Here is a 57,671-nt window from a genome sequence, read left to right as displayed (position 1 = left end):
GAGAAGACGTCGCCAACCGGCAGAATATCCCCAGAAAAGCTGCGCGCTCGGAAAATTGTGCCGAGCTTTAGGACCTCTGACACGCACGCGTGTTGCGAACAGCTTCAGCCATCTCTGCATTGAACTGAACCGGCCAGAAATCAGCTGCCAAGGTGATGCCTTCTATCTTTTGCTCGCGGGTCACTTGGGTTCGGAACTGGTCAAACAGTTCTTCAGCCTCACCGCTTTCATCCAAGTTTTCGTTGGATGCCACGCTTAACCATTTGTAGGCCTGGGTCGGATTGGATGTCCTCATCTGTCGCCCCAAGACCAGTTGCGCGCGGGCATCGCCCAAGTTGGCGCCGATGGTGTGAAACGTCTTGGCATTACCTGGGTTGGTTGAGCCCAAACGCCACAAGGCCTCAACATCCCCCTGCGCCGCAGCCCGGCAGTACCACGCGGTGGCTTGGTTCAGGTCTTTGTCCTGGCCTTGGCCCTTTTCCAACATCTCCGCCAAAATGATCTGAGACGGCGCATGGTCTACATCAGCTAACGTTTCAAACAAGGTGTAGGCCAAGTCATACTCTTCATGACGCAATGCACGAGAGCCTGCGTTGAACGTCAACGGCTTCAGATCCATCTCTTGGCTTTTGCACAGTGGCGAATCCGCAATCTCAGCCTTCATGGCATCGGAAAATACTAAAGGTGTCCAGCGGGCGACTTCGTCCGTCAATGTCTTGCGTTGCTCAGCGCTCAAAACCTTCTTCGCGTCGCTCAAATACTCATGCGCCAACGTCTTGCCCGCACGCTCTTTCAGCGCGATGGAAAGCCACGTGAACGCGAGGGCGGGATCCTCTGGCGTCCCCACCCCATCGAGATGATTCATGCCTAAATTGACTTGCCCAGACACATCGCCCAAACGCGCCGCGCTGGCGTACCATGCGTTGGCTATGGTCGTGTCAGCCTCAACGCCCGTGCCGTCCACATAAAAACGGGCGATGTTCGCCATGGCCTTTGCATGGCCTTGAAGGGCTGCCTGGCAATACCACTGGGCGGCTTTTTCGACATCTTTGATGGTGCCCTTCGCAAAGGCATGCATGTAGCCCACATAGTTCTGCGCGCGGGCATCTCCAAGAACGGCCAAAGCCTCCATCTTCGACAAAGCGCTCTGGTAATCCTTCGCCTCATAGGCTTGGTCGGCTTTGTCGAACAAAGCGTCACGATCCAGTGCGAGAGCCGTGCTGGAGGCTGAAATAACAAGGCAAACGACGACGCGGACAAAGATGTTCAAGATACTCTCCCCTCAAAAACATATCGGGCAACCCTTCCATAAGGGCTGCCCGATAGCAAGTAGGATTGAGGTATTGACTTACAGATCAGCCAATCGCGCCAAGGCTTCGTCCAGCTTCGCCCGTTCGGCTTTCATGCCTTCTAAGCGTTCGCGTTGTTCTTCGACGACTTCGGCTGGTGCTTTGGCCAAGAAGCCTTCGTTGGAGAGCTTTTTCTCGTACTTCATAATCTCAGGCGCGAGCTTTTTGATCTCTTTGTCCAAACGCGCTTTTTCCGCATCCACATCGATGATGCCGGACAGGGGCAGAACCACGGTGGCTTCGTCCAGGATGGTTGAGACAGAGCCCTTCTCCACGTCGCCTTCAAGAGCAGCCGAATCTTCAATCCGCGCCATGGTGTGGATCAAATCTTTGTGCGTCTCCAAGCGCGCCAAGGTTTCAGCAGACGCGTCTTTCAAGCGCAGCGTCAGTTTGGCTTTGGGCTCGACGTTCATTTCCGAACGCACGCCACGCACGCCGGAGATCAAACGCACCACCCAATCCATTTCGGCTTCGGCGTCTGCAGCGTCCAGACCGTTTAGGTCCGGCCACGCTTGCAACATCAATTGACCGTCACGGTCGGCGATGTTGGCCCACAGCTCTTCGGTCACATAGGGCATGATCGGATGCAGCATCAGCAAAATTTGGTCCAGAACCCAGGCCATGGTCGCGCGGGTTTCGGCTTTGGCCGCTTCGTCGTCACCGTTCAAAATAGGTTTGGTGAATTCCGTATACCACGCACAGTACGTGCCCCAGGTGAAGTGATAGCCCGCATCTGCGGCTTCGTTGAAACGATAGCCATTGATGGCCGTTTCGATCTTCACGGCCGCCTCGGACGCTTTGGCAATAATCCAGCGGTTCACCGTCAGCTTCACAGATGATGGGTCGAAGTCGGCGACCGGCTTGCATTCGTTCATTTCGGCAAAGCGGGCAACGTTCCAGATTTTGGTGACAAAGTTGCGATAGCCTTCAATGCGGCTGACGGACAGCTTCACGTCGCGCCCTTGAACGGCTTGCGACGTCATGGTGAAGCGCACAGCATCGGCGCCGAACTGATCGATCAGTTCCAGCGGGTCCATGACGTTACCCTTGGACTTGGACATCTTCTGGCCCTTTTCATCGCGGACCAGGGCGTGGATGTAGACGTCTTTGAACGGCACTTCGTCCATGAAGTGCAGCCCCATCATCATCATCCGCGCCACCCAAAAGAAGATGATGTCAAAGCCCGTGACCAAACAATCGGTCGGGTAATAACGTGCCACTTCCGGCGTTTCGTCCGGCCAGCCCAATGTCGAGAACGGCCAGAGCGCGGATGAGAACCACGTGTCCAACACATCCGGGTCACGCGTCAGCGCCGTTTCGACACCGTAGTGGTCCTTAGCCGCGGCCAGGGCGTCGTCTTCGGTGTATTCCACGAACGGATGGCCGTCCGGGCCATACCACGCCGGGATTTGGTGTCCCCACCAGATTTGACGCGACACACACCACGGCTGGATGTTGCGCATCCATTCAAAGTAGAGATTTTCGTATTGTTTCGGGTGGAACGTGGTGCGCCCGTCTTCCACCGCTTTGATGGCTTCGACGGCGAGCTTCTTTGCGTCCACAAACCATTGATCCAAAAGCCAAGGTTCGATGACAACGCCGGAGCGGTCGCCGTAGGGCACCGTCATGGGGTTTTCGTCGACCTTTTCCAAAAGGCCCAAGCCTTCCATTTCCTTGACGATGGCGTCGCGCGCTTCGAAGCGGTCCAGGCCTTGCAGGTGTTCGGGAATGCCGACCGCGTTGGCGTCGTCCGCATCGCCGATAATGGCGGCGTTCAAATCCAAAACGTTGATGACATCCAGCTTGCAACGGCGGCCAACTTCGAAGTCATTGAAGTCGTGTGCCGGCGTGATCTTCACAGCGCCCGAGCCCTTTTCAGGGTCGGCGTACTCGTCAGACACGATGGGAATGACACGCCCAACCAAAGGCAAGACGACGTTCTTGCCAACCAAATCGGTATAGCGTTCGTCATCAGGGTGCACCGCCACACCGGTATCGCCCAGCATGGTTTCGGGGCGCGTTGTGCCGACGGTCATAAACTCGCCGTCGCGGCCTTCGATGGGATACTTGAAGTACCACATCTTGCCGTTTTGCTCTTTGTTTTCGACTTCTAAATCGGAAATCGCGGTGTGCAGCAACGGATCCCAGTTCACCAAGCGCTTATCGCGATAAATCAGGTCTTGTTTGTGCAGCTCGACAAAGACTTTCTGCACGGCCTTGGACAAACCTTCGTCCATGGTGAAGCGTTCGCGGTCCCAGTCGCACGATGCGCCCAAACGGCGCAGCTGGCGGGTGATGGTGCCACCAGATTCAGCTTTCCAGTCCCATACGCGTTCGATGAACTTGTCACGGCCCAAATCATGGCGGGTGAGCTTTTCCGCTTCCATCTGGCGTTCGACCACCATTTGGGTCGCAATACCCGCGTGATCGGTGCCGGGCTGCCACAGGGTGTCTTTGCCCTTCATACGGTTGTAGCGCACCAGAATGTCTTGCAGCGTGTTGTTCAGCGCATGGCCCATGTGCAGGCTGCCGGTCACGTTGGGCGGCGGAATAACGATGGTGTAAGCGTCTTGGGCTTCAGCTTTGCCGCAAGCAAAAGCGCCTGAGTTTTCCCACTGTTCGTAGATGCGTTGTTCAACGTCCGCGGGGGTGTAAGTTTTATCCAAAGACATGTGATTGCCGTCCGTGACTGAAAAGTATCTGTAAGCTTTGGTTTCTATAGCAAAAACGCCGCCCAGGAAAGCCCAGGCGGCGTTTTGTTTGAGAGTTTTGCAACTTTATTCTTCGAGGCGTTCCGCCCGGTTGATCATGCGATCGATTTCTTTTTTGACCAAACGCTCAATCAAGTACGGCAGGTTTTGGTCCAGCCACTCTTTGAGCAGCGGACGCATCATTTCGCGCACCATACCTTCAAGCGTTACGTCCGAGCCGCCAACTTGCAGTTCGCGCTGGCTCAATATCGCACGGGCCAGGTCCGACAGCACATCGGTGGAGGCATTGTAGGCCCCCATGGACATGATGGACTGCTGAATGTCCGTGCCTTCGGGCAGCGTCGTGATCATTTCTTCGGTCAAATCCAGGATCGAAGAAATGTCCGGCTCCCCACCCGGGCGCGGCGGTGGGGGTGGAGGCGGCGGCGGCGGCGGTGGAGGCGGCGGTGGTGGCGGTGCGACGACCACAGGCTCAGGTGCCGGTATAGGCACTGGTTCCGGTTCTGGGATAGGCTCTGGCTCTGGAATGGGCTCCGGCTCGGGCTCCGGATCGGCCAGCTCGATAATTGGCTCGGGCTCGGGTTCTGGTGCGGGCTCTGGCTCTGGCTCCGGTTCGGGCTCGGGCTCGGGCTCGGGTTCTGGCGCCATCTCTTCCATGGCGGCAGCCATATCCATCTCGGGTTCTGGTTCGGGTTCCGGTTCCGGCTCAGCCGCCATCTCTTCCATGGCGGCGGCCATATCCATCTCTGGTTCTGGTTCCGGTGCAGCTTCAGCAGCCGGAGCCTCCTCTTCCTCGCCATCCTCTGACAGGATACGGCGGATGGAGGCTAGGATGTCCTCCATCGATGGCTCTTCGCCGTTTTGTCCTTGCGCGTCTTCGCTCATGAAAAGCTCGCTTATCCCCCAGGGTACTTGACCGGGTTCGACTGTAACTTATTGAGAACCATCGTCCTCAATACGACCCCCGAACCATTTGTTCCGAACATCTTGATAATGCCCTTGTGCATCATAGAAATCCACTGCGAGGTTCATGTTAGCTGCGGTAAGGTTACCAATTGATGAAAGAAGTGTCAGTTCTGCTACAGTCTCATCCCTTTGAGATTTAACGAGATTTACCCGTGCATCTAACAATTCTTGCTCTGCATCCAGCACATCGAGCACCGTGCGCGACCCCACGCTGGCTTCGCGTTGCACCCCTTCGAGAGCGGTTTCAGCTGCCAAAACCTGGGATTTGATGGCTTCGATTCGCGCTTGAGTGGACGCCAAAGTCTCCCACGCGGTGCGCACTTCTTCAGCCACATCGCGACGCGTTTGGTCCAAATCCAAGCGGCTCGCGGCGGCGGTTTGACGGGCGGCACGCAATTGCGAATAGACCGAACCGCTTTGGTACAGCGGCACACTTAAGGTCAGCTTGGCTTCTGCGGCATTGGCCCAGTAACCTTTCGACGCTGTTTCCAAAGAGCGCGATGCGGTGCCGGACAAATCCAGGCTGGGCAACAACTCGCCTTTGTTGCTGTTGATGTCAGCTGATGCAGATTTGTAGTCGAAGTCCGCCGCGATAACGCTTGGGTTATTCGTTTCGGCCAACGCCAAAGCGTCTTCCAAGCTTTCGGGCAAGGGCAGCGCCAAAATTGGCGTGTCCAACGTGGCGGGTGCATCACCGATCAAATTGGCATACGTGGCGCGGGACGTTTTTAAATCGCCTTCGGCTTGAATGCGGTCAGCGGTTGCACCGGCCAGACGCGATTCGGCTTGGTGAACATCTGTGCGGGTGATTTCACCGACGTTGAAGCGGTCGCGTGTGGCATCGAGCTGACTGGACAGAACTTCTTCGTTCTTCACATTAAGCTCAAGCACCGCTTGGTCGCGCAAGACATTGAGGTAAGCTGAAGCCGCATTCAAAAGCACAGTCTGTTCTTGTGTCACCAAACGGGCGCGCTGGGCATAGACATCGCTTTCGGCAGCTTCGATGCCAGCCATCGTCGTCCCGCCGGCATAGATAGACTGGCTCAAGGTCAAGCCAAGGTATTTCGGGTTGGTGTTGACTTTGCCACTACTGGTGTTGGTCTCTTGGTTCTTCACCGAAGAATACGCTTCCACGGACAAAGATGGACGCCAGCCCGAAATGGCTTGGGCGACACCTTCGTCCGTTGCGCGCAATGTCGCGCGGGCCGACTGCAGCGACGGGTTCGTTGCATAGGCCTTCGACAGGGCTTCTTGCAAAGTTTCTGCCGACGCGGGGCTTACAGCCAACAGGGCTGCGCTCACCAGCGCCAAACGCGATACAGTGTTTTTGAACATTGCTTCTATCTTTTCACGACCAAATTAGGGGCAAGAATCAGTTGATTCGTTGGCAACACTATACATTGACCAAGACGAAAACCATAGCCTGTTCGCGCTATAAGTATTTGGAATATGATGAATTGTCCGCCTTAGGCGGCCATCTCTTCGAAGCGTCGCCAGGACGCCATTCCACCCATCAAAGACTGGGCCGCTTCAAAGCCGTTTTGGCGCAGCCAGTGCGCTGCCATCAATGAACGATTGCCGTGGGCACAGATGATCACCAAGTGCTCGGCGTCCGGCAATTGATCCAAGTGCTGAGGCAATTGATTCAACGGAATATTCGGGCTGTCGCCGGCTGGGGCTTGAGCCACTTCCCAAGGCATCCGCACGTCGATAAAGGCAGCTTTTTTGTTTTGCTCTTGGATTTGACGCAAACCGTGGGCGTCGATTTCGATGGGCAAAGACATGGGGGATCTGCTCCAAATTCTTTTTATTGGGTTCGGGGTGAAGCGGTTCGAGGTAACCCGCCGCTCCTATTTGTATATTAGATAATTCTTATGGGGCAGGAATGCAAGTCTCCTCAGGAAGTTTTTCGCTGAGGGGACAAAAAGCGTTTGGTATTGGAGCGCCTTAGAAGCTGAATTCGGGCTTTTTGGCAAATTCCGGCAACGCGGGAACGTTGGCGTCGAACAGCTCATTTTCGGAAATCACACCATCGGTTTTTGTCACCAACATGGCTTTCCCGGTCCCTTTGGCAACTTTGACATAGACCAAACGGCCACCATCGACCAGTTGATCGGCCAAAGTGCTCGGTAGCTCTTCAACAGCGCCGTTCACCAAGATGACGTCGAACGGGCCTTGGTCCGGTGCGCCGGTTGTGATGTCGCCCTTGGTCATGGAAACGGTATCGGCACCCTCGGCATGAAGCTGGGTGCTGGCGGCTTGGAACAAGACATCAACGGATTCGACGGCGATCACGGCGGATGCGATTTTGGAGATCACAGCGGCTTCGTAGCCCGTCGCAGCGGCAACGACCAGCGCAACGTCGGATTCTTCCACGGCTGCAGCTTGCAGCAAGCGGGCAAGCACCATCGGCTCCATCATAATGCGGCCTTGCGACACTTGGATGTCTTCGTCGATGTAGGCGAGGTTTTTCAATACATCGCTCAAGAACGCTTCGCGAGGCATGTCTTCCATCGCTTCGACGACGTAGGCGTCAGTCACGCGGTTGGTGCGAATTTGGCCTTCGACCATATTGTGGCGGGCTTGCGCGAAATCCATGGGACTTTCCCTCTGTTTCAGGCCATGCCGACACAGGGCATGGACTTGGAATACTGTGTTTTAGCGTCGATCTTATCGGCCCCGAAAACATAGGTCTTCGAAACCGCCCCCATTTGCGAGGCACTATAGCCCGGAGGCGGCGGTCCGCACAATGGCGATTTCGTGCCATTTTCCACCTTTTCCATGCCCCCTTCCCAATCACTAAAGATTTGAATTTTCAGGACTTTCGTGAATTTTAGGCAGAATTTCAAAAAAAATACAAAAAACAGCAATCGGGTGCTTGACCCGGACGGCTTCTGCGTTTTATGTTCCAGCGCCTTCGCGAGGAGGACTTCGGAGCCCACGGCTCCCCTAGACAAACCAACTGTTCAGCCACGGTTTGTCATAGGCGCAGGATGGCGCGGTGGCGGAGTGGCTACGCAGCGGCCTGCAAAGCCGTGTACACCGGTTCGATTCCGGTCCGCGCCTCCAGCCTGCTTCTCGCAAGGACGTGCTGCAAAGCATGTTTGATCCGGCGTAGCTCAGTGGTAGAGCAATCGACTGTTAATCGATCGGTCGTAAGTTCGAATCTTACCGCCGGAGCCAAAACAAAAGGCCAGTCCTTCGGGGCTGGCCTTTTTTCATGCGTTCTTGATGAACACTGACATCTCGCCATCCAGTCCTTTGAGCTCTTCGATATAGTACTCTGGGATTAAGTCGATCACGTTTGGGAGCTCTTTGGACGTCATATTGTCTTTAAACTTGCCTTCCGCATACGCCCGAACGTCGCGAAAGGTTTTATGGTTCTTTTTGTGCTGCGAGATATGCTCGTGGGCTTCTGGGCTCGGCGGGAAAGCCGCCATCAACTTTTCTTCTTCAAGTAAAGTGATCTTTCATCACGTTCGAAAGTTCCAAGAACGTCTTGTGCACTTCGTCAAATGACGCTCCCTCTTCGATCAAGTCTTTTAAGGCCTGAGACAGAGCGGCAATTTGGCGATGGGCTTCGTCGATGTGTTCAACACCCACGAAGCTGCGTTGATCGAACGTGTAAAGCGCCATAACACGTCTCCCATTTTCAATCGTTCCCTGGTTCATGGTCTATACCGCGTACAGGATTGTTCATCATATTTCGTACATTACCCCTCGTCCTGAGCAACAGATTTTCTTTCGTTTCAAGTCACAAAGGGCTCTACATTGACGACCACGACGCCTTTTCCGCAGAAACGGAAGAGATGTTCACATTAGTCTGGGAACGCATCCAGGCGGAAAGCGAACAGCTTTATCCGTTGTACCGGGCGCATAATTGACCTGCACCTTGGGCTAGTTCTCATCATAAATCACGTAAGCGATGTCGATAGGTTCATCCAAGCCTTCGTCAAAAGGAATGGCGGTGAGAAATTTCTCTGCTCCGTCTCGCATTTGGCTGAGCTTCAGCACGACGCGGTCTTGGGTCCCGTAATACCACGCCAAAGGTTCCGCGGTGTCGGTAATGGGGATGACCTGATCGCCTCCGCCGCCCGGCAACAACGACAAAGTCAGCGTACAACCGGAAACAAAGTTGGCGTTCTCGTCTTCGATGCGCACCTTTACAGGATGGCGACGGACATGAATTTGGCGGGGAAAGTGGGTCCCTAAGCGGACAGGAGATTCAGCTTTTGGCTTGTTAGAGGCTATCTCACCGCCACTGAATTTCATGCCTTTGGCTTCTAAGTCAGCGCGCATCTTCGCCAAAGCTTCCAACGCTTCCTCGCGGCTGTCGAACATGTTGGGATCGAAGTTTTCTTCTTTCGACTTTTCCAAGATTTCCGAACTGGTGCGATCGGGAATGGCGTAACGCACGGTGCCCAACGAATAGGTCAAATTTAGTTTCTTGCCACGGTGAGCAAAGGCGATCCAGGCGTCGGGTAGAATCGTGCAATTTTTATAGTTGATGAGAAACAGCCACTTCTGATTGGATTTATCGACGCGCGTTTCTATAGCGTCATAGAGATGGTTAACCTCAGACGAGTCGGAAAACATCAGCTCCGACAGGTCAATTTCCATGACTTGTAAATCCGGGTAAAATCCTATGCGTTCTGAAAGGCTTTTATCTTTCTGCGACTTCATTGGGGACGTCCTTACTCCACATGAGCACTCCTACCCCATGGAATGGTGTGAGTTTATCGAAAACATGCATTTTTGGCGATGGAAACGTTATCCACACGTGAAAAGAGTTGGTTGCCCTTGAAGAAGGGTTGAGGAAAACTGAGGGCATGAACGTGGACCTCACCAAAATAATTGAACGCACAACGCTGGACCAAAAGCGTGAGGCGGCGCGCGCGTCGAAAAAGCCGCGTACGCTCAAAAAAATACTGCGCATGGCGGAGCGCGCCCTGGCGCGGGCGGACCGCGCCATTGCCGAGGCCGAAGACGTCCTCCCGCCCCAGCCCCCCATCGCCTGCAAAGCGGGCTGCCCGTTTTGCTGTCATATCCGCCTGACAGCGTCCGCACCCGAAGTCCTGTTGCTGCTCACTCATATTCAAACCACCTGGGCCGAAGACGATGTGCAAGGCCTGTTGGGAAAGGTGAGAAACCTCGACGGTGTGACGCGCGGCAAGTCGGACCATAAGCGCGCCCAGCAGCGCCTGCCCTGCCCGCTGCTGAAGGACGGGTCGTGTTCCGTGCACCAAGTCCGCCCCTTGAGCTGCCGTGCCGTGGCCTCGGTTGACGTGGGCGCGTGCCGCGAAGCCTACAATGCACGCATGGAATCGGGTGTTCCGATGTACGAGCCCCAGTACCAAATCGCCAACGGGGCGGGCTATGGGCTCTATGCCGGCCTGGCACAAAACGGCCTTGAAGCTGAAAATATCGAAATCATTGCCGCTTTGGCATTGGGCTTAGACGATCACAAAATTGGAAATAAGTGGCTGAAAGGACTTGATCCTTTTGCCCCAGCAAAGTCCTGAACCTGCCCTTTTTGAGACACATGGTTAATTTTATATTGCCGTGTGTGATGGAGCGCACAGATTGTCTTGATCGCACTTGGTATAACAAGATTATCGCAACACAACATGTTCCAAGGAGAGTTCAGATGGACAGTATCAGAATGATATTAGTGACAGCCCAGAAAGGGATAATTGTCGCCGCTGCTCTGCTGGCATTGGCCCTCGGCGTCATCGGCGCTGAAGACGCCTTTGCCGATACGGGCTGGGCGGAAACCTCCCCCGCCAAAGCCCGGGCCCAAATGATGGCCAGCAAAGCCGCACTGCACTTCGCATCTCTGGACAACCAAGACCAGAAAGCCCAAGTGGTTCGCGTCAAATCGCAAGGAACCAAAGTGCAAGGCCGTTAGCCTCTCTAACACACACCTAAGCCCAACACCGCTTTACCTTTCCTTGAGCGGTACTCAGGCCCCGCTTCTCCAGCTCTGCGGCTCGGAAGCGGGGCCTTTGTTTTTGGTTCAAAACTTCACAAAACCTTCTTTTGTGATTGCAACCACCATTTCCTAGCATGTCCAATCCTCAATCTCTTGTGAGCCTTCATGCTGGTCTGGAATTTCATCAAATCCCCGTTTTCAACGCCTTGGCGCCACGTCACGGCCATCACTGCCCTTTTGGTCATGGTGACGGCTGCCGGGGGATTGCTGATGGGGTCGAACGCTGTGCGTCTGTTTGACGAAATGAGCGCAACGTGGGAACGCTTCGACAGTGTGTCGGAGCAGAAGATCACGTACCTCACACAGATCCACCGCTACCTGGGCTTCACCGGATTTTCCATGCACACGAAGAATTATCTGCTATATGGCGATGATGACGATTTGATGTGGATCGACATCGATCTGGATCAGGCCAAAAATGCGGTGGACAGTTACCGTTTGCTTTCTGATTTGAGCCCGGAAGAAAACGAAGCTCTGCACAACTTAGGTCTAGTCATCAAACGGTTTCGCACCAACATAGAATTGATTGCCGCGCTTCAAGCCCAAGGCCTTACCCCCGTTGAGATCGACAAAAAAGTCGACCTCACCCCGGGGATGGCGGCCAATGCGCTGGACCAATTGCGCTGGGCGTGGCGTCAACAAGCCGACAAAGCCGAAGTCTTGATGCATTCCTCTTCGCAAAAAGGCCAAGACCTGATCGCCATTGGCTGGGTGTTCATCCCCGTCATGGCCGGGCTAGGGCTGTTGGTTTTTTCCTTGGTGAAAAAGTTGACCCGACAGGTTTCGGCTTACGAACGGGAAAAAGCGGCTTTGGAAGAATCGGAACGCCGCTTTCGCGATTTGGCCGCAAATGTGCCCGGCGTGATCTTTCAGTGGATCGAACGCCGCAGTGGCGAGCGCGGCTATTTGTATGTTAGCCCCCGCTGCCAAGAAATCTACGGCGTCTCACCCGAAGAGCTGAAACGCAACTGGCAGGCCTTGGCGCTGCACCCAGACGATGAAGAACGCTACCTCGACACCGTCAAAAACGCCTTTGAGAAACGGTCCGAATGGTCGTTTGAAGGCCGTTTCTTAATGCCCAGTGGTGAAGAAAAGTGGTGGCGCGGAATCTCCAAGCCCGTGGCCATCAACGACGAAGACATCGTGTTCAACGGCGTGATCATCGATATTTCCCTGCAAAAGCAGCTAGAGCAGGAGCTGCGCCAACTCGCTACCACGGACAGCTTGACCGGCGCCGCAAACCGCCGCCAGTTTGTTGAGGCCGCCACGTCGGAGCTCGAACGTGCTGAGCGCTACAAACAGCCCATCAGCTTTTTGATGTTAGACCTGGACCACTTCAAAAAAGTCAACGACACCTATGGCCACGCAGGTGGTGACGAGGTCTTGCGCCAATTTGTCAAAGTGGTGCGCACCAGATTGCGCGGACCGGACGTCCTGGGCCGTGTCGGTGGTGAGGAATTTGCCATCATGCTGCCCCAAACCGACACCGAAGGGGCAAAACATTTGGCCGAACGCATTCGCTTAGACACAGAAAGCTTGGCCATGACCTGGGAACACCGCACCATGAAAGTCACCGTGTCCATCGGCGTGGCGTCCCGCCATGCCTTTGACAAGGACATCGATGCCGTCTTGGCGCGCGCTGACGCAGGCCTCTATGCAGCCAAAGAAAACGGCCGCAACCAGGTGATGGTGCGCAATGAACCCCAGCAGGTGGCTCAAGGGCAAACAGCGAAAGACGTGGACGTGGACACAGCTGAACCCGGACCGCATGGGGCGAATTGAGCTCTTTGCAGCGATTCAACGCCTTTTTTCAAGCTTTTAAACGTCTCTAACTTGCGCAAAGGGCCCTTTTCGCGTTAAATCATACACTGGGCATCACAAGAATTGTGGACAGGTCATGAGCACCGTCATAAAAGACCAAGACGATATGCTCGTCGCGCAGACGGAAATCCGTCATCTGAAGAACACCATTCAGGCGCTTCGCGACGAAATGGAAAAGGTGCGCTTCGAACGCGACGAAGCCATTCAGGATGCCGTTTCCGAAGCCAATCAAGAGATTCAACAGCTCCGCGCCACCGCCGGTGCGTTGCGTGACGAGCTGGAAAGCCTGCGCTTCGACAAAGACGAGGCCGTTCACGGTGCCATGAAGGACGGCAAAGATGAAGCATCGCAGTTGCATAAGGCTATCCAGGCTGTACGCGACGAAACCGATGACATGAAGTTTAAATACGAAGACCAGATCGAGCAGTTAAAGCGCGAAGCGCGTGATGAGAACAAGCAGCTGCACGACACCATTCAAGCGCTGCGCGACGAGCTAGAAGAGCTGCGCAAGCAAAACGCTTAACCAAGGTTTGAGGGAACCACCATGGCCGACACCACATCGTCCCAGAACGGAACGACACCCGGTTTGACCGTCAACGTCGGCGGCAAGGCGAAAAAGCCTGCTGCTAAAAAAGCGCCCGCGAAAAAGGTCGCTGCCAAGGCTCCAGCACCCGCTGCCCCCAAAGCGTTCAAACGCGACGTCACCAAACTCAGCGACGAAGAAATCCAGCGCCTGCAGCGTGCGGACATGCTGCTGGAAATCTCACGCCACATGGCCGGGTTTGAAACCCTGGACGAAGTGTTGAGCGAACTGGTCAACATCGTCACACGCGAAACCAATGCGGAACGCTCTTCGTTGTTCCTGAACGATGCCGAAACCGGGGAGCTGTATACCCGCGTCGCCCAAGGCACCAACATCCGCGAAATCCGCATCCTCAACGACAGTGGTATTGCCGGCTGGGTGTTCTCATCGGGCAAAGGCACGCTGATCGATGACGCCCACGAAGACGCGCGGTTCAACCGCACCATTGACGAACAGACCGGTTTTCGCACGCGCTCGATCCTTTGTGCACCAATCAAGACGGTCAAAGGCGACATCATTGGCGTCGTGCAATCTCTGAACAAAAAAGAAAACGAAGAACACACCCTGTTCACCGAAGACGACTTGGAATTCTTGCAAGACATTGCCACCCAAGCCGCTGTGGCGCTGCAAAGCACCGAATTTGTCGAACGTATGCAAAAGAAACGCACCCAGGAAATGGAATTCCTGGATGTGGTCTCAGACGTCACCAGCGAGATCAACTTGAACGCCTTGCTCGCCAAGGTCATGGGTGAAGCCACCCGCATGTTGAACGCGGAACGCTCGACCCTGTTCCTGAACGATGAAAAAACCAATGAACTTTGGTCCATGGTGGGTGCGGGATTGGACGCACTTGAAATCCGCCTCCCAAACCACTTAGGCATTGCGGGGACAGTTTTCACATCGGCCAAGTCCATCAACATCCCCTACGCCTATGCCGATTTGCGTTTCAATCCGGCCTTTGACAAACAGACCGGGTTCTTCACACGCTCGATCCTGTGCACCCCCGTGGTCAACAAAGAAGGCAAATGCATCGGCGTCACGCAGGTCTTGAACAAAAAGGGCGGGCCTTTTTCTGACGAAGACGAACAGCGCCTGAAAGCCTTCACGGCACAAATCTCCATAGGTTTGGAAAACGCCAAACTGTTCAGCGATGTGCAAAACATGAAGAACTACAACGAAAGCATGCTGGAAAGTATGTCCAACGCTGTGGTCACCACCAACGAAGACGGCAAGATCGTCACCTGCAATGCGGCGGGTTACCGGATCATGCAGTTGGGCGGCGAAGACGACGTCATCGGCAAAACGGCCCAAGAGTTCTTTGTCGAAGACAACAATTGGGTGAACGACAAGATCGCAAAAGTCAGCGAGTCTGGAGAACCCGACATCTTTATGGATGCCGAACTGAAGTTTGGCGAAGAAGCGACATCTGCCAACGTCACCATTTTACCGCTGCTCTCACCCGAGGGTGAAAAGCTGGGCTCCATGGTCATGATCGAAGATATCTCGTCCGAAAAACGCATGAAATCGACCATGAGCCGCTATATGGACCCGGCCTTGGCCGACCAGATGATGTCCGGTGGCGAAAACGACATGATGGGTGGTTTGGACACCACCGCGACGGTGCTGTTTTCCGATGTCCGCAGTTTCACCACCATCACGGAAGAATTGGGCGCCCAAGGCACTGTGGCGCTTTTGAACGAATACTTCGAAATTATGGTCGACGCCATCACCGAAGAAGGTGGCATGCTCGACAAATTCATCGGCGATGCCATCATGGCCGCGTTCGGCATCCCCATGGCCCATGATGATGACGAAGACCGCGGCGTGCGCGCAGCCATTGCCATGATGACCCGCTTGGCCGACTACAACGAAACGCGCAAAGAAAAAGGCCTGATGACCATTGATCATGGCATGGGGCTGAACACCGACAGCATCGTGTCAGGCAACATCGGTTCCCCCAAACGCATGGACTACACCATGATTGGCGACGGTGTGAACTTGGCTGCGCGTTTGGAAAGTGCGTGTAAGCAGTACCATGCTCACATTCTGATTTCTGAATACACCTATCACAAGCTCAAAGGCACATATCGCATCCGCGATATCGACGACGTGATTGTGAAAGGCAAAACGGAACCCGTGGGTGTCTATGAGGTTTTGGACTACCACAATGATGAGACCTTCCCCAACCTCATGGACGGTGTGGGCTACTTCACCGAAGGGCGCAACCATTATCGCCATGGTGAGTGGGACAAGGCCATGACATCGTTTAACGACGTCTTGAAAGCCAACCCCGGCGACCAGTTATCCAAGACCTATATTGAGCGTTGCGAACATCTGAAGGATGAAGATCCAGCAGACTGGAACGGCGTGTGGGTGATGAAGTCGAAGTAAGTCATGAAGACACTTGCGTGGCTGCCCCTAATCCTTTGCATGATGGGCTTTGGTGTCCATGCTGCTGACAAACATTTGATCGTCATCGCGGCCCCGTCCCTTCTCGATACCCACGACGATCCGGACTACGCCGAAGTCTTCGACGACATCGTGGAATTCGACATCGCCTATGCCAATGCTGTCTATGGACATGACGACGTGCGCGTCGTGGTCGATGAAGAAACCGTTCAATTCTACAAAGGACGCGTACCTGACGAAGTTCTGGTGATCGATTATATGCCACACATCTGGGCGCGCGATTACACCACCATCAATCCCGACATCCCCGTTCAGTTTCGCTACACCGCCCATTCGTTCGAAGGCGATCAATCCGAAGCCGATTTCATTCAAACGGAATTCAACAGATTCACCAAAGCTTACGGTCTGAACTTTCCCAAGACGAAGTACATCCTCGACGGCGGCAATATCGTCGATAACTCCGCCGGACGGGTGATCACAACGACACGTTTTTTGAAAGACAACGGCCTGACGAAATCTCAAGGCATTGCCGTGTTGAAAGACTTGCTGAATGCCACCCAGGTTGCCGTTTTACCGCCCGATCACGACTGGTTGGCCCACAGCGACGGCATGGTGATGTTTGTTGAAGAGAACACCCTGTTCGTCAATCGCTATGACGAGCCATTTCGCACCGAAGTTCTTGACGAATTGCACAGAGCATTTCCCGGCATCAAGATTGTCGAGATTGAAGCCGATTGGGACGACAGCGAACCCGGCAGTGCATGCGGTATCAATGTAAACGCCACGGTTACGCCCAACTACATCTACATGCCGCATTTCGACAATCGGTTGAGCGATGTGGCGCTGAAAACCATCCAACGCCATACCACGAAACAGGTGATTGCTGTGCCGTCCAATACAGTTTGCAAACTGGGCGGAAGCGTGCGGTGTCTGACGTGGCAGACAACCCAAAGCCCTCATATTTTCTGAGTCTTAGATGATCTCAATTGGCTTTGCATTTGTATGACCTGAATAATATAATTATGTCATATAAAACGGGAAAAAGACCCACACATGCGCAAGAAATACGTGCTTTTGACCCTCACGGCGTTTATCGCTGTGATCGATATTATTTTCGTGCTGATCAGTTCTTATTTTTCGCACGAGAATTTTGAGGCCCACCTCAAGACCGAGGCCCAGCAAAACTTCACCACGTTGGATGTTGCGTTGGAACAGACGTATACGGACTTGATGTTGGTGGCATCGCTGTACGCGCATAACGCCAAAATCCAAAACCTGTTTTATGAAGGTGTGAAAGCGGTCAAAGCCGAAGGCGGCGGCCCGGGCGGTGCTGAAGCCAAAAAGTGGCGCGATAAGCTCTTCGATGAGGTCGGTGAAAGCTGGCTGAAAGCGTCCAAAGACTTCCGCATTCGCCAACTGCACTTTCACTTAGGCCCCGGGTCCACCAGTTACTTGCGCGTCCACCGCAAGGACAAATTCGGCGACAACATGGACGATGTGCGCTTCACCATCGTTGAAACCAACGCCACCCACCAAAACCAATTCGGGTTTGAGACGGGCCGCGTCTATTCCGGCCTGCGCGGTGTGGTGCCCATGTTCGCCACCGATCCCCAAACGGGCGAACGCGTGCACACCGGCGCTTTGGAAGCCGGAACGTCTTTTTCAAAAATCATCGAAATTCTGGATGATGGGTTGGATGCGTCCTTCACCGTATTACTGACCCGCGATCACATCAAAGAAACCATGTGGCCCGAAGCGCTTGAACGAGTCTTTGGCACCACCCGGCCCGATTGCCGCTGCGTTATCGAGGCAACGTCCCGCGATGGTGTGGAAGAGCTGATCCGCAACATTCCCTTCAATCCAGACGGACGTCCGAGCTTTGATGCGCCTTACATCGTCAAGATGGGATCAACGACCTACGCGGCGACGTTTTTCCCGCTCTATGACTTCCTGCACAAAAAAGACCCCACACGCAAAAACGTTGGCGCAGTGTTGGTGTGGGAAGACATTACCCAAGACTTGGCTGAGCTGGACGAACAGCTTTGGATTACGATCCTTTATGCCGTAACGGGTTTCGTGATTTTGGAAATCATGTTGCTGATCGCGTTTCGCGCGGCCACACGCCGCTTGGAAGACATGGTCCATGAACGCACCCAGGAACTGTCGGATCTGAACCAAAAGCTGTCCCATGAAGTGGCCGTGAAGAACCGCTTTTTCTCCATCATCGCCCACGACCTGCGCAGCCCGTTCACGACGCTCTTGGGTATGACGCGTTTAATCGAAGAATACGTCGACACCCGAGACCGCACAAAGCTCAAATCCTTTGCCGGGCATGTCAATCAGGCGGGGGAACACTTCTTCGAGTTGCTGCAAGGCCTTTTAGAATGGTCGCGCCACCAAATGGAAAAGGACGATCTGGAAAAAACAGCGTTCTCGCTTTCCGGCTTGGTCGATGACGTCATCGGTGCGCTGAACTCCAGCGCCAAAGAAAAGGCTGTCACCATCGACAACACCATTGATGGCGTTGGGGCACATGCCGATTACCACATGATCTCCACAGTCGTGAGAAATTTGGTGGCCAATGCCATCAAGTTCGTTGACCACGGCGGGCGCATTGTCATTGCAGCTGACGAGCATCCGGACCATATCGAAGTCCGCATCACGGACAACGGCATGGGCATGGACGCCGACATCATCCCCAAATTGTTCCGCATCGATGAAAAAATCACCACACGCGGAACCGAAGGCGAGCTGGGTACAGGGTTGGGATTGCCGCTGTGCAAAGACATGGTGGACCGTCACGGCGGCACCATCCAGGCGGCCAACAACCCCGATGGCGGCGCCAGCTTCACCTTTACCCTGCCCAAGGGTTGATTATTGCGCTTCCCGTCCTGATATCTAAGGCAGATACCCAACATCGAGGGAGCATGGAATGTCGGACAACTTGGAACGTGCGGTTCTCGCAGGTGGGTGCTTTTGGGGCATGCAGGAGCTGTTTCGCAAGCTCCCAGGCGTAAAGGACACCCGTGTCGGCTACACTGGCGGCGATGTGCCCAACGCGACTTATCGCAACCATGCTGGTCACGCCGAAGGGTTAGAGCTGTTCTTCGACCCCAACGAAATCAGTTACGCTACGATCTTGAAGTTCTTTTTCCAAATCCACGACCCCACCACCCACGACCGACAGGGCAATGACGTTGGGTCTTCGTACCGCTCAGAAATTTTTTATGTGAATGACGACCAGTTCGTCTTGGCCCACGACATCATTGCACAGGTCGAGGCCTCACAGCTCTGGCCGGGACCGGTGGCGACTAAAGTGTCCCCGGTAACGGATTTCTGGGAAGCAGAGCCTGAACATCAGGACTACCTCCTCAGAAATCCGCACGGGTATACGTGTCATTTTCCGCGCGTGGAATGGACGCTGGATTAAGCTTCCGGTATCCACGACGTCGGAATGAACTGCCACTCGTAGATCATGATTTCTTCTTTATCGATGGTCGTGCTGACCAGCTCTAAGAACTTGTAGAACGCATCCCATTCCCAGACGCCAAAGCCGTCAAAGGTGCCGCAAAAACCACCAGGATCATACGTCGCCTGAGGACAGTTCTTGTCCGTGAAGTGTTCAACGGAGAACATCGGCCACGCACCCGCAGCTTTGAAGTAGGTCTTCTTCTCTTCAAAGTAGGCCTTAAAGACATTGTCATACATCGCTTGCGGCTGGTTTACATATTTGTGGTAAAGGGTGCCTGAACCGCATTGGGTTGGTGTTTTGCGATAATCCGTACAGCCCACCTCTTTATTTTCCCCAATCCAATAAAGCTCAGGATAAACCGTACCCAGCTCGATGGTACCGGACTTCACAGGTGGGGTCATCTTTGCCCAACCAAAATCATATTTCCCCTTCAGATCCGGAAAATACTGATCCCAAGCCGTGGCGATATTTTCAACGCCTTTGGTCGATGCATATTCGCCCATGCCTTCACCGTCGAAAGCAACGCAGGTGACCTTTTTGCCCGATCCTGAATTCAGGTTTTCGGAAATGAACTTAAAGCATTGCTGGATATTGTCAGCGCCCTTAGGGGCAACATTTGTGTCCCAGGTCCACTTATATTTTGGCCGGATCGCAGCCACGATCCCGGCCTCACAGTCTTCGGGCAGCTTGTCCAACCAATAGGTCTTCATCCACTGCGTATAATTTGCCGCACCTGAATCAATGCCCGGGTCGATCAAACTAAAGAACGAACGCTTGATTTTGGCCTTCTTGATAAACCGGATCATCGCCGCACAGTATTCTTCAAATGCCGCCTCATCCTCAGCAGCCTCACCCGTGACACCTTCGTGCCAAAGTCCTAATTTCATATCCACACTCCTAATCGTAAAATTGCCTTGACTAATTTTGTACAACTTAAACGGAGATCAGGGGTTGATGTGAATAAGAAACTTTACAAAAAAAGGGAGCGCCAAAACGCTCCCTTTTTTGTCTTGGAAAATGACTTACTTCGTTGTCGCGATGAACACGCCGTCCCAGTCTTCGCCCGGTGGGTTGATCTCGTATTCTGCGATACGGTTTTCGTAAAGTTCGTAGAGCGTTTCATCGACGACGGATGGGTCGCAGGCGTTGGGGTCATCTTTGGGGGCAATGGTTGCGCCGGTTTCGGCTTGAGCCTCTTTGGCGACAGCGGCCATGAAGGTTTCACCCGCTTGGCGCGCTTCGTTGATGGCAATCCGGGCGCCGTCCCAGTCCTGAGACTTATAGATTTTCAGCATCTCATCGACTTTGGTTTTGTAGGACAAGAATTCCGGTTTTTTGGCCATGTCTTCGTCGCCCAAAAGGGCGAAGATACGCACCCCTGTGGTCTTGCCCTTCACCTGAATGAAGTCCAGCTCGATGGTCGCCAAAGTCGGCACCTGAACCCAGGTGTCATAACCGATCACCACACGCACGCCATAGTTCTTGGATTGGCCTTCCAGACGCGCGGCAAGGTTCACCGTATCGCCCAAAACCGAATAGTCAAAGCGTTGGTCCGATCCCATGTTGCCGACAACGCATTCACCGGAGTTCAAGCCCAAACCGACCTTCAAGGGAATGTGTTTGCGCCCCTCTTCCCCGGCTTCGATTTCCAACGTCTCGTTCAGCGGGACCATTTCGTGCAACATGGCCAAGGCCGACAAACAGCCATGCTTGGCGTGCTCGGCATCGTCCAGCGGGGCGTTCCAGAACGCCATAATGCAGTCACCCATGTATTTATCGACCGTGCCCGCGCGCGCCAAAATCGCATTGGTCAACGGCGTCAGCAATTTGTTGATCAGCTGGGTGAGACCTTCAGCGTCGAACTGTTCTGAAATGGTGGTAAAGCCACGCACGTCGCAGAACAGCAAGGTCATGTCGCGCTTTTGCCCACCCAATTTCAACTGATCTGGGTTTTCAGCAACCACGCTCACCATGTCGGGGGACAGGTATTTCGAGAACGCATCGCGGGTTTGTCTTTTTGCCGCTTCTTCCCGGGTGAAGTTCATGTACGTCAATGTTGAATACAACAAGAAGGTCGAGATCACCGCAAACGTTGCGTCCAACAACACCCGTTCTTGATCGAACTCATACCAAGACCCGGCAACGGCACCGCCCGCAATAATCAAAACCACGATCAAAGACCGCGTCGCGCCCAACATCGGCACGATAATCACCATCAGTAGCCCGCCAAGGGCCACCAGCATCAGCTCGACACCTTTGGTCCATTCGGGGCGCTTCAAGAACCAGTCCGGCGCAATGATCGCACCTGCCGCCCGATCAATGGCCAAAGCGTTTTCGATCACCTGGGCGTGAACCTCCACTCCCGGGATCAACGGATCCAACGGGGTGGACCGAATATCCAAAAGCCCCACCGCAGACGTCCCGACAAAGGTAATTTTGCCGGCGACCTTGGCTTTGAGCTTCTCCAACTCATCCTTATCAAGCTCGTGGGCATTCAGCACATCCGCCGCCGAGACATAGAGCCGTTTGTCATGATGCGCAAAATACGGACGCACCATACCGCGCTCGTTGGTGGGGATTTTTAAGCCCTTCGGCTTCACAATGCGTTTCGGCGCCACGCCAATAGCATTGATGCCAAAGGGATCAACCTCGGTCATCAAGGTGGAAACACCAAAGCCCACACGGATGGCCTCCACCGACAAAGCGGGATAGAGGTGGTTGTCGTGCTTGGCGACCAGAGGGACTTCGCGAATAATGCCGTCCAACGACGGGTTCAACGAGAACATACCAACCCCCCGCGTCCCCTTTTCCAGTTGGGGAATGTTGCGGATCAAGGTTGGAACCTCAGTCAAAAAGTCTTGAGGATCGGGTGTGCCTTTAGCTAATTTGCGCACGGCCACGGATTTTTTGAACGGCTCACCCGCATCGTTGGGCAATTGATCCCAATAGCCTGCTTGCCCCAAAACCACCTGTGATTTGGACACCACTTGCCCAAAAACATCGTCGTTGCTTTGCAGTTCTAAAATTTTTGCGCGCACACCTTCGTCGAGCCCAGCCAAAGAGTCCACCACCCCTTGCGGATTCATCCGGTCAGGTTCGGCGAACACAATATCGAAAGCGACCACGCCGACTTGCAAGGCGGACAAATTCGCCACCAATTGCGCCATAATGTTGCGCGGCCACGGCATTTGCCCAACTTCGCGCAAAGAGCGCTCGTCAATGTCAATAATGGCCACCAGCCGGTCATTGGGTGCAGGCAGAGGCCGCGGCTTAATCTGTTGGTATATATCGAAACTTTTCTCACGCAGGAAGCGTACGGGATAGGGTTCTGCGTACAACAAGGTCAACAGCAGGGAAAGCATCAACACGCCAACAATCCGGTCAAACCGGAACACTGATCTCAAAAATCCCATGATCTTGCACCACTCCCCTGAGCCCAAATGCGCCCGAATTCCCGCAGACATAAAACGTTTTAAACGTTAGTGCTTTTACTAGACAATTCAATGGGGTACATGGTCAAGGGAAATAAAAATCATGAGTCCGTTTATATTATGTATTGACTCGGTTTTTGCAGTTCTGACCTAAAGGTAAATTAACCTTATAAAAGGACCTTAGAACGCATTGAAATTACACAAATAAATTATTTCCGAATCGAGTCTTTCCTTTACCTTGCGTTAACTCATATCTATGATGATGTAGCCGAGCTTTTGTACTAGCCCTCCATGGGCTCGCGATTGCCCAACGATCAAGAATTGATCAAGAAAACAAACGCTTGAGCGGAGAATAGTTTTGGAACCGTCGACAGAACAGTCGGCCACAAGTTGGCTAAAGCCCTTTTTGAAACCGATGACGCCCGTCTTCCGTGAAGTCGTGGCGATGTCGTTTTTTGTCAACATGCTAGCTCTCGCGGTTCCTGTTTTCACCATGCAGGTCTACAACCGCGTCGTGAACAACAACGGCATCTCAACCCTGCAGGGCCTTGTGGTCGGCATGGTGTTGGTGATTGCGTTCGACTACATCCTGCGCCAAGCCCGCGCGCGTATTTTGCAAACGGTTGCTTTGCGCGTTGATGTCGACCTGGGTCGTCGGCTGTTTCGCAAACTCATGCGTCTTCCCATGCAGCGCCTTGAATCTCAGCCCACGGCGTATTGGTCTTCGCTGTTTCGCGATGTAGATGTGGTGCGCAACACCTTGTCTGGCTCGACCGCACTGTTGGTTGCCGACCTGCCCTTCGCCATTTTGTTTTTGATCTTGATCTTCGTCATTGCCGCCCCGGTTGCCTGGGTGTTGCTGGTTATGCTGCCGATCTTCATGACGGTGGCTTGGAAATCCGCCAGTACCATGAGCGCCGCCAGTGGCGAGGAACGCAAATCCACGCAATCGCGGGACTCCCTGGTCAATGAAATGATCGGTGGGCGCACAACCATTAAAGCCTTGGCTCTTGACCGTTCTATGGAACCGGTATGGGAAGAAAAACATGCAGAAAACATCGAAAGCGCCATCGAGCGCGGCACCAAAACCGACGGATTTTCCAATCTGGGTGCGTCTTTGGGGCTGGTAACGTCACTGTGCCTAACCACGGTGGGCGCTTTGGCCATCATCGACCAGAGCTTGACCATCGGCGCCTTGATTGCCACCAACATGCTGTCGGGCAAAATTGTCGGCCCGATGAACCAATTGGTCGGCACGTGGCGCATGTATTCCGGCTTCATGCAAGCCACCGAACGTTTGGGCGCCGTCTTTAGCGAAGACGCTGAACGTGAAGAAAGCGAAATCCAACTGGACAAACCGAAAGGTGCGATCAGCGTTGAAAACGCATTTTTCTCCTACTCCGAAGACTTGGCCCCGGTCGTGGCCGGCATCACCGTTGAAATCAAGCAAGGTGGCATTCACGCCTTGGTCGGACGCAACGGGTCAGGCAAAACGACACTGCTGAAAATCATCCAAGGCCTCTATCAGCCGCAAAAAGGACGTGTCACGCTGGACGGTGCCGACATGGCACAATTTACCCGCTCAGAACTCGCCGACTGGTTGGGCTATGTCCCCCAAGAAAGTGTCCTGTTCGCCGGAACCGTCCGCGACAACATGACCGCCCGCGTTCCCACGGCCTCGGACGAACAAGTCATCAAAGCCGCGACCGAAGCCGGTGTGCACCACTTCATTATCGATCTCCCCGATGGCTACGCCACGGAAATCGGCGAAGCGGGCTCACGCCTGTCCGGCGGTCAACGCCAACGCATCGCCATTGCGCGCGCCCTTGTCGGCGACCCGCCCGTCGTGCTGCTGGACGAACCGTCATCCAGCCTCGACCGTCATGCGGAAACCGAACTGAAAAACACGCTCATTGAAATTGCCAAAACCCGGACTGTAATTATCGTCAGCCACAGTCCGACGATGCTGTCGGCGTGTGATTATCTCTATGCGCTTGATCGCGGCAAGTTGGCCTTGGCAGGCCCGGCAAACGAAGTTCTCCCGCGCTTGTTCGGTGGCAAGATGCCGGCCCCCAAAGGCAGTCCGGGCAAACCGGGTGGTGCACCGCAAGCTCAAAAACCAAAAGACCCGAAGCCTGGCGGAATTCCCGCTGCGGCCAAAGGCACGCCTAGCGCCCCCGCAGGCGCAAAACCGCAACCGGACACCGCTGCACAAAAAGCCAGTCCAAAGGCCGGCCCCGTGGCCAGCGCTACCCCGAAAGCAGCTGCAACACCGAAAGCGGCTGCAACGCCAAAAGCCAGCGCAAAACCTCAGGCCGCCGCGACACCGCGCCCGACACAAAAACGCCCGACGGCCACTGCGCAACAGCCGCAGACGTCTATGCCCAAAGTTCAGCCCCGTCCGGCACAAGCCAGCGCGCGCGCTCACGACCCGCGCTCGTTACCGAAACTGCGTTCGGGCAAGACCGTCTCTGATCACGACTTGAAACATGCAGGCGGCGTCAAAGCATCTGCAACACCCCGCCCTGCTGCTTCTGCGGCCCCCAAACCGAAAGCTGCGGCAACGCCGAAGCCTGAACACGCCTTGGGTCAAACCAAACCCACTTTGCGCGGACCGCAAGCCGGCGCGCAAAAAGCCAACTTGACCCCGCCGCCCGCACCTTCACAACAAAGTGATGCGAACGAAACCGACTTTTCCAGCGCTCCACTGCGTCCCGATACGCAAAAAATCTTGCAAGCGTGGGCAGAGGGTAGCACTGTCGCCCCGGTGCCCCCACGTAAAGACCAACCGGGTCGTGGTTCAGGCGCACGTTCACGCTCCATCCCGACACCACGCGGCCCCGGTTCTGGAGAATAAGTGATGCCCGACCAGGCGCAGCCGAACCCGCTGGACACTTTACTCACATCCCACCCCGTGCCGACGTGGCGCAATGCGGCATGGCCGGTGATGGCATTGATGTTGTTTGGCGTGGTGTGGGCGAATTTTTCCAAATTGGACGAAGTGGCTGTGGCCCCCGGTGAAGTTATCCCGCTGGGCAAATCCAAAGTTATCCAACACTTGGAAGGCGGCATTATCCAAGACTTATTCATCAAAGAAGGCGACGTGGTCTCTGAAGGCCAAACATTGATGCAATTGGATTTGGGCTCTGGCGGCGCGAACATTCAAGAATTGCAGGTGCGTTTGGACAGTGAATTGCTGACCCGTGCCCGCCTCCATGCCGAAGCCGAAGGCTTAAGCACCCCAGACTTCCCCGAAGACGTCTCTGCGCGCGTGCCGGATCAGGCGATTGCCCAACGCCAAGCCTTCGATGCCCGCAAACGCCAGTTGTCTGCAGGCCTCGCCGTGTTGAACGAGCTGGTCAAGCAACGCAAACTGGAAGTCCAGGAATTGGAAGCGCGCCTGCGCGCATCCCGGAACAACTTGGGCAACGCGCGCGAACGCTTAAAAATCTCGACAGATTTGTTGAAGGACGGTTTGACGTCCCAAGTCGATCACCTGAACGTGCAAAGTGAAGTTGAAACACTCATCGGTGAACTGGAATCCATCGAAGCCGGTATTCCGCGTTCCCGCGCAGCCGTGTCCGAGGCAGAACGCCGTTTGCTCGAAGACGAGACCCGCTTTCGCCGTGAAGCCCAAGATGAGCTCAACAAGACCGAACAATCCATCGGTCGCGTGTCTGAGCTGTTGAAAAAAGCCGAAGAACAGGGCGTGCGCGCTGAGATCAAAAGCCCCATCGACGGGGTCATTATCAACTTGGCCTACACCGCCGCCGGCAACGTCGTCAAACCCGGCGATCCGATCTTGGAAATTGTGCCGACGGGTGAAAACATGGTCATCGAAAGCCGCTTAAACCCAACCGACCGTGGCTACGTTACGGAAGGCCAGCGCGCTATGGTGAAGATCACCACCTACGACTTCGCGCGCTATGGGGGGTTGGAAGGTGAAGTGACCTTGGTCGCTGCCGATACCTCCATGGACGAAGACGGCCTGCCCTATTTTCGGGTCATCGTTCGGCCGGAAAAATCGCATTTGGGCAGCAACCCCGGTCTCTTGCCCATTATGCCGGGTATGGAAGCCACAATCGATATCCATACGGGCCAAAAAACGGTCATGGACTATCTGATTAAGCCCGTGTTGAAGCTGAAACACGAAGCCTTCCGCGAGCGCTAAGCCCCCTTAACTTTCTAGGTTAATTTCTCATAAAGAAACAATTCTGTATGATTGTTTTGAAATAGGAGCGATTCGCACTTATTTTTGAGCAATGCATTCTGATTCCCTCGTGTTGGCAGAACGTCGACTTGGGGCAGCTGGCCATAAAATATGGCTGGAGGGAGAGGAACCTAGATGAGCCTATCCATATCAACTGTTTTCTCCCTGCTGGTTGCGTTCGGCATGTTCGTAGGCGCAATTGTGTGGGAGACAGACAACTATCTGATCTTTCTCAGTGGCTCCGGCTTTGTGATTGTGATCGGTGGCACGTTTGCTGCCGCGTTCATATCCTACGAACCGCGTTACGTTATTCTTTCTCTGCGCTTGATCGGTCGCATCCTGGTCACTCCCAAAGTCGGTCGCGATGTTTTGAAGGCGGAGGTCGGGCGTATGATCCGTTGGGCCTATATTGTTCAAAAAGGCGGCCCCCCTGCCCTAGAGGCCGAAGCTAAAAAAGCCGTGCGCGGCGATAAATTCATGCAGTTCGGCGTCGAGATGGTCATCAGCGGCTACAGTGGTGCCGAAGTGCGCGACATCATGACCAACTTGATCGAAACAACCTTTGGCCGCAACACGGTCCAAGTTCACATTCTGCGCTTCATGGCGTCAACGTCACCGGCCTTTGGCATGATCGGTACGCTGATCGGCCTGGTGATCATGTTGGACAAAATGGGTGCCGACCCGACGGCCTTGGGCCCGGGCCTTGCCATCGCCTTGATCACGACGTTGTACGGTGTGTTGTTCGCACGCTTGATCTTTATTCCGGCCGCCAACAAAATCATGCAGCGCGAACAGATCATTCGCTTTCGCAACTACCTGGTCGCCGAAGGCCTGATTTTGATGGCCGACCGCAAAAGCCCGCGCTTTATCCAAGATAAAATGAACAGTTATCTGGATCCCGCTATTCACTTCAGCATCGACAAAGCACGCCGCAAATAATCCTGCGGCCTAAGGGAGACGGCAATTGCCCCCACCCCCCATAACAGAAGATCCCGTTGACGAAGAATGGCTGGTCACATATGCCGACGCCATTACTCTGCTGCTGGCGTTTTTTGTCATGCTGGTGTCGTTCTCCAAAATTGACATGCCGCTATTTGAAGAAGTGATCGCTGGTATCCAAGAGGAAATCGGTAAAGGCGAAGCCAAAGAAACCACCACGTCCGAAGTCAAAACCAAAATTGAGGACATCGTTTTTGAAACCGGCATGGAACAAATCGTCGAGGTGCACAAAGACGAGCGCGGCGTCACCATTGAAATGGCGAGCGCAGGTTTCTTCATCTCCGGCACCGCCAAAATCAAAGAGGATGCCAAGCCCTTGTTGGCAAAATGGGCAGAAGTTCTGACCAATGAGTCCTACAAGTTCTTTATGATCGAAGCCGAAGGCCACACCGATAACGATCCGATCCACACCGAGATGTTCCCCTCCAACTGGGAACTATCCGCAGCTCGCGCATCTGCTGTGGTGCGCGAACTACAAGCCGGTGGCGTGCATGTTTTCCAACTGAAGGCCGTGGGCTTTGGCGATGCGCATCCCAAGGTGCCGAACTTAAACCCGGACGGCACGCCCAACAAAATCAACCAGGCGAAAAACCGCCGCGTGGCGATTTTGCTGACCCCCATGACCAACAAGCTCAAAGATCAGTTCCAAGACATCATCGTCGAAGAAAACATCCAACGTGAAATGCGCCGCCGCGAAGCAGAAGCCTTACAAAAGCAACAAGAGGTCCAAAAGCGCGTCCAAGAAGCCGAAAAAGAACAACAACAAAACCAAGACCTTCAACGCCGCACCGAAGACCTGCAAAACCAGCCAAACACTGCACCGCCGCCCCCTGTTCCACCAGCAGAGACCACTGACGATGCAAACGAAAGCTCGTTCAAACAAGGGGCTGAGGATGCGCTCGGACTCGAACAGCTTGAAGGCCAATAACAAAGACAAGACACACACAAAAAAAGCCGCCCCTACAGGGCGGCTTTTTTGTGGCAGAAATCTTGAAAAGTTTAATCGCCGTAAACCAGCTCCATACCCTCTTTGGCGCAGAAGCAATCGCTCCATTCCGCTTGGGCGTCTTTTTCCAGCTGATCCATGAACTCATCCGTGTGTTCCGGTTCATGGTGGAAAATCGCTAAGGACTTCGCCCCGGCTTCTTTGCAGAGCTTAATGCCTTCATTCCAGGTGGAGTGCCCCCAGCCAATGCGCGACGGATATTCTTCTTCCGTGTAGGTCGCGTCATAGATCACAACATCCGCACCTTCGATCAGGCCGAGGATGTTTTCGTCCATTTTGCCTGGCACATGTTCCGTATCGGTAATGTAGCAGATCGAATGACCTGCGTGCTCAATCCGGTATCCGGTGGCGCCATTGGGATGGTTCAGGGGGCAGGTGCGGATGTGCACGTCGTCGTAAAGATCGAAGCTCGTTCCCGCTTCGAAATCGTCAAACGTCATTTCCGCCTGCATGGCAGCCAACGGCACGGGGAACATGGGGTTGTCCATTTGTGCTGCTAAAACATTTTGAATACCGGAATCGCCCTTCAGGTGCCCTGCCATGATGTGAAGCTTGCGCCTGGGATCATAAGCCGGAACAAAAAACGGAAAGCCGTTGATGTGGTCCCAGTGGGTGTGGGTCAGCAAAATATGGATTTGTTCAACATCTTCTTGCAAAAAAGTCTGGCCCAAGCCGCGAATGCCCGTGCCAGCGTCGAGAACCAAACGGCGGTCCCCGGCCTGAATTTCCAAACAACTGGTATTGCCACCATATCGAATATGATCTGCGGATGGGCATGCGATCGAGCCACGTACACCCCAAAATTTGACTTTAAGAGCCATTCAGTTCCCCGTTGCACATACTGGTGCGTAACTATCCCTTTTTTGGCTGGGTTGAGATTTTAAATATATGCCATGCGGCTGAAGTGTAACGCATTTTCGCTACGAAAAGAAAGTGACGGTCGTCACAGTTTGGTGATTTTTATTGAGCTTCCCACGCCAATCCCTAAGATTTCCTCTGCACGCCCCAAATTTGCGGAAATTTCTAGCAATCCTATGGCATTTTCATAGACAAATAAGGCACCGGGCTCCACATCAGCAAAGGTTCTGGCCCGTGGAATAATCTTGCCGGCTGCCTCAATTAAGTCTTCATCGTTTAAACGGGAAAAGCGAAGGCCTGTCATGAGGTTGCCAAACCCGTCGGCATAGATGATTTGCGCTAAATTGTCTGAGAATTCAGGGTGACGGATGTGGCTCAAGGGCACCAATCTGAGACCTTGAATGCCGTCGTCCCCAGCCAAAGCCAGTCCGGCCGCGACCGGAGAGAATAAGTCGCGTCCGTGAAAGCTTGCAGAGAGCTGTGGCGGCTGCCAGGTGATCTCGAACACCTCTGCATCGTCCCAGCGCCTCAGCACGTGTTCAAACAACCCGTTCAAGGGGCCGACAAACCAGCGCCCCCCTGCGCGCACCACACCGGGCTTGCGCTCGTGCGAGCCGACGCCTGGATCCACCACACAGACGAACACGCTGCCCAACGGAAAGTCATCCGCATGCGCCGCCAACAAAATCGCGCCTGCCTGAACGTCGTGGGCAGGCACGTCGTGCATCAGATCGATGATGGGGTGGTTGGGTGCGTCTTGGCCCAGCTCTTCGACCAACCGCCCCTTCATCTGCCCGGTGTAGGGCAGACCAAAGTCGCAAAAGAGAATAATGGGGTTCACAGGTGATTCCATAAATTCGATTATCGGCAAGGACTTGCCAATTACCAAACAAAAACGGCGCACCGCCATTGGTGCGCCGTTCGTTCAGGGGGGGGTACTGGGGGTTCACAGGACTTAAGCCGGCATAAACGCCGCATCAAGTGCCTCCTCGGCGTCTTGTTCACGCTTGGTCATGGCTTCGGTCATGAATTTTTGGACCTTAGCAAAGGCACGTGCTTCCAATTGGCGCACACGTTCGCGTGATACGCCGAAGTGTTGGCCTAGCTCTTCCAACGTGATCGGGTCGTCTTTGAGACGGCGTTCGGTCAGGATGTAGCGTTCGCGATCGTCCAGCTCCACCATAGCGTCGCGCAGCATTTCCGACTGCAGGCCGCGTTCTTCGCTGGAGCCGTAAGTCTCTTCCGGCGAAGCACCTTCGTATTCCAGCATATCTTGATGTTCGAGGGTGGCGCCGCCTTCGTCGTTGCCGACTGGAGCGTTGAGGCTCATGTCTTTGGATGACAGACGACGGTTCATATTGACGATGTCGTGCTCTTTGATGTCCAGGTCTTCAGACAGAAGCTTCGCTTGTTCCGGGCTCAGTTCGCCATTGTCTTGAATGCCTAAGCGCTTTTTGTGACGACGCAGGCTGAAGAACAGCTTTTTCTGGGCCGCCACGGTGCCCATTTTGACCATGGACCACGAGCGCAAAACGTATTCGGTGATCGACGCTTTGATCCACCACATGGCATAGGTGGACAGGCGGAAGCCGCGTTCGGGCTCAAATTTCTTAACGGCCTTCATCAGGCCAATATTGCCTTCCGACACAAGATCGGCGACCGGCAAACCATATCCGCGGTACCCCATGGCGATTTTAACGACCAAGCGCAGGTGCGACGTGACCAGCGCGTGCGCGGCGTCGACATCTTGCTCATCGCGCCACTTTTCAGCAAGCGCGCGTTCGTCCTCGGCTTTAAGCACGGGGTACGACCAAGCTTCTTTGAAATAGCGCGAAAGGCCATTTTCAGTTACGGCGGTGGGTAGGTTCATTGCGGTCATGGCGAGTTATACTCCCAAATTACAAATATGACTGTCGTCAGAAACAAATGTGATCAAAAACCTTCAAACGCGTGGGCGTTGAGTATTCTTACGAATACGGACTGGCTTTAGATCAGCTTGCTGTAAAAGGAAAAACGCCGGGACGGCCAAAGTCGCAGTGAGTGCGAACAAAAGATATGACGTCAACATGGCTATCCTCCTTCGAAGCAATAGTCCTGACTTAAACTTGTTTCCGGTCCCCTCCGTTCCTTGAGAGCGATTATCGCCCACAAATCATGGCAACAGAGTGGCAAAAGCACGGCTTAACAAGCTTGATCCGCCTTTTTCGGCCGGATCACCGCTCACTCAAGACCCGATGCCTCAAGCGAACTGATCGGCCCCAATTGGGCACCGATAGCGCTAATATACAAAATAGCTGAGCTACGTCAAGGGTTTTATCACTACGCTATTGGCAAAAGTCTATACTTACTAAGGGTTATTCGCCCCCTTGGTATCGCTTTAATGTGATGAAAGCCCCCTTTTCAGCGCTCGAAAAGCGCTGTATGGTCGCCCAACTTGCTCACTGGAGGCCCCTTGGACACCCAACCTCACCCCCCGCTGAAGATTATCCTGGCCCAACCGCGCGGCTTTTGCGCCGGTGTGGACCGCGCTATAGCCATCGTCAAAAAGGCGTTGGAGAAATATGGCGCACCCGTCTATGTGCGCCACGAAATCGTGCACAATCAGTTTGTGGTGGATGAGTTGAGGGACATGGGCGCTGTCTTTGTGCAGGAACTGGACGAAGTCCCTGACGGCGCCCACACCATTTTCAGTGCCCATGGGGTATCCGATGCCGTTGAGGACGAAGCCAAACGCCGCGCGCTGCCCTACATCGATGCGGCGTGCCCGTTGGTCACCAAAGTCCACCGCCAAGGCCAAAACCATTCCGCTAAGGGCGACGTGGTGGTGCTGATCGGCCATGCCGGTCATGCTGAGGTCGAAGGCACCCTGGGCCGCATTCCCGGCGAAACCCGCGTTGTGGGCACCGTAGAGGACGTTGAGGCCCTGGACCTGCCCTCTGACACGCCCATGGCCTATGTGACCCAAACGACGCTCAGCGTGGACGACACCCGCGACATTATCGTAGCCTTGGAAGCCCATTACCCTCAGGTCCAAGGTCCCGCGCTGGATGACATCTGCTACGCCACCCAAAACCGTCAACAGGCCGTGCGCGAATTGGCCTGCAAAACCAAGAGTGTCGATTTGGTGCTTGTCATCGGTGGCCAGCACAGCTCGAATTCCAAGCGGCTGCGTGAAATCGGCGAATCCTGTGGGGTTCAAAGTTATCTCATCGACAACGCCCAAGACTTCGACCCGCAGTGGTTGGACGGGGTGAACGCTGTCGGCATTACGGCAGGCGCGTCAGCCCCGGATGTGTTGGTGCAAGGTGTGATCGATTACTTAGGCACCCTGCGCACCACCACCGTCGAGCTGCTCACCGGGATTGAAGAAAACATGCACTTCAAGTTACCGCCGGAGTTGCGGGACTAAGCGCCTCACACCCAAGCCCCCCTCACCCCGCCAACACAGCCTCCGCCGCCAGCCGTCCGGACTTCACCGCGCCCTCCAACGTCGCAGGCAGGCCTGTGTCGGTCCAGTCGCCAGCCAGATAGAGGTTGTCCCAAGACGTCCGCGTCCCCGGTCTCAGCGCCAAGTTCTCAGGCGTGGCCGCAAACGTGGCGCGGCGTTCTTTGATGACGCGGTAGTCCGGGATATCTCCGTAAAGCCCGTCCACCTGCACCACTTCGGGCCAAAGCGCGTGGGCGATGGCGTCGAGGTCTTTGTCCATCCAAGCCTTAGCATCACTTAACGTCACCGACGCGACGCAGCCGCGCAACTGCACCCATTCGCACGCACCGCCAATCAGGCCGACCAAGCGCGGCGCGGCCACGGGTGTGCTGAGTTTGTAGTGCACGTTCAAAATCGCATGGGCGCCTTCGGGCTTGGGCACGCCGGGGACCAAGTCGGAAATGTGTTGGGGCGGTGTGGCGACGATGACTTGATCGCCGTTGCCCAAAACTTCGGCCGCCGTGGCAAAGCGCACGCTTTTCACGCGCCCGCCGTCGGTCTCCAACCCCGTGATGCGCCGTCCGAAATGAAGCGCAGCCCCCTTGTCTTTCAAATACGCCACCGCCGGGTCCACCAGCGCCGCCCCCAGGCCGTCCGGCGCCAACACAGGGCGGGCATACTTGCCGCCCTTTATGACGGTCAGTTCCAACACCCGCCACAGCAACTGCGCCGCCCCCACATCCGGCGCGGCGTTGAGTACACTGTTGCACATGGGCGCCCAAAAGGTTTCAAACAAAGGCGTGTCTGTGGCAACGCATGCAGAAACTGTTTTCCCCTGCCCGCGTTTTAAGGCCCGCACATCAGAGACGAACTGGCGCAAGGAGAACCCCGGGGGCTGGCGGTCTTTGCTCAACAGCCAACGCACCATAGCCCAGCGCCCTGCACCCGCGCCTAAGTCAACGGACCACGTCTGGCCGTTTTTAACATGCATGAAGTCGAAAGCTGCGCGCGCCTGGGGAGCCAATGCCGCATCACCGCCCACCAAGCGGGCATAGTCCCTGACCTCTGTATTGCCGCTCAAGATCAAGTGGGTGCCGTTGTCGATGGTGGCGCCCATGGTTTCGTCGAAAAAACTGCGACACCGCCCCCCGGCATGCTTTGCGGTTTCGTGAAGACGGGCCTGCACCCCTGCTTCGGCCAGGCGCACAGCAGCGGACAGTCCTGCCACACCCGCACCGATGATGTGCACGCACGGGGCCATGTCAAAGCAATCCGTGATACAACGCCAGCCACAGCTTTTGCCATTTGGGCAGCTTGACAGGCGTTGCGATGTTGCTGAGGCCGCGGGCCTGCAAGCGGTCCAAGACACGCTCATAAACCGCCATCATCACCCGCGCGGGGCGGGTTTTGGCTTTGTCCAAGTGCGCCAAGGCCGCACGCGCTTGGCTGAAATGGTCGCGTGCTTGCGCCGCCAACTGATCCAAAACCGTTTGAACATGCGGGTCGGCGAAAACGTCTTGAGGGTTATCGGAGGCGATGCCTGCGGCGTTGAGCATGGTGAGCGGCAGATAGAGCCTGCCGCGTTCAGCATCTTCACCCAAATCGCGCAAAATATTGGTGATTTGCAGCCCCCGGCCTAAGTGGTGTGCGAGGCGGTCCGCCTCAGGGCCTTCGACACCGAAGACCTTATCAGACAGGCGGCCCACAGCGGAGGCGACACGGTCGATGTAGAGATCGAATTGGGCTTCGTCAGCAATGCGCACCCGTGCATGGGCATCCATTTCCATGCCGTCGATAACCGCCATCAAATCCGCCTTGTTCAGCCCATAAGCATGGACCACCTGGTGTAAGCACGACAGCTCAGCACGGGGTTGAGCGTCTGTGTAAAGCCTCTCCACAGTATGCCGCCAATCTTCCAAACGCTGCATTTTTGTATTGCTGGCATCGAACCCATCGGCAATGTCGTCAACCTCGCGACAAAAGCCGTAGACCACGAACATGGCTTCGCGTTGGGCCTTGGGCATCAAGCGCATGGCCCAATAAAATGAGCTATTCACCGCTTTTCCGGCGGTGGGATGGTCACAGGCTGGTGCGGCGGTTTGGTTCATGCGCGTCTTTTACCCCACTCACGCCCGAAGCGCACCCCAGATAAATCGTAAAGCCATTTCCGGCTTGGACAGCTCAACCCTGTGCATCAACGGGTCGTTCGTCTTCAAGGCCCGGCTCAGCGCTTTGGCAATGGCTAAAATCCCCGCCGCTTCCCGGGCCAGCGCACGCGAGCGGATCACACGCGAAGCCGGTTGGGCCAAAACCAAAAGTGCGTCGACTTTGCTCAGCATCTGCTGTCTCACCGCCGAAAGGGCGGGTGTAGACTTGGCTTGCTTTAAGTCCTCCACCAAGACCCCTGCGTCCGCCATCCAATCCGCAGGCACATAAACCCGGTCCATGGTGACGGCATCGGCACGGATGTCTTGGATGTGGTTGAGAATTTGCAATGCGGCACACAGCGCGTCCGATGCACGATAGTCGTCATCGCAGCCGCCCAACAAATCGATCAGATAGCGCCCCACGGGTGCTGCGGACAGCTGACAATACGCCATCAACGCCGCCCAGTCGTTGGTGCGCGGGTGCTGTGCATCCCACATAAAGGCTTTCAGCAAGTCATGGGCATGGCGCGGCGAAACCTCCGTGTCGCGTAAGGATTGAGCCAACGCCCCTTCCCCCGCCAACACTTGTGCATCAAGGGCGCGCAGTTGGTTTAGTTTGTCTTCAGCACTGAGATGTGGCGCATCGGCGATATCGTCAGCAGCGCGGGCAAACGCATAAAACGTCATCACATGCGGCCTGGACCACGCCGGCAAAAGACGAGAGGCCACGGGGAAATTTTCATCCCCGTGGCCTTTCGATTGTGTCGTGGTTTGGTGCGTAGGCATAACGCCCCCACCGTTTGAGAGGTTTACTTGGTCAAAGAATCAAGCTTTTTGCGCAACACAGCGTTCAAGCCACTGACCTTGCCGCCATTGGAGCGGATGACTGAGGTGAATTCTTTGCGTTGAGACTGGCTCATGGAAATGCCTTCGACGTGGACATCAATGATTTTATAGATATCCGACTTGTTGCGCACGCGCCAGTTCACACGAATGGGATCACCCCCGCTGGGACGGTTAATTTCAGAAAAGACGATGGAATCTTTGCCCGGGTCAGACACGGTTTTGACCACATGGATCTGTTCGCCAGAATACTGATCAAAGCGTTCCACATAGCTGACGACAACGTACTCTTCGAAAAGCTTCAGGTACTCTTGTTTTTCCGTGTCGCTGGCTTTTTTCCAATAGCGGCCCAAAACCCACTTGCCGATGAACGGCACGTCGAAGTTTGAACCGAACAATTCGTGGAACCGCTCAATGCGTTGCTCACGGGTCACATCCTTCGCGGTTAAGGCCTGGACGGCTTGATCCGCCAAACCTTGAATAAAGTCTTGAGCGGCCGTGTCCGCACTCTGTGTCGTGTTTGCAGACACGGGCGCTGTAAATAAGGCTAGCCCGCAAACCAACAAAATCGTTAATACCAAACGCCGATACATCATTCTTCTATAGCCCCTCTGAGACTTCCACTCTAGATCATCAAAACGCGCCCACTGCCTTTATATATAGGCATCCATTGGTTTTGATTGGACCGGATCATAAAATCTTGAACGTCGAATTGCAATTGTACTCATGCATAAGTGTGCACGAATAATAGTCTAGTCCTTTTTGCTTAACCGAGCCTGAACAGCAGGGGTAAAGCCGTTCAATACCAAGTCTTTAACCTCGAATACCGGACGCTTAACCAAGGTTGGGGAGGCGCACATCAATTCAACCGATGACGTCTCATTCAGACTATTTTTTTTGTTTTCGTCCAATTGTTTCCATGTGGTGGAGCGTTTGTTGAGCACCGATTCCCACCCCAAGGCCTCTACCCAGCGGCTCACTTTGGCCGCTTCCAGCCCGTCTTCGCGCACGTCGTGGAAGGTGTGTTCCAGGCCTTGAGCGTCCAACCATTTGAGCGCTTTACGCACCGTATCGCAGTTTTTGATGCCGTAGACATTGATCATGATCAAGAAGGTTCCTTTTGCAAAACTCGATCAAATTGGTAACCTGCCCCTTGCTTTTGAACAAGTCTAAGATTGGGACGAACAACCATGCTTGCTGTGATTTCTCCGGCCAAACGTCTGAATTTAAAAGAGTGGGACCGCGATATGGCGGGGCTGAGCACGCCGGATTTTCCCGACGATGCGACCAAGCTCGCCAAATTGACGGGAAAGCTTGATACGTCGGAGATGGAAAAGCTGATGCACATCAGCGAAAAACAAGCGGGTTTGGTCAAGGACTATTACTCGGTCTTTGCCTTTCCCCACACGCCCGACAACGCAAAACCCGCGTGCTGGATGTTTTCGGGCGACACGTATGTGGGCCTTGAAGCCGAAACATTAAGCGCGGATGAGCTCGACTATGCACAAGACCACTTGGTCATTTTGAACGGCCTTTATGGCAAGCTGCGCCCGCTCGATCTGGTGCGTCCGCACCGTCTCGACATGGGCACGAAGCTCAAAAACCCCAAGGGCAAGACGCTCTACGATTATTGGGAAAGCCGTTTGTCCCAAGCCATCATCGACCAAGCCAAAGCGCAAAAGACCAAGACCGTTGTATGTTTGGCTAGCGTCGAATACTTCAAAGCCGCGAAGATCGAAGAGCTGCGAGACGCGGGCCTGCGTGTCATCACGCCCAATTTCAAAGAAATCCGCGACAATGGTGACATCAAGACCATGAGCTTGTTCGTCAAACGCGCACGCGGCTCCATGGCGCGCTGGATCGTGCAAAATGAAATCACCGATGTGGAAAAGCTGAAAGACTTCAATGAAGGCGGCTACACCTTCCAACCCGGAGCGTCTGAGGGCGATGAGTGGACCTTTGCCCGTCCGCAACCGCCGAAGAAAACCGCACCGAAAAAGTCGGCTCAAAGCCCACGGTTGCGCAAGAAGCGCGCGGGCGCTGCTCCATAAGCCCCCCAAGTGGCGGCCAATCCTACTGCCACCGTCACACTGATCGCCATCGCCGCCAATTCCAAAGCCGATGAGAGACTGACCTGCCAGCCTGAAAGCTTGGCCGCCTTCGCCACACCCCCGGCCATGGCAAGTCCCAAAGGTGTAGCCACCAGCGCCACCATGACCCCCAAAACACTGAATTCCACCACCAGTTGGCCCATCAATTGGCCTTGGCGCGCACCCAGGACTTTAAACAGCATGGCGTCGTTCATACGTTCTCCCAGCCCCTGTAAAACGCTGCCGGCCAAAACGATCAGGGCCGCCACGCCTGTGACGACAGACGCCACACGCAAACCCTCAATGATCACGTCCACCACCGTGGCGATGGCGCTCAACACGCCTGCGACCTCGATGGTGGGAGCATCGGGGTAATTGTCGCGAATGCGGGCTTTCAGAGCCTCGGCATATCCGGCTTTTGCCGTTAAGCTCATAGCATACACATGCGGTATGCCTTCAAAGGCTTTGTCATTGCCGATGATGGGAAAGTCGAGTTGCAGCTGGGTCCAATCCATGGTCTCAAGCTCGACCACCTGACCTTGGGCGAGGTGGCCGGAGACATTGAGGGTGAGCTTATCGCCAACCCGCAGGCCCACGGCGTCGGCAAAACCTTGATCCACGATAAAGGCAGGCCCTTTGGCGGAAAACAAGGAGTCATCAAACGACACACCGCGATCGCCCCGAACAACCCATTTATACCCTGCAGGAATATTGAGCGAACGCACAGGCTGGCCTTTGATGCTTTGGACGCGGGCATGCAAAAATGGTCCAACGTCGATTTTGTCTAACCCTTCCCAGGCCAGCATGTCGTCACTGATATCCAGAGATTGCCATTTCGGCAGGGAAAACAAAACCAGATCGGGGGACGCGCTGGGCAGCGTGGCTTGCACGTGACGCTCAGCCGCACCTTCGACACCGTCCAACGCCACCAACAACGTCAGGCACAAGCCCAGCGCCATGACCACAGGCCCCGTGGGCGCGCCTGCGCGCGATAAGTTCCCAAGCGCCAAACGCCCCGTCTGCCCGGTCCGTCCACGAGACTTAAACACCTTGGCCAGCTTGCCCAGCGCTTTACCCAAGGCCCAATAGATCAACGCCAAGACCAAGCCAGCCAGCAAAAACACAACGCTGAGCAGTGGCATGGGCGAAACCCAAAACAGCACCGCAACAATCAGGCCCGCCAACACACCTGCACCGAGCCAACCGCCTTTGCTCAACTTCCACGACGGGGTGGTGAAGCGTTCGCGCAGCAATTCCCGTGTGGAGACGGAGCGTGCATGCATCAGCGGCCACCAGGCAAACAACAACGCCACCAACAAGCCGAACAAAAAGGCGCTGAGCAAGGGCGCCAGCGGTGGTGTCGACGCCAAGACAAAGGGCAATTGATCTGCAAAAGCAGCGGTGACAAAGCTCGGCCCCAATGCACCAACGCCAACGCCTATGAGCGCACCAAGCCCCGCCCCTGCGCCCAACTCCAACCCCAGCGCCAGGGTGATCACATTGGGCGGGGTGCCGATGCTTTTCAAAATGGCGATGGTGTCCATCTTGGCATCCAAATGGGCCTTCACCGCGCCGCCGACACCTGCACCGCCCACCAACATCACACCTAAACCAATGAACAGCAACAGAACATGGACAATGGACAACACGCGACTTAAACCAGGGACACCTTGCTGGGCGTTGACCATACGCCAACCCGAATTGGGAAACTGACTTTCGATTTGACTTTGCAAGCCCCCAGCATCCGTGCCTTGGGGAAGTTTGACGCGGGTGTAGAAATAGACTTCTGCGCCGGGTTCCACCAAGCCCGTTTGCGCCAGTGCGTTGATATCGACCATCACCCGGGGGCCCAAAGTAAACGCCCGAAAGGCGCGGTCGGGCTCACCCACCAATTTGGCGCGCAGTTGAAACCGGGCTTGGCCGATGGAAATCCAATCACCCACATCCAGCTGCAAGTCTTCGAATAAAGCTTGGTCCGCCAGCGCGCCATTGTCTTCCAGCAACTGGGCATGGGGCGCTTGGGGGATGGTTTTCAAATCCCCATAGAGCGGATAAGCCCCATCAACGCCTTTCAGCTCCACCAGCGCCGAACGGTTGACCACCCGCACCATGGGGCGTAGCTCCGCCGTCAGGCTGGTTTCGCCTAGTGCGGAAATGGCGTCAAATTCTTCTGCGGAAGGTGCGCGGTGAAACAAGCGAAAAGACAAATCGCCACCCACCGCCTCCAAGGCCCCTTGGCTGGCACCGTCGCGCAGCATCTGGGTGCTTGCCCCCACAAAGGCGATGGCGGCCACGCCGATAAGCACGCCAGAGACCAGAAGCAAGAACGTGCGCCAACGCGCTTTCAGCGCGCCGCGAAGATCACGGCGCGCGATATGAAAGGCCAAGAGTATATCTTGGAACAGATTTGTTCGCTTCAGACCCGTCACGCTTTTGTCCCGCTCAATCCATCAGGCAAACAGGATGGCGCGAAGGGTCTGGCTTGTCCAGCGGTCTGGATGCTTATTGATAGCCCGTGCCGCTGATGTATTGCTGCATTTGCGCCGCATCGATTTTGCATTCGGCCAAGCTGTGCTTGATCAAGTCACCGATACTGACAACGCCCACAACCTTATTGTCGTCTTTCACCAAGACATGGCGCGTGCGCCGTTCGGTCATGATGTCGCGAACCGTTTCCAGATCGTCGTCTGGACTGACGGAAACCACGTTTTGCGTCATGATTTCAGATATCGGCGACGTGCAAATTTCACCAATGTCGGCCACGGCTTGAACGATGTCGCGTTCTGACACGGTGCCGACGTGGTTTTGGTTGCTGTCGGTCACGATGGCAAAGCCGATGCGTTCGTTTTTAAAGAGCTGCGCAACCTTTTGAATGCTGTCGCTTTCAAGCGCGCAAATGAGTTCTGGGCCTTTTTCATCCAAAATGGATTTCACAAACATTTTTGCTTACCTCCAATAGCAATAGGACAGTGCCCCCCTCGAGTTCCCTTTTACCTCCATATCATACCTTATGTGGTGACGAAAACGCCGAAACCCAAGGCATTTTGTAATTTGCCCGCTCCACACATTTCGGCTTAGAATGGAAGTTCTTGAGTTCATTACCTTTAGGGCACCCGCCGACATGAGCCAACTCGACCCCAAAACCGTGCGCAAACGCTTGCAAGATGAGCGCAAAGCGCTGCTGCACGACGCTGAAATCAGCGCCGAAGAACGCGACGTTGTGGTCTTGGATCAAACCAGCGTCGGGCGGCTGTCGCGCATGGACGCCCTTCAAAACCAAGCCATGCAGGTTGAAACCGAGCGCCGCCGCGAGGTGGAATTGGCGCGTATTGACGCCGCCCTGAAACGCCTCGACGAAGACGAATACGGCTACTGCGTGTCGTGCGGGGAAGACATTCAGCCCAAACGCCTGGAGATGGACCCGGCCACGCCTGTGTGCATCGACTGCGCGCACAAAGCCGACTGAGCCCACGGTCCATGAACTCCCTGACTTTCTTAATCGAAAACCGTCGTTTTTTGGCGTTTGGATTGGCCTGTACGTTAGTGAGCAACTTCGGCCAAACGTTTTTCATTGCCCTGTTCGGGGATCATGTTCGCGCCGAATTCAACCTAAGCCACGGCGACTTCGCAGCCATCTATGGCCTTGCGACACTTGTCAGCGCCGCCATTATCCTGTGGGCGGGACGTCAAATCGATAAGGTGGACTTGCGTCTATATACTTCCGTCGTTTTAGCTGGCTTGTCTGTTTCGGCAGGTGTGTTTGCCCTGTCAACGGGCCCACTGGTCTTGGGACTTGCGTTTGTGGGGCTGAGATTGTTTGGACAAGGTCTTTTGCGTCACACGGCTGTCGTCAGCATGGCACGCTACTTCGACGCGGCCAGGGGGCGTGCGGTCAGTGTGGTCGGGTTGGGCTACCCCATCGCCGAAGCCACCTTCCCCGCCCTTCTGGTCATCCTCTTGGCCAGTCTCAGTTGGCGCGAAGCTTGGGGCGTGTTTGCGCTCTATGTCGGTGTGCTGCACCTACCGTTGGTGCTTTGGCTGCTCAAAGGCCATGGTGTGCGCCACGCAAAGCTGGAAAAGAAGCTCAAAGAAAGCGGCGATGACGACGCACCGTTGACCCAGCGCGCTTTGCTTGCCGATTGGCGCTTTGTCACCATTGTGCCCGCAGCCTTGATGGGACCGTTTGTCATGACAGGCATTTTCTTCCACCAATTGGCCCTGGCAGACGCCAAGGGCTGGACCATGGAGCTGTTGGCCGCAAGCTTCCCGGTGTTCGCAGCGTCAACCGTGATCACCAACTTGATCACCGGATGGCTGGTCGACCGCCAAGGACCAGGGCGCATATTGCCTGTTTTTGTTTTACCCATTGGTCTGTGTCTGTTGGTCATCGCCACCATGGATCAAACGTGGTCGGTTCCGCTGTACATGATGTTGGGCGGGCTGACCGTGGGCTCGAGCTCGGTCCTCATTTCAGCGGCGTGGGCTGAGACCTATGGCGTGCGTCATTTGGGTACGATTCGCTCCCTCACATCGTCTCTTGCCGTCGTTTCAACGGCACTTGCGCCCGTTTTGGTGGGAGAGTTGTTGGATATTGGAACAAACTTTTCCGCCATTGCTTTTGGTGCCGCAGCCCTTGTGTTTGCTAGCGCTGTGTTGATTCTCGCCCCGGCCAAACGACTGCGCGAAGAGGCGACGCAGGCGTAAAAGAAAACTTTCTTTAACTTCTATTTTGATAGAATGAGCTCATCGGTCGATTCGCTTTGAGGAGAGATCAACGCCATGCCAAATACACTTGGCCCCGTTCTAGGAATAGGACATGAAACTAGCCCACCGCCTCTTGGAGGCGCGCCGGGACGTTTCGACCCCGGCGTAACGGCAACGGCATTTTCTCCTGCGTTCCTCGCAACCGATTCTTCAGTCAGCACATCTACAAAACGCTCCCACTTCGGGGGCGTTTGTCGTTTGAGCACTCTGCAACATTTTGTTCACATTTTCGGAGAGTACCATGGGTAAGAAATCACGCCGCCATCAGTCTTCAGCAGCCAGTGCTGACGTCCACGCCCTCTATCCGCAAGACAGCAAATGGGACCCGTTAAAAGGCGATGGAGATCGCTACGGCAACGGCGATGAACAGCGCGACCAACGCTATGTCAAAAATGTCTCCCCCCGATCCGAAGGCCAAAAACAACTGATGGAAGCCATTGACCAACACAACTTGGTGATGGCGCTTGGCCCCGCAGGCACCGGCAAAACATACCTTGCCATCGCCAAGGCGGTTGAAGCCTTTGAAAAAGGACAAGTGGGCCGCATCGTGCTCACCCGCCCCGCCGTCGAAGCCGGCGAAAGTTTGGGTTTCTTGCCCGGCGAAATGGAAGACAAAATCGCCCCGTATCTGCGCCCCTTGTTCGACAGCCTCACGGACCGCATGGGCGGGCGCAGCCTCAAGACCATGATGAAAAACGGCGAGATCGAAATCGCTCCGGTCGGTTTCATGCGCGGCCGCACGCTCAACAACGCCTTTGTGGTTATCGACGAAGCCCAGAACTGTACCTACACACAAATCAAGATGCTACTGACGCGTATGGGCTGGCATTCGACCATGGTGGTCACGGGTGATCCGGACCAATCGGATCTGCTGCCCGGCATTTCCGGACTGGCAGACATTTCCCACAAATTGGAAAAGCTCGACACCGTCGGTGTTGTGCGCCTCAAAGACGAAGACGTAGTCCGCCACCCCTTGGTCGCGGAAATGCTCGGCGTGATTTAAGTTTCCTCCCAAAGCCTCTTGCACACACAAAGAAGCCCTCGGCCCTCCCGCCGGGGGTTTTCTTTTGCAGGGCTTTCCTTATTGAAACCAGCCCCGCCCTACCCCACACTATAGACACCTGTATTTTTGGGATTCGTTTTTGAGGATTTATTCATGCGCACTTTGATCTTGAGCACCGCCCTTGTGGCTTCCCTGTCTGTCGCGGCTTCGGCCCAGGCGATTGAGTTTAACCCACTGTCCTACGTCAAAGGCGCGGTCGAGGCCGTGGTCGAAGACCGCAGCACCGGCGACATCGCCAAAGATGCTGAAATCAAAACAAAAATGACCGCTGCGATCATTGACGGTATGGGCTCGGACGTGTTGTCGGTCAACATCGACGCTTACGAACAAGTCATCATGCTGACGGGCATTGTTGAGACGGCGGACCTGAAAGCCCAAGCGACCAACATCGCGCGCAACGTCGAAGGGGTGAAGAAGCTCTACAACGAAATGCTGGTGATCCCCAAGGTCGAACAAGACAAAGGCATGGTTGAAGGTTTGGTGGACGACACCGTCGTTGAAACCAAAATCAACGCCCAGCTCTTGGACGCCAAGGGCGTGAACGTCACCAACTTCCGCTGGCGTTCGCTCCACGGCAATGTCTTCTTGTTTGGTCGCGCCTTGAGCGCAGCCGAACTCACCAAAGCTGTCGGCGTGGTCAAAGACATCGAAGGTGTCAAACACGTCACCAACCGCGTGATGGTCAAACCCAAAGGCTAAATCTATGCGACGTCTCACGGCTATTGTCTTGAGCCTCGGCCTGAGTTTTCAGGCCGCTCAGGCAATGGAGCGTGAGAACCGCCTACCGGACGGCACCGTCACCGAAGGCCAAAACGATATCCGCAAGGCTTGGCTGTCGCAACCCACCACACGCTATGGCCATGGCGTGTTGGGTGACGCCATCGAAGCCGGGGCTCTTTCCGTTGTCACCCGCAAGGGCCAGCTCCTCACCCTCACCTTGCCGCAAAACGCCGTGTTCGAAGACCGCCATGCACGCTTGGCCGACATTGACGGCGATGGACGAGATGAAATCATCGTCGTGAAGTCCACGAAATCGGGCGGCGGCGCCCTGGTCATCGCCGGCGTGCGTGAAGACCGTTTGAAAGTTTTGGCGCAAACGCCGCACATCGGTCGGCCAAACCGCTGGCTCAATCCCATTGGTATGGGGGATTTTGACGGTGATGGCGAAAATGAGCTGGCGTATGTGGAAACACCGCACATTGGCGGGACGCTGCGGATTGTGAAATGGCAGGGCGACAAGCTGGTTCAGACGGCCCACGCCTCCGGCTTTTCCAATCATGCCATCGGTTCGAACCAGCTCAAGCTGGCCGGGATTGTCGATTTTTACAAAGACGGCAGCCCCGAATTGGTGGTGCCGGGCCCGTCAAGGCTGGTCTTGCGCATCGTCTCTTTCGAAGGTGGCGTGTTTCAGGAAATCGAACGCGCCTATCTAGATGCCCCCATCGTCGAAATGCGCACCGATTACGCTTTTTTCGGGGCTTTGGTCGCGGTGCAAGCCAATGGCCGCACGGCGACGTTGCACTTAAAAAGTCTCAAAAACAGCCACCGTTAAACTTCCGTTGCCATGTGCTTGAGACGCGCGAGGTCCAATATTTCCAACTTACCAGGACTGCGCCGGGTGACTTCGGCTTGCAACAGTTGAGACAATGCCCGCGTCACCGTTTCCTTGGACGTCGAGGCCATGGCGCACAGCCGTTCATGGTTGGGCATGTCGGAAATTTCCCACGTCCCCGCCTTGGTCGGCTTGTCGTCAACCAAGTCCAAGAGCTTCAAATAGACCCGCTGCACACCAGAAAAGGAACTCACCTCGGCAAGCTTTTGGTTGGAAGAGCGCACCACCGTGGCAAAGCTTTCCAAGATTTTAACGGCGATTTGGCGGTGTTCCAAAATCAAATTCAAAAACAACGCCCGATCCGCCACCGCGACCACACCGTCCGCCAAGGCAAACACGTCGGCCGAGCGCCCACTGCGATCAATGGCAGCGATTTCGCCGAACCAGCCGCCTTCGGGAACTTTGGAATAAAAGACGTTCACACCTTGGTCGTCTTGCACGATGCGCACTTCGCCGCGCACCACAAAAAAGACTTCGTTGTGGTCCGAGCCCCGCTCGGCCAACACGTCGCCTTTTTTCATGGTCCGAAACGCACATCGCCCCGCAAATTCATGGAAGACCGCATCATCCAGGCCGATCAACAGATCGTTGACCCGCAACAATTCCAAATCGTTTGGCTTCATCAATGCTTCTGTCAAAACCGCGCCCCCCGCTGGACAACTCACGTCTTGCAGGCCAGTTTATCATACCCAATCAGAAACTCACCCCTTTCATGCGCTCCTCCAATTGATCATATGATTAAGGGCTGCTATGGTCTGTTCAACATTCATGGCTTTGGGGGAAGTGGAAATGTTGAAATCCACCATTTTGGTCCTTTGTCTTTTGTTTGCGCCGACGCATGCGTGGGCGTTGGACAGCACCATCGAAAAGATGGAAGGACGCGGCACAACGCAGCAAGAAACCTTGATCGTCACGCCCGATGGGGACATCCACGCCGCCGTTATCTTGATCCCAGGCGGCAAGGGCATCACCACGTTCAAGGGCCGCGCACCCACCGCCAAGGTCGTCAAAGGCGCCAACAACGCCTTGATCCGCAACCGCGAACTGTACGCCAAGGCCGGACTTCTGACCGCCGTGTTTGCCCCGCCACCGAGCCATTCCAAGATCATGGGGGATGTTCGCACCACGCCGGAACACGCCGAGGACATCGCCGTCCTGGTCAAACACCTGAAAGCCAAAACGAACGGCAAGCCGGTGTGGATCGTGGGCACATCCATGGGCTCGATCTCTGCGGCGCACGCCGCGATTTCGATCCCGGATGTGGATGGCATCGTGTTGACGGCAAGCGTTTCCTTACCGACCAAAATCGGCGGCACGCCCGTGCAGGACCAAGACGTCGGACAAATCACCGATCCGGTTTTGATCGTGCATCATGAAAAAGATGGCTGCTACGCCACACCGTACGAAGGGGCCGCCAAAATCCAAGCGGCCATGAGCCGCGCCACCCCCGTCCAACTCATCACCATGTCGGGCGGGGAAGACCGGGGTAATCCGTGCAAGGCATCGGGCTATCACGGCTTCAGCGGTTTGGACCGGGACGTGACAGCGAAAATCGCCGCGTTCATCATCGCCCACTAAGGGGCGTTACTTCGCCGCTTCGACGGCCTGCCACAGGCGTTGCTCTTGTTCTTTGAGTTGATCATAGCGCCGCTCCAGCTGCTTATCCCAGCCGTGTGCGACGATGGCGTCGGCCATCTGTTCTTTGACTTGGGCAAGCTGCTGCAAAACGCCGATGAGGCGCTGGGCGTCTGCGCGGGCATGAGGGGGAAGTGAAGACAGAGCCGCACGCACATTGGCCGCATGTTGGTGATATTCATCAGCGGTGGCGAGGAAATCTTGCGCCGCCGCCGTCGCGTCGCCGTCGCGTTCCGCCTGAACAGACACGGGAGCGACCAAACACAAAGCCAGCACAAGTCCTCTTAAAATTGCTGTCATCAATCGTCTCCACATCAATCCTTCTGGGATGCCTGGACGACACGCATCACCGCGCTTTCGTTGGCATCGCCCATGCCTTGAGAGATGGTAGCACGGAAACATTCGGCTGCATGCTGGAACATTGGGGCCGCACACCCCAGATTCTGAGCCATATACGCCCCATAGCCCGCATCCTTACCCCGCCAGCGCGCGGCAAAACGCACGTCGTCGTGATCGTCTTGGGCCATGCGAGGCGCAATGTAGCTGGTCATGGGGCTTGCCACCGAACCGTTGCCCAGTGCATCAGCCACGGTGTCGAGATCCAACCCCGCGCGCTTGGCCACCTCCATACCCTCCGCCACCGCAACGGCTTGGATGGCACCAATGGTATTGACGATAAGCTTGTACGCCGTGCCCGCACCCACAGGGCCGAAGTGATAGATCCGTTTGGCGTAAGCGTTCAAGACGGGCTCAGCCGTTTGCAGGGTGTCGGCCTCCCCGCCCACCAGCATGGTGAGCTGCCCACTGTTGGCACCCGGCGGGCCGCCTGTTACGGGACAATCAAGAAACCGCAAACCAGCATTCACACATGTCTCGCCCAACGCTACCATCCAATTACGCGACACGGTGGTGCTTTCGATGGCGATGGCGGAGGGTTTGAGCGCGCCCGACAAAATTCCGTCTTCGCCCAGCCACACGCTTTCAGATGCCTCATCTCCGCCGACGATGGTGATGATCACGTCGGCACCAGACGCGCAGGCGCCAGGTGTCTCGGCTGGTTCTGCACCAGCATCCACCAAAGGTTTCAACTTATCGGAAGAACGGTTCCACACCGTCACGTCGTAGCCAGCCTTGATCAAATTCAAAGCCATGCCCCGCCCCATAAGGCCGAGACCGAGAAATGCGATTTTTGTCATGTGTGCCCTCATTCACCTTTCGTTTGTGGCGAGGGTAAACAGCACACGATTGATCGACAAGCCCGGAGGCCAAGTGACACAAAAACTTAACGAACACCACCATCACCCCTGCGAAGGCAGGAGCGGCGTTAGGAGCTAACCCAACGACTGCTCTTTCGTCTTCAACAACTCCACCGTCGGAAAATCCTCTACCGCTTTGTTCAGGTGCCAGGCGTTGCGGGCCATGTAGACGGGGTCGCCGTCGTGGTCTTCGCCCATGGCGCCCCGGTTGGCGTCTTGGAATTTTTTGATGTCCGCGTCGTCGCCCGACAACCAGCGTGCAGTATAGAGTTCCGTCGGTTCAAAGTGCACCGGCACTTCAAACTCTGTACGGATGCGGTCGGCCAGGACTTCGAATTGCAGTGGGCCGACGACGCCCACGACCCAGTCGGAGCCGATCATGGGTTTGAACACACTCGCCCCGCCCTCTTCCGCAATCTGTTGCAGGGCCTTGCCCAGGTGCTTGGCTTTGAGCGGGTCTTCGGGACGGGCCTTTTGCAGGTGTTCCGGGGCGAAGCTTGGCACGCCGGTATAGCGGATGTCTTCCGACTCTGACAAGGTGTCCCCAATCCGCAAGTTTCCGTGGTTGGGGATGCCGATAATATCGCCTGCGACGGCTTCTTCCGCGACTTCGCGGTCTTGGGCCAAGAACAGAACCGGGTTGTGCAGGTTGATCACTTTGCCCGAGCGCATGTGCTTCAACTTCATGCCGCGTTTGAAGTGGCCGGAGTTGATGCGCATGAACGCAATGCGGTCGCGGTGTTTGGGATCCATGTTGGCTTGGATCTTAAAGACCACGCCCGTGACTTTCTTTTCGTCCGGCTCCACCATACGCGAGAGGCTCGGTTGCGGACGTGGGCTGGGTGCATTTTTCTGCAAGCCTTCCAACAGTTCGCGCACACCGAAGTTGTTCACAGCAGAGCCAAAGAACACCGGGGTCATGGTGCCGTCCAAAAACGCTTGATGATCAAATTCAGGGCACAGACCGCGGGCCATTTCCACGTCTTCGCGCAGCTTGGTGACAGCATGATCCGGCAGCAACTCGTCGAGCTTGGGATCATCCAGGCCTTCGACCTTGATGCCCGCGCCCACCGTTTCACCCTTGGAGCGTTCCATCAAAATCAGCTGGTCGTTGAGCAAGTCGTAACAGCCCAAAAATTCGCGCCCCATACCGATGGGCAAGGTCGCCGGCGTCACATCCAAGGCCAAATTCTGCTCAATTTCGTCCAAGATATCGAAGGTTTCGCGGCTTTCGCGGTCCATCTTGTTGACGAATGTGGTGATGGGCATGTCGCGCAGACGGCACACTTCGAACAGCTTCTTGGTCTGGCTTTCCACACCCTTGGCACCATCAATCACCATCACCGCACTGTCCACAGCAGTTAGGGTGCGATACGTGTCTTCGGAAAAATCTTCGTGGCCTGGGGTGTCGAGCAGGTTGAACGTCTGCTCCCCATAATCAAACGTCATGACGGACGACGCCACCGAGATGCCGCGTTCTTGCTCCACCTTCATCCAGTCGGACCGCGCACGCCGTGCGTCGCCGCGCGCTTTCACCGCACCGGCCATCTGAATGGCACCGCCGAACAGCAGCAGCTTTTCGGTCAGGGTTGTTTTACCCGCATCCGGGTGCGCGATGATGGCGAACGTACGCCGATTTTCGATGGAATTGACGAGATGATTCATGGTGTCTCGAAATCGTTCAGTTGAGTTGGGGCGAACATAGGCAATTCCCGCAAAAACACCAGAAAAATCAGCCGCTCTGCCCTCATCCATTTGACGGATTACCCCGTTTGTTAAAAAGTCGTACAATTCAAGTCCCCCAACACCATAAAACGGGTAGATCATGGCCGATACAGCACACGACCAACGCCACCAAAGTCGCCGGGAAGAAGAAGAACGCCGCCATTTAGAAGGGCGCCGCGTGACCGAAGTAAGACGCAAAACCTATGCGGCTCACGAGCCCGAGCAACGCTCAGGCCGTGACCGCCGTGAAAGCGCCGAGCGCCGCCTCGATATCCGCCGCGCGGAGCAAGAACGCCGCGAAAACCAACCCTAAAGGATACACTTGCCCCACAACCGCATTAATACTAAAGCTTGCAAGGGGCGCTGAAGGATTCTTCGAGGCTATAGACACATGAACCAGATTTTGAAGGTCGAGGGTGACAATCGCCATCTCTCTGACCGACGCCAATGCCATTCCCGCCGTTTAGCCGACGACCGCCGTGAAGACCCGCTCTTGCTGGATGCGGAACGCCGTCGCTTGGGTGATCGCCGCAGTAGCGAAGATCGCCGCTCCGGCCGTGACCGCCGCTTAGAAGGTTGATTTCGCAGAAAACTTAGCCTGCCGGGATGTGCTTCCACCACGCACTTTGGTTGATGGAAAACACCGGTAAGTAGTGCTTTATTTTGGACGCAGGCATGACCTGTTTGATTTGATTGTCCAAAACGTAGGGCTTTCCCTTGTAAAACACCACCAAGATCGCGTGACCGATTTTCAGGTTGAGATCTTTCACCGCCACCACGCGCAAATCGTCTTCATTATAGCCGAGCAACCGCAACGACATGTATTTGGCGATGGCGTAGTCCTCACAATCACCGAACTTCGACATAAATTCGCCGGGCGTCGCCCAGTAGTCTTTTTTACCCCAATTCACCGGGTCGGTGATGTAGGGCGCACGGTTCATATAGTCGTTGATCTCGCGAATTTGGATGACCAGCTTTTTGCCCTTTAGGCCTTTGAGAAACTTGATCCATTTCTCAAAATTACATTTGTTCATCTCTTTGTCGCCGCACTTTCCCTCTTTCTGCGCGGCTTTTTCGCGGGTGTAGCGTTCCAACGCGCTGTTCCACTTCTTAAACGCTTTCATTTTGGTGGATTTTTTTGCCGTGGTGTCGAAAAAGCTGGGTTCGGCAGCCGCAAGCGCGTCTGCACACGTGAACAGCCACACGCCAAGCACAACGAAGCACAACCCCCGCAAGAGGCTGCGGGGCTGGGTTGAACACCGTGTTTCTGGCGCAAGAAGCGGCATGCAACGCGTTCCTGTTCGAGGGTCGTTATTATTCTGTGATTAATATATAGGTGCGCTCGCCCACAGCAAAGTGATATTCCCCTTTGCCAGAATCGCGGATTATCGGTAGAGTCCTCAAATCGTTGAATTATAGCCAGCAACGCACGGGGAGATCACGGTGCCTGACGACGTGAGCGAAAATACCGACAACGAAGAGCGTGAAAAGAAGCTCGAGAACGTCAAACGGCCTATGAACAAGTTTGTTTTCATCGGCTTGATCTTGATGATCGCTGCGGTTGGCGGCTCAATTTTTGCGGCCTTCAAATTCGTCGAAGATGAACGCGCCCGCTCCTTGCAGGAATGGCAAATTCGTTTGGGCATTGTGGGGGATTCCCGCTCCGCCGCCATCAACGACTGGATCGACGACAATTTCTCTACCATGCGCGAACTGGCGGAAAACGCGTCGCTGCAGCTCTATATGAGCGAAATTGCCGCGGCCAAAAACCCCACCGCAGTCGAAGAAGACCCGATGATGGCGGAACTGGGCGGCGATGAGTTGGAAGCCGAAATGGAAGGCGACGACCCGTTTGGCGGCAGCGCAGGCGAAGCCGAGGCCACGTATCTGCGCAATATCTTGACCGCAACAGCGGAGCGCACCGGGTTTAAACCGCCCGTAGAGGCAGCTGCCGTATCCGCCAACATCGAACGCGCAGGCGTCGCTGGTTTGGGCCTGATTGACGCTGAGGGCATGCCTGTGGCGTCTTCTCCGGGCATGCCGCCGATGATTGGCCGTTTGAAAGAAGCCGGGCTCAAAGCCCTTCAAGGTGAGCCGCAGGTGATCGACATTTACATCGGCTCTTCCGGTCTGCCGACCATCGGCTTTGCCTTGCCCGTCTATGGCATTCAAGACGACAGCGGCGCCAAAGGCATTGGTGCTGTCATCGGCATGAAAATCGTCGATGAGACGCTCTATTCTAAACTGGTGCAGCCGGGCGAGACATCCGAAACGTCGGAAACGTATCTGGTGCGCAGACAAGGGGCGACCATTGAATACCTCTCCCCCCTGGCTGACGGCACGCCGCCGCTAAAGCGCAAGCTGGCCTTGGACACCCCGAACTTAGCTGGGGCCTACGCCGTCGAAACTCCGGGCGGCTTTGCCGTCAAGCGCGATTACCATGGCGAAGAAGTCTTGATGTCTTCGCGTTCCATCGCAGGTGCGCCGTGGTCATTGATCCGCAAGATCAATTACGTCGAAGCCTTGGCAGAAACGGAAACCCGTCTCAACACCTTGATGACGGTGTTTATCTTGATCATCGTTGGTGTAACCGTCGCTGTGTTTGCGGTGTGGCGACACGGCTCGTCGTTGCGTGCGACACAGGCCGCGCAAAACTTTAAGGTTTCGTCTGAACGGTTCGAGAACCTGTCGAAATTCATGAACCTGATTTCCAACGCACAGCCCGCAGGCATCGTCTCTGTGGGGCGTGACACGGTCTACACCTACGCCAACGAACCGGCTGCGAAGTTCGCCGGCATTAAAGCCGAAGACATGCTGGGCAAAACCATGGCAGCTGTCATTGGCCCGATCCAAGCCAACGTCTACGCCGAAATCAACGACAAGATCATCAAAGAGTTCAAACACAACGAAGACCGCGATGCTTGCCGGGAAATGCACATCAACACGTTTGGGGATGATGATGATGACGAACAAGAGGATCTGTTGGTGATCAAGTCCGATCACATCCCTTTGCGTGGTGACCTCGATCACGAACCCGGCGTGTTGATGATCTTGGAAGACATCACCGAACTCACCCGCGAAAGGCGGCGTTCGGAAAAAATGCTGCGCCAATTGATCGACACGCTGGTCAGCGTGGTTGATCGCCGCGATCCGTTCTCCGCCAACCACTCATCCCACGTCGCCGAAGTCGCCCGCGCCATCGCCGAAGAAATGCACTTAGACGAAGTCACAGCCAAGACCGTCGATATCGCAGGCAGCTTGATGAACCTGGGCAAAATCTTTATTCCGGCCGAACTGCTCACCAAAACGGGCGACCTGACCCCAGAAGAACGCCAGACCCTGATGTCGAGCTATTTGGTGTCTGTGGACTTACTCCAAGACGTGACCTTTGAAGGTCCCGTGGTGGACACCATCCGCGATATGGGCGAAACCTGGGACGGCCACGGCCCCTTAGGCAAAACTGAAGAAGACATCCTGATATCCGCTCGTATCCTGGCCGTCGCCAACGCCTTTGTCGGCATGGCGTCGGCGCGTGCTTATCGCGATGCCATGCCGTTTGAAAAAGTCTCCGATATTTTGTTGGGGGATACGGGCAGCAAGTTTGACAGGAAGCCTGTTTCCGCTTTGATCAATTTCTTGGAAAACCGCGAAGGCAAAGACAAGTGGGCACACTACCGCGTGCGTCCAAAACTGGAACGCGACGAAAACCCGCTGGAATAGCGGCTAGCCTGTCCGCGTTTCATTGATCATTACATCAACGTGATGCCCTCAACCACGTAACCGTGATCGCTGGGATAACGTTCTTCCACTTTCGCCAAGGCTCTGGTTTCGTCTGCGGCCTTGATCTCGACATAGTGGCTATCACCCCAGTCATCGCTGAGCTGGCGGTGATGCAAACCTTCGCGTACCCGCGCGCGGACGGCTTCATTATAGAGGACGACTTCGAAGGTCAACATAGGCGTACTCCTTTTCACGCCTGCCATTAGAGCACACAGGCATGGCCTCGCCTGTGATTGACGTCACTCACCATTATACTCCGTTTTGAACTATTCTCCTATGCGAAGCCATAGTATTCTCAGCCTATGGAACTGAATGTCACCCTACGCCCACAGAAGAAAAAAACAAAGCCGTCCAAGGCCGTTTTGGATCTGCTGAAAAGCCGGGCCAAGGGGTATGAAAAAGATAAGGATTTCGCTCAAGCCGCTGAGATGTGGAAGCTACTGAGTGAGCATCGCCCAAGCTACGCCTATGGCTGGTCGCGGTTGGGGCACAATCTTTATCTCGCTGGCGCTTTCGACGATGCCCGCCCTGCCCTTGAGCGCGCGGTTAAGCTGAACCCGGATGCTCGCATGGCGCACTTGATGCTGTCCGCCCTCTTATTTCGCCACGGTGAAGAACAGGCTGGACGATCCGTCATAACCGATTTTTACCAGCGCGTCCCCCTGAAAGCCGGGAAAGGTGTGGACGGCAAAACCCCATCTCTTTTGCGCGTCGACGGCGTGACGGGTGTGCGCCCCCTCACGGGACCCGTCCCCAAAACGCCTTACGTGCGCCGACGTGGCGGACACTTTCAGACCAAACATCTGTTCAAAGACGAAGTCATCCCCCGCCATTACTTAACCATGGCCTCCAGCCAAGCGCCCAACGTCGCCATTCCTCAGGACGTTGGTTTGATCCTCAACACCATTGCCGATCCCGACATTGAAGACGAAGCCTTGTTGGGGCTGGAGCATTTTCTTGAAGGCTATAACGGGCCCATCATCAATCGTCCCGCAGCCGTGCGCGCCACCACACGCGACGAGAATCACTTCCGCTTTAAAGACGCTGAAGACATTGAGTTCCCGGGCACCCTGAGACTTCACAAGGACAAACAATCCGCACAAGAGCTCGACAAACAAATCCACAAGAACGGCATCCAATACCCCTACATTTTTCGCATCGCCGGACTTCACAAAGGCCAAGGTTTGGTCTTGGTCAGAACGCTGAGCGACTTAGACCAGTTCCTGGCAAGGTACCCTGCTCCTGCCGACATCTACGCCATTCAGTTCATCGATGTGCGTCATTTGGACGGCTACTTTCACAAGTACCGCATGTTTAGCATCGACGGCGCCCTCTACCCGGTCGTCTGCCACATCGACACGGAATGGATGGTGCATGGACGAAACCGCATGACGTTGATGAAACACCACCCGTGGATGATGCATCATGAAGAAGCCTTCATGAACGACCCGCGCGCGCACTTAGGCCCTTCGGTCATGGGTAAGGTCGAGGCATTGGCCAAACAGATCGATTTAGAGTTTTTTGGCTTCGACTTCGCCATACACGAAGACGGCCGCGTTTTGATCTACGAGCTCAACCCCGCCATGCGCCACAAATACGACTACGCCGACACCTTCCCCTACATGCGCCCGGGGTTGGAGCGCATCACCCAAGCCTTTACCGACATGGTGCATAAACACCTCACATAAACAAAAACGGCGCTTTCCATTTCAGAAAGCGCCGTTTTGTTTAGAGGGGCGTGACCTTATTCGATGTCGCCACCCGGACCGTTGCCACCATCGTTGGTGACGGTATAGCCGTCTGTGGTGTCGTTGTCGGCCGGGTCGTAGTCGTCGCTTTCAGCTTTCTTACCGATCGGAGCAGCTCCACCATAATCGTCGGTGCTGTCGCCGTCGGTGAGCGAGCTGATGTCGTAGGTCTCACCATCCACCGTCAAGCTATCCTCGTCAGAGAACATAGCAGCCAACGGATCCAGAGCATCTGCGGACGTGTCGCCCGTGACGTCGGAACCACCGGCATCGTCACCACCGAAGTCATCCGGCAAGACCACATCCATGGAGGTCGTGCTGGTGGATGTGTCACCGTTAGACGTTTCCGTAGACGTCACCGCGATGGACATGGAGAAGTCCGAAGACACGGAGCTGTCAACCGTCAGCGTCAAGCCGCTGAGATCGTTATCGCTCATGGTCCAAGTACCATCACCATTGTCCGTACCGGCAGAGAACGTTGCCCCGTCCGGAATGTTGGAAATGGTCACATCGCTGAGCGTTTCCGAACCGTCGGTGTCTTCCAAACCCGTGGAGATGGAGATGTCGTAGGTGACCGTTTCGTCACTGCTTTCTCCGCCCGGGTTGGAAGCGGACATGTCGTCGAGATCGTATTGACCATCCATGAATTGGAAGGTCTCCACATTTTCGACCCAGCTGGTGCCGTCGTCGCCGCCATCATTGTGTTCGATGACGTAGGCGCCGTTACCCATGGAGGTGAAGGTGTATTCGTCACGCGATCCGGAGAACGTCATGACGTCATCGCCGGAACCGCCGTCGACTTTGTTCATGCCGCCGCCAGCGAAGATGACATCGTCACCGGAACCGCCGTCGATATCATCATTGCCGTCGCCGGAAATGATGAAGTCGTTGCCGGAACCACCGTCGAGCTCGTTGTTACCGGAACCGCCGAAGAGGATGTCGTCACCGGAACCGCCGGTGAGTTCATCCGAACCGGCACCACCGAAGATAACATCGTCACCTTTGGAGCCGTCGATTTCGTCTGCGCCGTCTTTACCGGCCATAACATCGTCGTTCTTGGTGCCTTTGACGTCGTTGTTGTCATCGTCACCGGTCCATTCGTCGTCTTTCGACGACATTTTTTGCTGTTTCTCATCCGAACCAGCGTTGGCCCCGGCACCGACACCGAATTCACTGACATCGTATGCGTCAGAACCTTCGTCGTCGCCATCGTCGTCAGAATCTGCGTCTGCATCTGCGTCGGCGTCGGCGTCAGCATCTGCATCTGCATCTGCATCGGCGTCAGCGTCTGCATCAGCGTCAGCGTCTGCATCAGCGTCTGCATCCGAGCCACCGTCGTCATCACCACCTGCGACAACACCGTCGCCGATGGAGGCCGACAAGGACGGAGCATCGGCAACGGCTTCCACATCAACGCTTGCTGTGGTCGAAGCCGTTTCACCGCTTTCGCTGGTGGCCGTGATGCCCAGGTCGAACGAACCGCTGTAGTCTTCCGGCGGCGTAATCGTCAGACCAGACAGATCATCCGGGCCCAAGGTCCAGCTGCCGCCACCATTGTCCGTACCCGCCGACAGGCTTGCGCCGGACGGGACACCCGTAATGGTGACCGAAGCCGTATTGGCGACCGAGATATCGAGCGCGATGGCCGTATCTTCATCACCTTCGGCTTCGTCGCCGACTTCTGCGGTTGGCGGCTCGGCGTCTTCGCCAGCTTCCACCGTAACGGTCGAGCTCACAGAAGCCGTATCGCCATTCGGCTCGGTTGCCGTTGCCG

At 55.4% G+C, this 57,671-nt stretch carries 53 protein-coding genes and 2 tRNA genes (1 of these 55 only partly in view); 26 read left to right on the top strand and 29 right to left on the bottom strand.

Annotated features, from left to right (window positions below):
• Positions 1-67: 67 nt before the first annotated feature.
• The 7 genes from V5T82_RS05365 to V5T82_RS05335 all read right to left on the bottom strand — a co-directional run bounded on the left by V5T82_RS05365 (position 68) and on the right by V5T82_RS05335 (position 7,968).
• Positions 68-1,270: a tetratricopeptide repeat protein gene (locus tag V5T82_RS05365; protein ID WP_332894579.1), complete on the bottom strand. Its 1,203-nt coding sequence runs from the start codon at positions 1,268-1,270 to the stop codon at positions 68-70.
• Positions 1,271-1,348: 78 nt separating this feature from the next.
• Positions 1,349-4,021 (bottom strand): valine--tRNA ligase, encoded by a 2,673-nt coding sequence (locus V5T82_RS05360; RefSeq protein ID WP_332894578.1) that lies wholly within the window; start codon positions 4,019-4,021, stop codon positions 1,349-1,351.
• A 105-nt stretch (positions 4,022-4,126) separates the two neighbouring features.
• On the bottom strand, positions 4,127-4,945 hold the full coding sequence (locus V5T82_RS05355) for a DUF2497 domain-containing protein (protein WP_332894577.1): 819 nt from the start codon (positions 4,943-4,945) through the stop codon (positions 4,127-4,129).
• A 48-nt stretch (positions 4,946-4,993) separates the two neighbouring features.
• A complete protein-coding gene (locus V5T82_RS05350) occupies positions 4,994-6,361 on the bottom strand; it encodes a TolC family outer membrane protein (protein ID WP_332894576.1) in 1,368 nt (455 codons plus the stop codon).
• A gap of 131 nt (positions 6,362-6,492) precedes the next feature.
• A complete protein-coding gene (locus V5T82_RS05345) occupies positions 6,493-6,810 on the bottom strand; it encodes a rhodanese-like domain-containing protein (protein ID WP_332894575.1) in 318 nt (105 codons plus the stop codon).
• Between the two features lie 163 nt (positions 6,811-6,973).
• The gene (locus V5T82_RS05340; RefSeq protein WP_332894574.1) at positions 6,974-7,624 is read right to left on the bottom strand and encodes a protein-L-isoaspartate O-methyltransferase family protein; all 651 of its coding nucleotides are present in this window, start codon (positions 7,622-7,624) and stop codon (positions 6,974-6,976) included.
• A 17-nt stretch (positions 7,625-7,641) separates the two neighbouring features.
• The gene (locus tag V5T82_RS05335) at positions 7,642-7,968 is read right to left on the bottom strand and encodes a hypothetical protein (protein WP_332894573.1); all 327 of its coding nucleotides are present in this window, start codon (positions 7,966-7,968) and stop codon (positions 7,642-7,644) included.
• A 53-nt stretch (positions 7,969-8,021) separates the two neighbouring features.
• Here V5T82_RS05335 and V5T82_RS05330 point away from each other — a divergent pair.
• Both V5T82_RS05330 and V5T82_RS05325 read left to right on the top strand, forming a co-directional pair.
• Positions 8,022-8,095 (top strand) — tRNA-Cys (locus tag V5T82_RS05330).
• 39 nt (positions 8,096-8,134) lie between these two features.
• Positions 8,135-8,209, top strand: a tRNA-Asn gene (locus tag V5T82_RS05325).
• Positions 8,210-8,244: 35 nt separating this feature from the next.
• On the opposite strand, the gene V5T82_RS05320 is transcribed toward V5T82_RS05325, so the two are convergent.
• The 3 genes from V5T82_RS05320 to V5T82_RS05310 form a co-directional block, all read right to left on the bottom strand.
• Positions 8,245-8,466 carry a hypothetical protein gene (locus V5T82_RS05320; RefSeq protein ID WP_332894572.1) on the bottom strand — a complete coding sequence of 74 codons (222 nt, stop codon included), beginning with the start codon at positions 8,464-8,466 and terminating at the stop codon, positions 8,245-8,247.
• Positions 8,467-8,479: 13 nt separating this feature from the next.
• Entirely contained in the window at positions 8,480-8,662 is a 183-nt protein-coding gene (locus V5T82_RS05315) for a hemerythrin domain-containing protein (protein ID WP_332894571.1), read from the bottom strand.
• Between the two features lie 261 nt (positions 8,663-8,923).
• Positions 8,924-9,709 (bottom strand): hypothetical protein, encoded by a 786-nt coding sequence (locus V5T82_RS05310; protein ID WP_332894570.1) that lies wholly within the window; start codon positions 9,707-9,709, stop codon positions 8,924-8,926.
• 146 nt (positions 9,710-9,855) lie between these two features.
• On the opposite strand from V5T82_RS05310, the gene V5T82_RS05305 reads away from it, so the two are divergent.
• The 8 genes from V5T82_RS05305 (at position 9,856) to msrA (ending at position 19,261) form a co-directional block, all read left to right on the top strand.
• Complete coding sequence (locus tag V5T82_RS05305; RefSeq protein ID WP_332894569.1) at positions 9,856-10,548, top strand: YkgJ family cysteine cluster protein; 693 nt, start codon at positions 9,856-9,858, stop codon at positions 10,546-10,548.
• A gap of 125 nt (positions 10,549-10,673) precedes the next feature.
• Positions 10,674-10,934: a hypothetical protein gene (locus tag V5T82_RS05300; protein ID WP_332894568.1), complete on the top strand. Its 261-nt coding sequence runs from the start codon at positions 10,674-10,676 to the stop codon at positions 10,932-10,934.
• A 189-nt stretch (positions 10,935-11,123) separates the two neighbouring features.
• On the top strand, positions 11,124-12,800 hold the full coding sequence (locus tag V5T82_RS05295; protein ID WP_332894567.1) for a diguanylate cyclase: 1,677 nt from the start codon (positions 11,124-11,126) through the stop codon (positions 12,798-12,800).
• Between the two features lie 115 nt (positions 12,801-12,915).
• Positions 12,916-13,362, top strand: a complete 447-nt coding sequence (locus V5T82_RS05290) for a hypothetical protein (protein ID WP_332894566.1) — start codon at positions 12,916-12,918, stop codon at positions 13,360-13,362.
• A 21-nt stretch (positions 13,363-13,383) separates the two neighbouring features.
• A complete protein-coding gene (locus V5T82_RS05285; protein ID WP_332894565.1) occupies positions 13,384-15,813 on the top strand; it encodes a GAF domain-containing protein in 2,430 nt (809 codons plus the stop codon).
• Positions 15,814-15,816: 3 nt separating this feature from the next.
• Complete coding sequence (locus tag V5T82_RS05280) at positions 15,817-16,800, top strand: agmatine deiminase family protein (RefSeq protein ID WP_332894564.1); 984 nt, start codon at positions 15,817-15,819, stop codon at positions 16,798-16,800.
• 84 nt (positions 16,801-16,884) lie between these two features.
• Positions 16,885-18,705 carry an ATP-binding protein gene (locus tag V5T82_RS05275; RefSeq protein ID WP_332894563.1) on the top strand — a complete coding sequence of 607 codons (1,821 nt, stop codon included), beginning with the start codon at positions 16,885-16,887 and terminating at the stop codon, positions 18,703-18,705.
• A 58-nt stretch (positions 18,706-18,763) separates the two neighbouring features.
• Positions 18,764-19,261: a peptide-methionine (S)-S-oxide reductase MsrA gene (msrA, locus tag V5T82_RS05270; RefSeq protein ID WP_332894562.1), complete on the top strand. Its 498-nt coding sequence runs from the start codon at positions 18,764-18,766 to the stop codon at positions 19,259-19,261.
• Here the strand turns inward: msrA and V5T82_RS05265 are convergent.
• Positions 19,258-20,190, bottom strand: coding sequence for a hypothetical protein (locus tag V5T82_RS05265; RefSeq protein ID WP_332894561.1), 933 nt, complete (start codon positions 20,188-20,190; stop codon positions 19,258-19,260). The two genes, msrA and V5T82_RS05265, sit on opposite strands and share 4 nt — an antisense overlap.
• Before the next feature lie 135 nt (positions 20,191-20,325).
• Complete coding sequence (locus V5T82_RS05260) at positions 20,326-22,716, bottom strand: CHASE2 domain-containing protein (RefSeq protein WP_332894560.1); 2,391 nt, start codon at positions 22,714-22,716, stop codon at positions 20,326-20,328.
• Between the two features lie 376 nt (positions 22,717-23,092).
• Here V5T82_RS05260 and V5T82_RS05255 point away from each other — a divergent pair, with 376 nt between their 5' ends.
• From V5T82_RS05255 to V5T82_RS05240, 4 genes are all read left to right on the top strand, one after another.
• A complete protein-coding gene (locus V5T82_RS05255; RefSeq protein WP_332894559.1) occupies positions 23,093-25,591 on the top strand; it encodes an ATP-binding cassette domain-containing protein in 2,499 nt (832 codons plus the stop codon).
• Positions 25,592-25,594: 3 nt separating this feature from the next.
• Positions 25,595-26,905 (top strand): HlyD family type I secretion periplasmic adaptor subunit, encoded by a 1,311-nt coding sequence (locus V5T82_RS05250; protein ID WP_332894558.1) that lies wholly within the window; start codon positions 25,595-25,597, stop codon positions 26,903-26,905.
• 174 nt (positions 26,906-27,079) lie between these two features.
• Complete coding sequence (locus tag V5T82_RS05245) at positions 27,080-27,883, top strand: motility protein A (protein ID WP_332894557.1); 804 nt, start codon at positions 27,080-27,082, stop codon at positions 27,881-27,883.
• Between the two features lie 25 nt (positions 27,884-27,908).
• On the top strand, positions 27,909-28,871 hold the full coding sequence (locus V5T82_RS05240; protein ID WP_332894556.1) for an OmpA family protein: 963 nt from the start codon (positions 27,909-27,911) through the stop codon (positions 28,869-28,871).
• Positions 28,872-28,942: 71 nt separating this feature from the next.
• On the opposite strand, the gene V5T82_RS05235 is transcribed toward V5T82_RS05240, so the two are convergent.
• From V5T82_RS05235 to rpoH, 3 genes are all read right to left on the bottom strand, one after another.
• Complete coding sequence (locus V5T82_RS05235; RefSeq protein WP_332894555.1) at positions 28,943-29,770, bottom strand: MBL fold metallo-hydrolase; 828 nt, start codon at positions 29,768-29,770, stop codon at positions 28,943-28,945.
• 122 nt (positions 29,771-29,892) lie between these two features.
• The gene (locus V5T82_RS05230) at positions 29,893-30,648 is read right to left on the bottom strand and encodes an SAM hydrolase/SAM-dependent halogenase family protein (protein ID WP_332894554.1); all 756 of its coding nucleotides are present in this window, start codon (positions 30,646-30,648) and stop codon (positions 29,893-29,895) included.
• A 114-nt stretch (positions 30,649-30,762) separates the two neighbouring features.
• Complete coding sequence (gene rpoH / locus V5T82_RS05225) at positions 30,763-31,686, bottom strand: RNA polymerase sigma factor RpoH (protein ID WP_332894553.1); 924 nt, start codon at positions 31,684-31,686, stop codon at positions 30,763-30,765.
• Positions 31,687-32,259: 573 nt separating this feature from the next.
• Here rpoH and ispH point away from each other — a divergent pair.
• Complete coding sequence (gene ispH, locus V5T82_RS05220) at positions 32,260-33,216, top strand: 4-hydroxy-3-methylbut-2-enyl diphosphate reductase (protein ID WP_332894552.1); 957 nt, start codon at positions 32,260-32,262, stop codon at positions 33,214-33,216.
• A gap of 22 nt (positions 33,217-33,238) precedes the next feature.
• On the opposite strand, the gene hpnE is transcribed toward ispH, so the two are convergent.
• The 5 genes from hpnE to V5T82_RS05195 form a co-directional block, all read right to left on the bottom strand.
• Entirely contained in the window at positions 33,239-34,495 is a 1,257-nt protein-coding gene (gene hpnE / locus V5T82_RS05215) for a hydroxysqualene dehydroxylase HpnE (RefSeq protein WP_332894551.1), read from the bottom strand.
• Between the two features lies 1 nt (position 34,496).
• Complete coding sequence (gene hpnD / locus V5T82_RS05210) at positions 34,497-35,342, bottom strand: presqualene diphosphate synthase HpnD (protein WP_332894550.1); 846 nt, start codon at positions 35,340-35,342, stop codon at positions 34,497-34,499.
• Positions 35,343-35,360: 18 nt separating this feature from the next.
• Positions 35,361-36,167: a squalene/phytoene synthase family protein gene (locus tag V5T82_RS05205; RefSeq protein WP_332894549.1), complete on the bottom strand. Its 807-nt coding sequence runs from the start codon at positions 36,165-36,167 to the stop codon at positions 35,361-35,363.
• Positions 36,168-36,190: 23 nt separating this feature from the next.
• Positions 36,191-36,820 carry an MlaC/ttg2D family ABC transporter substrate-binding protein gene (locus V5T82_RS05200; protein ID WP_332894548.1) on the bottom strand — a complete coding sequence of 210 codons (630 nt, stop codon included), beginning with the start codon at positions 36,818-36,820 and terminating at the stop codon, positions 36,191-36,193.
• Positions 36,821-36,976: 156 nt separating this feature from the next.
• A complete protein-coding gene (locus V5T82_RS05195) occupies positions 36,977-37,327 on the bottom strand; it encodes an arsenate reductase (RefSeq protein ID WP_332894547.1) in 351 nt (116 codons plus the stop codon).
• A gap of 87 nt (positions 37,328-37,414) precedes the next feature.
• On the opposite strand from V5T82_RS05195, the gene yaaA reads away from it, so the two are divergent.
• Positions 37,415-38,275 (top strand): peroxide stress protein YaaA, encoded by an 861-nt coding sequence (gene yaaA / locus V5T82_RS05190; protein ID WP_332894546.1) that lies wholly within the window; start codon positions 37,415-37,417, stop codon positions 38,273-38,275.
• Here yaaA and V5T82_RS05185 read toward each other — a convergent pair.
• Both V5T82_RS05185 and V5T82_RS05180 read right to left on the bottom strand, forming a co-directional pair.
• Positions 38,230-40,701, bottom strand: a complete 2,472-nt coding sequence (locus V5T82_RS05185; protein WP_332894545.1) for an ABC transporter permease — start codon at positions 40,699-40,701, stop codon at positions 38,230-38,232. The genes yaaA and V5T82_RS05185 overlap by 46 nt on opposite strands.
• 115 nt (positions 40,702-40,816) lie before the next feature.
• A complete protein-coding gene (locus V5T82_RS05180; protein ID WP_332894544.1) occupies positions 40,817-41,254 on the bottom strand; it encodes a CBS domain-containing protein in 438 nt (145 codons plus the stop codon).
• Between the two features lie 181 nt (positions 41,255-41,435).
• Here V5T82_RS05180 and V5T82_RS05175 point away from each other — a divergent pair, with 181 nt between their 5' ends.
• The 5 genes from V5T82_RS05175 to V5T82_RS05155 all read left to right on the top strand — a co-directional run bounded on the left by V5T82_RS05175 (position 41,436) and on the right by V5T82_RS05155 (position 45,693).
• A complete protein-coding gene (locus tag V5T82_RS05175) occupies positions 41,436-41,780 on the top strand; it encodes a TraR/DksA family transcriptional regulator (protein WP_332894543.1) in 345 nt (114 codons plus the stop codon).
• Positions 41,781-41,791: 11 nt separating this feature from the next.
• Positions 41,792-43,018 (top strand): MFS transporter, encoded by a 1,227-nt coding sequence (locus V5T82_RS05170; RefSeq protein WP_332894542.1) that lies wholly within the window; start codon positions 41,792-41,794, stop codon positions 43,016-43,018.
• A gap of 301 nt (positions 43,019-43,319) precedes the next feature.
• Entirely contained in the window at positions 43,320-44,081 is a 762-nt protein-coding gene (locus tag V5T82_RS05165) for a PhoH family protein (RefSeq protein ID WP_332894541.1), read from the top strand.
• A gap of 153 nt (positions 44,082-44,234) precedes the next feature.
• Entirely contained in the window at positions 44,235-44,840 is a 606-nt protein-coding gene (locus V5T82_RS05160; RefSeq protein ID WP_332894540.1) for a BON domain-containing protein, read from the top strand.
• 4 nt (positions 44,841-44,844) lie between these two features.
• Positions 44,845-45,693 carry an FG-GAP repeat domain-containing protein gene (locus tag V5T82_RS05155; protein WP_332894539.1) on the top strand — a complete coding sequence of 283 codons (849 nt, stop codon included), beginning with the start codon at positions 44,845-44,847 and terminating at the stop codon, positions 45,691-45,693.
• Here the strand turns inward: V5T82_RS05155 and V5T82_RS05150 are convergent.
• Entirely contained in the window at positions 45,690-46,391 is a 702-nt protein-coding gene (locus V5T82_RS05150; RefSeq protein WP_332894538.1) for a Crp/Fnr family transcriptional regulator, read from the bottom strand. The two genes, V5T82_RS05155 and V5T82_RS05150, sit on opposite strands and share 4 nt — an antisense overlap.
• Positions 46,392-46,542: 151 nt before the next feature.
• Between V5T82_RS05150 and V5T82_RS05145 the strand changes: the two genes are divergently transcribed.
• Positions 46,543-47,331: an alpha/beta hydrolase family protein gene (locus V5T82_RS05145; protein WP_332894537.1), complete on the top strand. Its 789-nt coding sequence runs from the start codon at positions 46,543-46,545 to the stop codon at positions 47,329-47,331.
• A gap of 6 nt (positions 47,332-47,337) precedes the next feature.
• Here V5T82_RS05145 and V5T82_RS05140 read toward each other — a convergent pair whose 3' ends face one another.
• The 3 genes from V5T82_RS05140 to V5T82_RS05130 form a co-directional block, all read right to left on the bottom strand.
• Complete coding sequence (locus tag V5T82_RS05140; protein ID WP_332894536.1) at positions 47,338-47,688, bottom strand: hypothetical protein; 351 nt, start codon at positions 47,686-47,688, stop codon at positions 47,338-47,340.
• Between the two features lie 14 nt (positions 47,689-47,702).
• Positions 47,703-48,584: an NAD(P)-dependent oxidoreductase gene (locus V5T82_RS05135; protein WP_332894535.1), complete on the bottom strand. Its 882-nt coding sequence runs from the start codon at positions 48,582-48,584 to the stop codon at positions 47,703-47,705.
• Positions 48,585-48,719: 135 nt separating this feature from the next.
• Positions 48,720-50,309, bottom strand: coding sequence for a peptide chain release factor 3 (locus V5T82_RS05130; RefSeq protein ID WP_332894534.1), 1,590 nt, complete (start codon positions 50,307-50,309; stop codon positions 48,720-48,722).
• A gap of 160 nt (positions 50,310-50,469) precedes the next feature.
• On the opposite strand from V5T82_RS05130, the gene V5T82_RS05125 reads away from it, so the two are divergent.
• Positions 50,470-50,682 (top strand): hypothetical protein, encoded by a 213-nt coding sequence (locus V5T82_RS05125; RefSeq protein ID WP_332894533.1) that lies wholly within the window; start codon positions 50,470-50,472, stop codon positions 50,680-50,682.
• Between the two features lie 78 nt (positions 50,683-50,760).
• Positions 50,761-50,949, top strand: a complete 189-nt coding sequence (locus V5T82_RS05120) for a hypothetical protein (RefSeq protein ID WP_332894532.1) — start codon at positions 50,761-50,763, stop codon at positions 50,947-50,949.
• A 13-nt stretch (positions 50,950-50,962) separates the two neighbouring features.
• On the opposite strand, the gene V5T82_RS05115 is transcribed toward V5T82_RS05120, so the two are convergent.
• On the bottom strand, positions 50,963-51,655 hold the full coding sequence (locus V5T82_RS05115) for a transglutaminase-like cysteine peptidase (RefSeq protein ID WP_332894531.1): 693 nt from the start codon (positions 51,653-51,655) through the stop codon (positions 50,963-50,965).
• Positions 51,656-51,812: 157 nt separating this feature from the next.
• Between V5T82_RS05115 and V5T82_RS05110 the strand changes: the two genes are divergently transcribed.
• Entirely contained in the window at positions 51,813-54,089 is a 2,277-nt protein-coding gene (locus V5T82_RS05110; protein ID WP_332894530.1) for an HD domain-containing phosphohydrolase, read from the top strand.
• Positions 54,090-54,118: 29 nt separating this feature from the next.
• Here V5T82_RS05110 and V5T82_RS05105 read toward each other — a convergent pair whose 3' ends face one another.
• Positions 54,119-54,325 carry a hypothetical protein gene (locus tag V5T82_RS05105; RefSeq protein ID WP_332894529.1) on the bottom strand — a complete coding sequence of 69 codons (207 nt, stop codon included), beginning with the start codon at positions 54,323-54,325 and terminating at the stop codon, positions 54,119-54,121.
• 126 nt (positions 54,326-54,451) lie between these two features.
• Here V5T82_RS05105 and V5T82_RS05100 point away from each other — a divergent pair, with 126 nt between their 5' ends.
• Positions 54,452-55,837 carry a tetratricopeptide repeat protein gene (locus tag V5T82_RS05100; RefSeq protein ID WP_332894528.1) on the top strand — a complete coding sequence of 462 codons (1,386 nt, stop codon included), beginning with the start codon at positions 54,452-54,454 and terminating at the stop codon, positions 55,835-55,837.
• Positions 55,838-55,893: 56 nt separating this feature from the next.
• On the opposite strand, the gene V5T82_RS05095 is transcribed toward V5T82_RS05100, so the two are convergent.
• Positions 55,894-57,671 carry the 3' end of a hypothetical protein gene (locus V5T82_RS05095; RefSeq protein WP_332894527.1) on the bottom strand. The gene runs 7,525 nt beyond the window's last position, so only the last 1,778 of its 9,303 coding nucleotides appear in the window; the start codon falls outside the window, past its right edge — the gene reads right to left on this strand; it ends in the stop codon at positions 55,894-55,896.

This window comes from Magnetovibrio sp. PR-2, assembly GCF_036689815.1.
GTDB lineage: Bacteria > Pseudomonadota > Alphaproteobacteria > Rhodospirillales > Magnetovibrionaceae > Magnetovibrio.
The sequence above is the reverse complement of the archived record's forward strand: the minus strand, read 5'-3'. Positions and strand labels throughout refer to the sequence as shown.

What these genes read in the sequence shown, in the direction of transcription:
- V5T82_RS05360 (WP_332894578.1), bottom strand. Translation starts at nt 4,021, where the DNA reads ATGTCTTTGGATAAAACTTACACCCCCGCGGACGTTGAACAACGCATC.
- V5T82_RS05355 (WP_332894577.1), bottom strand. Translation starts at nt 4,945, where the DNA reads ATGAGCGAAGACGCGCAAGGACAAAACGGCGAAGAGCCATCGATGGAG.
- V5T82_RS05350 (WP_332894576.1), bottom strand. Translation starts at nt 6,361, where the DNA reads ATGTTCAAAAACACTGTATCGCGTTTGGCGCTGGTGAGCGCAGCCCTG.
- V5T82_RS05345 (WP_332894575.1), bottom strand. Translation starts at nt 6,810, where the DNA reads ATGTCTTTGCCCATCGAAATCGACGCCCACGGTTTGCGTCAAATCCAA.
- V5T82_RS05340 (WP_332894574.1), bottom strand. Translation starts at nt 7,624, where the DNA reads ATGGATTTCGCGCAAGCCCGCCACAATATGGTCGAAGGCCAAATTCGC.
- V5T82_RS05320 (WP_332894572.1), bottom strand. Translation starts at nt 8,466, where the DNA reads ATGGCGGCTTTCCCGCCGAGCCCAGAAGCCCACGAGCATATCTCGCAG.
- V5T82_RS05315 (WP_332894571.1), bottom strand. Translation starts at nt 8,662, where the DNA reads ATGGCGCTTTACACGTTCGATCAACGCAGCTTCGTGGGTGTTGAACAC.
- V5T82_RS05310 (WP_332894570.1), bottom strand. Translation starts at nt 9,709, where the DNA reads ATGAAGTCGCAGAAAGATAAAAGCCTTTCAGAACGCATAGGATTTTAC.
- V5T82_RS05305 (WP_332894569.1), top strand. Translation starts at nt 9,856, where the DNA reads ATGAACGTGGACCTCACCAAAATAATTGAACGCACAACGCTGGACCAA.
- V5T82_RS05300 (WP_332894568.1), top strand. Translation starts at nt 10,674, where the DNA reads ATGGACAGTATCAGAATGATATTAGTGACAGCCCAGAAAGGGATAATT.
- V5T82_RS05295 (WP_332894567.1), top strand. Translation starts at nt 11,124, where the DNA reads ATGCTGGTCTGGAATTTCATCAAATCCCCGTTTTCAACGCCTTGGCGC.
- V5T82_RS05290 (WP_332894566.1), top strand. Translation starts at nt 12,916, where the DNA reads ATGAGCACCGTCATAAAAGACCAAGACGATATGCTCGTCGCGCAGACG.
- V5T82_RS05285 (WP_332894565.1), top strand. Translation starts at nt 13,384, where the DNA reads ATGGCCGACACCACATCGTCCCAGAACGGAACGACACCCGGTTTGACC.
- V5T82_RS05280 (WP_332894564.1), top strand. Translation starts at nt 15,817, where the DNA reads ATGAAGACACTTGCGTGGCTGCCCCTAATCCTTTGCATGATGGGCTTT.
- V5T82_RS05275 (WP_332894563.1), top strand. Translation starts at nt 16,885, where the DNA reads ATGCGCAAGAAATACGTGCTTTTGACCCTCACGGCGTTTATCGCTGTG.
- msrA (WP_332894562.1), top strand. Translation starts at nt 18,764, where the DNA reads ATGTCGGACAACTTGGAACGTGCGGTTCTCGCAGGTGGGTGCTTTTGG.
- V5T82_RS05265 (WP_332894561.1), bottom strand. Translation starts at nt 20,190, where the DNA reads ATGAAATTAGGACTTTGGCACGAAGGTGTCACGGGTGAGGCTGCTGAG.
- V5T82_RS05260 (WP_332894560.1), bottom strand. Translation starts at nt 22,716, where the DNA reads ATGGGATTTTTGAGATCAGTGTTCCGGTTTGACCGGATTGTTGGCGTG.
- V5T82_RS05250 (WP_332894558.1), top strand. Translation starts at nt 25,595, where the DNA reads ATGCCCGACCAGGCGCAGCCGAACCCGCTGGACACTTTACTCACATCC.
- V5T82_RS05245 (WP_332894557.1), top strand. Translation starts at nt 27,080, where the DNA reads ATGAGCCTATCCATATCAACTGTTTTCTCCCTGCTGGTTGCGTTCGGC.
- V5T82_RS05235 (WP_332894555.1), bottom strand. Translation starts at nt 29,770, where the DNA reads ATGGCTCTTAAAGTCAAATTTTGGGGTGTACGTGGCTCGATCGCATGC.
- rpoH (WP_332894553.1), bottom strand. Translation starts at nt 31,686, where the DNA reads ATGACCGCAATGAACCTACCCACCGCCGTAACTGAAAATGGCCTTTCG.
- hpnE (WP_332894551.1), bottom strand. Translation starts at nt 34,495, where the DNA reads ATGGCCCCGTGCGTGCACATCATCGGTGCGGGTGTGGCAGGACTGTCC.
- hpnD (WP_332894550.1), bottom strand. Translation starts at nt 35,342, where the DNA reads ATGAACCAAACCGCCGCACCAGCCTGTGACCATCCCACCGCCGGAAAA.
- V5T82_RS05205 (WP_332894549.1), bottom strand. Translation starts at nt 36,167, where the DNA reads ATGCCTACGCACCAAACCACGACACAATCGAAAGGCCACGGGGATGAA.
- V5T82_RS05200 (WP_332894548.1), bottom strand. Translation starts at nt 36,820, where the DNA reads ATGATGTATCGGCGTTTGGTATTAACGATTTTGTTGGTTTGCGGGCTA.
- V5T82_RS05195 (WP_332894547.1), bottom strand. Translation starts at nt 37,327, where the DNA reads ATGATCAATGTCTACGGCATCAAAAACTGCGATACGGTGCGTAAAGCG.
- yaaA (WP_332894546.1), top strand. Translation starts at nt 37,415, where the DNA reads ATGCTTGCTGTGATTTCTCCGGCCAAACGTCTGAATTTAAAAGAGTGG.
- V5T82_RS05180 (WP_332894544.1), bottom strand. Translation starts at nt 41,254, where the DNA reads ATGTTTGTGAAATCCATTTTGGATGAAAAAGGCCCAGAACTCATTTGC.
- V5T82_RS05175 (WP_332894543.1), top strand. Translation starts at nt 41,436, where the DNA reads ATGAGCCAACTCGACCCCAAAACCGTGCGCAAACGCTTGCAAGATGAG.
- V5T82_RS05170 (WP_332894542.1), top strand. Translation starts at nt 41,792, where the DNA reads ATGAACTCCCTGACTTTCTTAATCGAAAACCGTCGTTTTTTGGCGTTT.
- V5T82_RS05165 (WP_332894541.1), top strand. Translation starts at nt 43,320, where the DNA reads ATGGGTAAGAAATCACGCCGCCATCAGTCTTCAGCAGCCAGTGCTGAC.
- V5T82_RS05160 (WP_332894540.1), top strand. Translation starts at nt 44,235, where the DNA reads ATGCGCACTTTGATCTTGAGCACCGCCCTTGTGGCTTCCCTGTCTGTC.
- V5T82_RS05155 (WP_332894539.1), top strand. Translation starts at nt 44,845, where the DNA reads ATGCGACGTCTCACGGCTATTGTCTTGAGCCTCGGCCTGAGTTTTCAG.
- V5T82_RS05145 (WP_332894537.1), top strand. Translation starts at nt 46,543, where the DNA reads ATGTTGAAATCCACCATTTTGGTCCTTTGTCTTTTGTTTGCGCCGACG.
- V5T82_RS05140 (WP_332894536.1), bottom strand. Translation starts at nt 47,688, where the DNA reads ATGACAGCAATTTTAAGAGGACTTGTGCTGGCTTTGTGTTTGGTCGCT.
- V5T82_RS05135 (WP_332894535.1), bottom strand. Translation starts at nt 48,584, where the DNA reads ATGACAAAAATCGCATTTCTCGGTCTCGGCCTTATGGGGCGGGGCATG.
- V5T82_RS05130 (WP_332894534.1), bottom strand. Translation starts at nt 50,309, where the DNA reads ATGAATCATCTCGTCAATTCCATCGAAAATCGGCGTACGTTCGCCATC.
- V5T82_RS05125 (WP_332894533.1), top strand. Translation starts at nt 50,470, where the DNA reads ATGGCCGATACAGCACACGACCAACGCCACCAAAGTCGCCGGGAAGAA.
- V5T82_RS05120 (WP_332894532.1), top strand. Translation starts at nt 50,761, where the DNA reads ATGAACCAGATTTTGAAGGTCGAGGGTGACAATCGCCATCTCTCTGAC.
- V5T82_RS05115 (WP_332894531.1), bottom strand. Translation starts at nt 51,655, where the DNA reads ATGCCGCTTCTTGCGCCAGAAACACGGTGTTCAACCCAGCCCCGCAGC.
- V5T82_RS05105 (WP_332894529.1), bottom strand. Translation starts at nt 54,325, where the DNA reads ATGTTGACCTTCGAAGTCGTCCTCTATAATGAAGCCGTCCGCGCGCGG.
- V5T82_RS05100 (WP_332894528.1), top strand. Translation starts at nt 54,452, where the DNA reads ATGGAACTGAATGTCACCCTACGCCCACAGAAGAAAAAAACAAAGCCG.